General features: G+C 38.4%; 46 protein-coding genes, 9 tRNA genes, 3 rRNA genes and 1 riboswitch (2 of these 59 running past the window's edge). Of the genes, 44 read left to right on the top strand and 14 right to left on the bottom strand.

The genetic code is table 11. The annotated features are described in order from the left end of the window. The 16 genes from LBYS11_RS20610 to rrf form a co-directional block, all read left to right on the top strand. Positions 1-11, top strand: the final stretch of a protein-coding gene (locus LBYS11_RS20610) for an STAS domain-containing protein (RefSeq protein WP_016993414.1). 322 nt of this gene lie to the left of the window's left edge; 11 of the gene's 333 nt are visible here — the last part of the coding sequence; the start codon falls outside the window, past its left edge; it ends in the stop codon at positions 9-11. Then, positions 11-481: an anti-sigma B factor RsbW gene (gene rsbW, locus LBYS11_RS20605; protein ID WP_016993413.1), complete on the top strand. Its 471-nt coding sequence runs from the start codon at positions 11-13 to the stop codon at positions 479-481. The genes LBYS11_RS20610 and rsbW overlap by 1 nt, the downstream gene beginning before the upstream one ends. Then, a complete protein-coding gene (gene sigB, locus LBYS11_RS20600; protein WP_048394290.1) occupies positions 459-1,244 on the top strand; it encodes an RNA polymerase sigma factor SigB in 786 nt (261 codons plus the stop codon). The genes rsbW and sigB overlap by 23 nt, the downstream gene beginning before the upstream one ends. 135 nt (positions 1,245-1,379) lie before the next feature. Then, positions 1,380-3,551: a Tex family protein gene (locus LBYS11_RS20595; protein WP_103118889.1), complete on the top strand. Its 2,172-nt coding sequence runs from the start codon at positions 1,380-1,382 to the stop codon at positions 3,549-3,551. Positions 3,552-3,618: 67 nt separating this feature from the next. Continuing rightward, positions 3,619-4,080, top strand: a complete 462-nt coding sequence (locus LBYS11_RS20590) for a SprT family protein (RefSeq protein ID WP_103118888.1) — start codon at positions 3,619-3,621, stop codon at positions 4,078-4,080. Between the two features lie 91 nt (positions 4,081-4,171). Beyond that, positions 4,172-4,248, top strand: a tRNA-Asn gene (locus LBYS11_RS20585). A 1-nt stretch (position 4,249) separates the two neighbouring features. Beyond that, positions 4,250-4,321, top strand: a tRNA-Glu gene (locus LBYS11_RS20580). A gap of 30 nt (positions 4,322-4,351) precedes the next feature. After that, positions 4,352-4,427 (top strand) — tRNA-Asp (locus tag LBYS11_RS20575). A 5-nt stretch (positions 4,428-4,432) separates the two neighbouring features. After that, positions 4,433-4,507: transfer RNA gene (locus tag LBYS11_RS20570), tRNA-Gln, on the top strand. A 15-nt stretch (positions 4,508-4,522) separates the two neighbouring features. Beyond that, a tRNA-Lys gene (locus tag LBYS11_RS20565) sits at positions 4,523-4,595 on the top strand. A 66-nt stretch (positions 4,596-4,661) separates the two neighbouring features. Further along, positions 4,662-4,747, top strand: a tRNA-Leu gene (locus LBYS11_RS20560). Between the two features lie 22 nt (positions 4,748-4,769). Beyond that, positions 4,770-4,846: transfer RNA gene (locus tag LBYS11_RS20555), tRNA-Arg, on the top strand. A 17-nt stretch (positions 4,847-4,863) separates the two neighbouring features. Then, positions 4,864-4,937, top strand: a tRNA-Gly gene (locus tag LBYS11_RS20550). A gap of 198 nt (positions 4,938-5,135) precedes the next feature. Continuing rightward, positions 5,136-6,687: ribosomal RNA gene (locus LBYS11_RS20545) — 16S ribosomal RNA — on the top strand. A 181-nt stretch (positions 6,688-6,868) separates the two neighbouring features. Next, positions 6,869-9,796 (top strand): 23S ribosomal RNA (locus tag LBYS11_RS20540). A 110-nt stretch (positions 9,797-9,906) separates the two neighbouring features. Then, positions 9,907-10,022 (top strand): 5S ribosomal RNA (gene rrf, locus LBYS11_RS20535). The 16S, 23S and 5S rRNA genes sit together here with 8 tRNA genes alongside, the layout of an rRNA operon. Positions 10,023-10,181: 159 nt before the next feature. On the opposite strand, the gene LBYS11_RS20530 is transcribed toward rrf, so the two are convergent. Further along, positions 10,182-11,246, bottom strand: coding sequence for a M24 family metallopeptidase (locus LBYS11_RS20530; RefSeq protein ID WP_054548894.1), 1,065 nt, complete (start codon positions 11,244-11,246; stop codon positions 10,182-10,184). A 209-nt stretch (positions 11,247-11,455) separates the two neighbouring features. On the opposite strand from LBYS11_RS20530, the gene LBYS11_RS20525 reads away from it, so the two are divergent. The 6 genes from LBYS11_RS20525 to tsaD all read left to right on the top strand — a co-directional run bounded on the left by LBYS11_RS20525 (position 11,456) and on the right by tsaD (position 15,131). Beyond that, positions 11,456-11,531, top strand: a tRNA-Asp gene (locus LBYS11_RS20525). A 467-nt stretch (positions 11,532-11,998) separates the two neighbouring features. After that, a complete protein-coding gene (locus tag LBYS11_RS20520; protein WP_048394912.1) occupies positions 11,999-12,337 on the top strand; it encodes a hypothetical protein in 339 nt (112 codons plus the stop codon). 179 nt (positions 12,338-12,516) lie between these two features. Next, positions 12,517-12,966 carry a tRNA (adenosine(37)-N6)-threonylcarbamoyltransferase complex ATPase subunit type 1 TsaE gene (gene tsaE / locus LBYS11_RS20515; protein ID WP_054548893.1) on the top strand — a complete coding sequence of 150 codons (450 nt, stop codon included), beginning with the start codon at positions 12,517-12,519 and terminating at the stop codon, positions 12,964-12,966. Further along, positions 12,963-13,670: a tRNA (adenosine(37)-N6)-threonylcarbamoyltransferase complex dimerization subunit type 1 TsaB gene (gene tsaB / locus LBYS11_RS20510; protein WP_103118887.1), complete on the top strand. Its 708-nt coding sequence runs from the start codon at positions 12,963-12,965 to the stop codon at positions 13,668-13,670. Before tsaE ends, tsaB begins: the two co-directional genes overlap by 4 nt. Beyond that, the gene (rimI, locus tag LBYS11_RS20505; RefSeq protein ID WP_054548892.1) at positions 13,663-14,115 is read left to right on the top strand and encodes a ribosomal protein S18-alanine N-acetyltransferase; all 453 of its coding nucleotides are present in this window, start codon (positions 13,663-13,665) and stop codon (positions 14,113-14,115) included. Before tsaB ends, rimI begins: the two co-directional genes overlap by 8 nt. Continuing rightward, positions 14,115-15,131: a tRNA (adenosine(37)-N6)-threonylcarbamoyltransferase complex transferase subunit TsaD gene (gene tsaD, locus LBYS11_RS20500; protein ID WP_048394920.1), complete on the top strand. Its 1,017-nt coding sequence runs from the start codon at positions 14,115-14,117 to the stop codon at positions 15,129-15,131. The genes rimI and tsaD overlap by 1 nt, the downstream gene beginning before the upstream one ends. Before the next feature lie 433 nt (positions 15,132-15,564). Here the strand turns inward: tsaD and LBYS11_RS20495 are convergent, their stop codons facing one another. After that, complete coding sequence (locus LBYS11_RS20495) at positions 15,565-17,508, bottom strand: ABC-F family ATP-binding cassette domain-containing protein (protein ID WP_103118886.1); 1,944 nt, start codon at positions 17,506-17,508, stop codon at positions 15,565-15,567. A 253-nt stretch (positions 17,509-17,761) separates the two neighbouring features. On the opposite strand from LBYS11_RS20495, the gene LBYS11_RS20490 reads away from it, so the two are divergent. From LBYS11_RS20490 to tatC, 3 genes are all read left to right on the top strand, one after another. Continuing rightward, positions 17,762-18,397, top strand: a complete 636-nt coding sequence (locus LBYS11_RS20490; RefSeq protein WP_004224350.1) for a redox-sensing transcriptional repressor Rex — start codon at positions 17,762-17,764, stop codon at positions 18,395-18,397. A 166-nt stretch (positions 18,398-18,563) separates the two neighbouring features. Beyond that, positions 18,564-18,749 carry a twin-arginine translocase TatA/TatE family subunit gene (locus LBYS11_RS20485; RefSeq protein ID WP_008176991.1) on the top strand — a complete coding sequence of 62 codons (186 nt, stop codon included), beginning with the start codon at positions 18,564-18,566 and terminating at the stop codon, positions 18,747-18,749. Positions 18,750-18,766: 17 nt separating this feature from the next. Next, complete coding sequence (tatC, locus tag LBYS11_RS20480) at positions 18,767-19,591, top strand: twin-arginine translocase subunit TatC (protein ID WP_048394925.1); 825 nt, start codon at positions 18,767-18,769, stop codon at positions 19,589-19,591. Between the two features lie 77 nt (positions 19,592-19,668). Here the strand turns inward: tatC and LBYS11_RS20475 are convergent, their stop codons facing one another. After that, positions 19,669-20,433 (bottom strand): CPBP family intramembrane glutamic endopeptidase, encoded by a 765-nt coding sequence (locus LBYS11_RS20475; protein ID WP_036075465.1) that lies wholly within the window; start codon positions 20,431-20,433, stop codon positions 19,669-19,671. Positions 20,434-20,604: 171 nt separating this feature from the next. Between LBYS11_RS20475 and groES the strand changes: the two genes are divergently transcribed. The 5 genes from groES to LBYS11_RS20450 all read left to right on the top strand — a co-directional run bounded on the left by groES (position 20,605) and on the right by LBYS11_RS20450 (position 25,870). Then, complete coding sequence (gene groES / locus LBYS11_RS20470; protein ID WP_004224358.1) at positions 20,605-20,889, top strand: co-chaperone GroES; 285 nt, start codon at positions 20,605-20,607, stop codon at positions 20,887-20,889. Between the two features lie 129 nt (positions 20,890-21,018). Continuing rightward, positions 21,019-22,650 (top strand): chaperonin GroEL, encoded by a 1,632-nt coding sequence (gene groL, locus LBYS11_RS20465; protein ID WP_004224361.1) that lies wholly within the window; start codon positions 21,019-21,021, stop codon positions 22,648-22,650. 353 nt (positions 22,651-23,003) lie between these two features. Next, on the top strand, positions 23,004-24,083 hold the full coding sequence (locus LBYS11_RS20460; RefSeq protein ID WP_103118885.1) for a FecCD family ABC transporter permease: 1,080 nt from the start codon (positions 23,004-23,006) through the stop codon (positions 24,081-24,083). Positions 24,084-24,087: 4 nt separating this feature from the next. Next, on the top strand, positions 24,088-24,849 hold the full coding sequence (locus LBYS11_RS20455) for an ABC transporter ATP-binding protein (RefSeq protein WP_054548890.1): 762 nt from the start codon (positions 24,088-24,090) through the stop codon (positions 24,847-24,849). A gap of 10 nt (positions 24,850-24,859) precedes the next feature. Further along, positions 24,860-25,870: an ABC transporter substrate-binding protein gene (locus LBYS11_RS20450; RefSeq protein ID WP_054548889.1), complete on the top strand. Its 1,011-nt coding sequence runs from the start codon at positions 24,860-24,862 to the stop codon at positions 25,868-25,870. A 79-nt stretch (positions 25,871-25,949) separates the two neighbouring features. Here the strand turns inward: LBYS11_RS20450 and LBYS11_RS20445 are convergent, their stop codons facing one another. The 4 genes from LBYS11_RS20445 to LBYS11_RS20430 form a co-directional block, all read right to left on the bottom strand. Then, entirely contained in the window at positions 25,950-26,606 is a 657-nt protein-coding gene (locus LBYS11_RS20445; protein ID WP_103118884.1) for a 4'-phosphopantetheinyl transferase family protein, read from the bottom strand. Then, a complete protein-coding gene (locus tag LBYS11_RS20440) occupies positions 26,603-29,773 on the bottom strand; it encodes a non-ribosomal peptide synthetase family protein (RefSeq protein ID WP_103118883.1) in 3,171 nt (1,056 codons plus the stop codon). The genes LBYS11_RS20445 and LBYS11_RS20440 overlap by 4 nt, the downstream gene beginning before the upstream one ends. Positions 29,774-29,909: 136 nt before the next feature. Continuing rightward, positions 29,910-31,658 carry a methyl-accepting chemotaxis protein gene (locus tag LBYS11_RS20435; RefSeq protein WP_054548886.1) on the bottom strand — a complete coding sequence of 583 codons (1,749 nt, stop codon included), beginning with the start codon at positions 31,656-31,658 and terminating at the stop codon, positions 29,910-29,912. 525 nt (positions 31,659-32,183) lie between these two features. Next, positions 32,184-32,645, bottom strand: a complete 462-nt coding sequence (locus LBYS11_RS20430; protein WP_009374122.1) for a hypothetical protein — start codon at positions 32,643-32,645, stop codon at positions 32,184-32,186. A gap of 149 nt (positions 32,646-32,794) precedes the next feature. Here LBYS11_RS20430 and LBYS11_RS20425 point away from each other — a divergent pair, with 149 nt between their 5' ends. Further along, complete coding sequence (locus LBYS11_RS20425) at positions 32,795-34,132, top strand: AAA family ATPase (RefSeq protein WP_048394941.1); 1,338 nt, start codon at positions 32,795-32,797, stop codon at positions 34,130-34,132. Next, the gene (locus LBYS11_RS20420; protein ID WP_066038139.1) at positions 34,125-34,856 is read left to right on the top strand and encodes a hypothetical protein; all 732 of its coding nucleotides are present in this window, start codon (positions 34,125-34,127) and stop codon (positions 34,854-34,856) included. The genes LBYS11_RS20425 and LBYS11_RS20420 overlap by 8 nt, the downstream gene beginning before the upstream one ends. Positions 34,857-34,899: 43 nt before the next feature. On the opposite strand, the gene LBYS11_RS20415 is transcribed toward LBYS11_RS20420, so the two are convergent. Together LBYS11_RS20415 and LBYS11_RS20410 are read right to left on the bottom strand one after the other, a co-directional pair. Beyond that, complete coding sequence (locus LBYS11_RS20415) at positions 34,900-39,990, bottom strand: DUF4132 domain-containing protein (protein ID WP_103118882.1); 5,091 nt, start codon at positions 39,988-39,990, stop codon at positions 34,900-34,902. Between the two features lie 12 nt (positions 39,991-40,002). Then, entirely contained in the window at positions 40,003-40,422 is a 420-nt protein-coding gene (locus LBYS11_RS20410) for a hypothetical protein (protein ID WP_048394944.1), read from the bottom strand. 487 nt (positions 40,423-40,909) lie between these two features. Between LBYS11_RS20410 and LBYS11_RS20405 the strand changes: the two genes are divergently transcribed. The 3 genes from LBYS11_RS20405 (at position 40,910) to LBYS11_RS20395 (ending at position 45,104) form a co-directional block, all read left to right on the top strand. Then, the gene (locus LBYS11_RS20405; protein ID WP_103118881.1) at positions 40,910-42,199 is read left to right on the top strand and encodes a glycoside hydrolase family 18 protein; all 1,290 of its coding nucleotides are present in this window, start codon (positions 40,910-40,912) and stop codon (positions 42,197-42,199) included. 127 nt (positions 42,200-42,326) lie between these two features. Beyond that, positions 42,327-44,534: a YcdB/YcdC domain-containing protein gene (locus tag LBYS11_RS20400; protein ID WP_103118880.1), complete on the top strand. Its 2,208-nt coding sequence runs from the start codon at positions 42,327-42,329 to the stop codon at positions 44,532-44,534. A gap of 105 nt (positions 44,535-44,639) precedes the next feature. Further along, entirely contained in the window at positions 44,640-45,104 is a 465-nt protein-coding gene (locus LBYS11_RS20395) for a YusW family protein (RefSeq protein WP_048394947.1), read from the top strand. Between the two features lie 47 nt (positions 45,105-45,151). Here LBYS11_RS20395 and LBYS11_RS20390 read toward each other — a convergent pair whose 3' ends face one another. Further along, complete coding sequence (locus LBYS11_RS20390; RefSeq protein WP_048394948.1) at positions 45,152-47,146, bottom strand: catalase; 1,995 nt, start codon at positions 47,144-47,146, stop codon at positions 45,152-45,154. A 152-nt stretch (positions 47,147-47,298) separates the two neighbouring features. Here LBYS11_RS20390 and LBYS11_RS20385 point away from each other — a divergent pair, with 152 nt between their 5' ends. The 6 genes from LBYS11_RS20385 to LBYS11_RS20360 all read left to right on the top strand — a co-directional run bounded on the left by LBYS11_RS20385 (position 47,299) and on the right by LBYS11_RS20360 (position 52,611). After that, a complete protein-coding gene (locus LBYS11_RS20385; RefSeq protein ID WP_004224400.1) occupies positions 47,299-47,733 on the top strand; it encodes a MarR family winged helix-turn-helix transcriptional regulator in 435 nt (144 codons plus the stop codon). A 50-nt stretch (positions 47,734-47,783) separates the two neighbouring features. Continuing rightward, on the top strand, positions 47,784-48,767 hold the full coding sequence (locus tag LBYS11_RS20380; protein WP_103118879.1) for a ring-cleaving dioxygenase: 984 nt from the start codon (positions 47,784-47,786) through the stop codon (positions 48,765-48,767). A 70-nt stretch (positions 48,768-48,837) separates the two neighbouring features. Continuing rightward, positions 48,838-49,455 carry a nitroreductase family protein gene (locus LBYS11_RS20375; protein ID WP_004224402.1) on the top strand — a complete coding sequence of 206 codons (618 nt, stop codon included), beginning with the start codon at positions 48,838-48,840 and terminating at the stop codon, positions 49,453-49,455. Between the two features lie 63 nt (positions 49,456-49,518). Continuing rightward, positions 49,519-50,061 carry an NADPH-dependent FMN reductase gene (locus LBYS11_RS20370; protein ID WP_048394950.1) on the top strand — a complete coding sequence of 181 codons (543 nt, stop codon included), beginning with the start codon at positions 49,519-49,521 and terminating at the stop codon, positions 50,059-50,061. Between the two features lie 476 nt (positions 50,062-50,537). Next, complete coding sequence (locus LBYS11_RS20365) at positions 50,538-51,932, top strand: sensor histidine kinase (protein WP_175400776.1); 1,395 nt, start codon at positions 50,538-50,540, stop codon at positions 51,930-51,932. Beyond that, positions 51,910-52,611, top strand: a complete 702-nt coding sequence (locus LBYS11_RS20360) for a response regulator transcription factor (protein WP_054548876.1) — start codon at positions 51,910-51,912, stop codon at positions 52,609-52,611. The genes LBYS11_RS20365 and LBYS11_RS20360 overlap by 23 nt, the downstream gene beginning before the upstream one ends. Before the next feature lie 41 nt (positions 52,612-52,652). Here the strand turns inward: LBYS11_RS20360 and LBYS11_RS20355 are convergent, their stop codons facing one another. Together LBYS11_RS20355 and LBYS11_RS20350 are read right to left on the bottom strand one after the other, a co-directional pair. After that, positions 52,653-53,222 (bottom strand): YdhK family protein, encoded by a 570-nt coding sequence (locus LBYS11_RS20355; RefSeq protein WP_054548875.1) that lies wholly within the window; start codon positions 53,220-53,222, stop codon positions 52,653-52,655. 103 nt (positions 53,223-53,325) lie between these two features. Next, positions 53,326-53,922, bottom strand: a complete 597-nt coding sequence (locus LBYS11_RS20350; protein ID WP_048394956.1) for a biotin transporter BioY — start codon at positions 53,920-53,922, stop codon at positions 53,326-53,328. Positions 53,923-54,075: 153 nt separating this feature from the next. Further along, positions 54,076-54,263: riboswitch (cobalamin riboswitch) on the top strand. A 145-nt stretch (positions 54,264-54,408) separates the two neighbouring features. Here LBYS11_RS20350 and LBYS11_RS20345 point away from each other — a divergent pair. From LBYS11_RS20345 to dapF, 3 genes are read left to right on the top strand one after another with little or no spacing between them, the layout of a single operon-like run. Further along, a complete protein-coding gene (locus LBYS11_RS20345; protein ID WP_103118878.1) occupies positions 54,409-55,455 on the top strand; it encodes a FecCD family ABC transporter permease in 1,047 nt (348 codons plus the stop codon). 5 nt (positions 55,456-55,460) lie between these two features. Continuing rightward, complete coding sequence (locus LBYS11_RS20340; protein WP_048394959.1) at positions 55,461-56,252, top strand: heme ABC transporter ATP-binding protein; 792 nt, start codon at positions 55,461-55,463, stop codon at positions 56,250-56,252. A 52-nt stretch (positions 56,253-56,304) separates the two neighbouring features. Continuing rightward, positions 56,305-57,162 (top strand): diaminopimelate epimerase, encoded by an 858-nt coding sequence (gene dapF, locus LBYS11_RS20335; RefSeq protein ID WP_103118877.1) that lies wholly within the window; start codon positions 56,305-56,307, stop codon positions 57,160-57,162. 87 nt (positions 57,163-57,249) lie between these two features. Here the strand turns inward: dapF and LBYS11_RS20330 are convergent, their stop codons facing one another. Together LBYS11_RS20330 and LBYS11_RS20325 are read right to left on the bottom strand one after the other, a co-directional pair. Continuing rightward, the gene (locus LBYS11_RS20330; protein ID WP_103118876.1) at positions 57,250-57,564 is read right to left on the bottom strand and encodes a DMT family transporter; all 315 of its coding nucleotides are present in this window, start codon (positions 57,562-57,564) and stop codon (positions 57,250-57,252) included. Then, positions 57,564-57,671, bottom strand: the 3' end of a protein-coding gene (locus LBYS11_RS20325) for a DMT family transporter (protein ID WP_054548870.1). It continues 246 nt past the right edge of the window; the window shows 108 of its 354 coding nt (coding positions 247-354); the start codon falls outside the window, past its right edge; it ends in the stop codon at positions 57,564-57,566. Before LBYS11_RS20325 ends, LBYS11_RS20330 begins: the two co-directional genes overlap by 1 nt.

Raw genomic sequence — 57,671 nt, 5'->3', positions numbered from 1 at the left:
AATTAAGATAATGAAGGAATTTGACTATATTGAAATTAGAGTTCCTGCTAAACCGCAATTTGTCAGTGTCATTCGATTAACTGTCTCGGGCTTAGCGAGTAGGATTGGCTTTAATTATGATGATATTGAAGATTTAAAAATTGCAGCAAGTGAGGCTGTGACAAATGTTGTTCACCATGCTTATAAAGACGAAGAAGAGGGTGAAATTGTCATCGGGTGTGCGCTGTATGACAATAAAATGGAAATGATGATTGCGGATTACGGCAATAGTTTTAATTTTGAAGAGATTAAGTCTAAGATTGGACCGTATCATCCTGAAGAAAGTATTGCAGGGCTAAGAGAAGGTGGTTTGGGACTTTATTTAATGGAAACTTTGATGGATGAGGTGATGATCAATAACGATGGTGGCGTAACTGTCTTCATGACAAAGTATGTCACTAGGGAGCAGGTGGAGAAAAATGTCGAAAGAATCACTACATAAATCTTCATCTAAAGAAGATGTACTTAAGTGGATTGAATTGTACCAGTCAACGGAGGATGATGAAGCACAAACCAATTTAGTGATTCATTATCGATATCTAGTTGAATCTATAGCTCGTAAATATTCGAATGGTAAATCATATTATGATGATATTGTTCAAGTAGGGATGCTGGGATTGTTAGGTGCAATAAGACGTTTTGATCCGAATGTTGGTCGTAGTTTTGAAGCTTTTGCCGTGCCAACAATTGTTGGGGAAATCAAACGTTTTTTACGTGATAAAACATGGGATGTGCATGTACCTAGACGTATAAAGGAACTTGGGCCGAGGATTAAATCAACTGTGGAGGCGCTGACAATTGAATTACAGCGTTCTCCATCCATTAAAGATATTGCTGAACGATTAGAAGTAGCAGAGGAAGAGGTACTAGAAGCTATGGAAATGAGCCGTAGTTATCAAGCTCTTTCTATGGACCATTCGATAGAGTCAGACTCAGACGGTAGTACAGTCACGTTATTCGATATTTTGGGCAGGGAAGACGATGGCTATGAAATGACCAATAAACGAATGATTGTTTCAGAGGCGCTGGTTGTGTTGAATGAGAGGGAAAAACAAATTATTCAGCTTACATATCTAGAGCAACTTAGTCAAAAAGAAGCTGGAGAACGATTAGGGATTTCTCAAATGCATGTATCGAGGATACAAAGGAAAGCAATAAAGAAATTACAAGAGGCTATTCTAGCAAGTGGCAGTGTTTCGCTCTAATCTTTCGTGGGTGTTTAATGAAAAATACCTTTAAAATGAATGGAAATAGTCTACTCATATTCGTCTGAGTAGACTATTTTTTTGCATTTTTAGTAAAGTGTAATGGTAAAATGAAAAGAAAAAGGTAGTGATGATGTGGAGCAAAAGCAAATGTTACAGCTCATTGCAAAGGATGTAGCAGTCAAACCAGGGCAAGTAGAAGCTGTTATTAACTTATTAGAAGAGGGAAATACGGTACCATTTATTGCGCGCTATCGAAAAGAGGTTACAGGATCACTCGATGAGGTGCAAATTAAAGCTGTAGAAGATCGTTATCACTACATACAGCAACTTGAACAACGGAAAGAAGAAGTTATACGATTAATCCAAGAGCAAGAAAAGCTTACACCAGAATTAGAGCAGGCTATTCTTTCTGCAACAATCTTACAACGTGTTGAGGATTTATATAGACCTTATAAGCAAAAACGACGTACAAAGGCGACGATTGCAAAAGAGAAAGGTTTAGAGCCTCTTGCAGATCTCCTGTTAGCATTTAGTGATGATGCATTAGAGCAATTAGCAACTGACTTTGTGGACAACGAACAAGTTACTAATACGGAAGAAGCCCTGATAGGAGCTCGAGATATATTAGCAGAACGTTTTGCGGACGATGCCTCTATTCGTGAAAAAATCCGAGCTTATTCATGGAAAGATGGAATTCTTGTGACGTCTGTGAAAAATACAGAAATCGACGAGAAAAATGTTTTTGAAATGTATTACGAATATGAAGAGCCTGTTAGTCGCATTGTACCACACCGTATTTTAGCGATAAACCGAGGAGAGAAAGAAGAAATCTTAAAGGTTTCTATTCATGTGCCGGTGGATCGAGTATTAATGATTATGTGGAAAGAATGGATACCTGCAACTGGTTCGTCTCCTGCTATTGCAGAAGTTAAACTAGCAATCGAGGATTCGTACAAGCGTTTAATTCAGCCTTCAATTGAAAGGGAATTACGAAACGAGCTTACAGAAAAAGCTGAGGCACAGGCTATTCATATTTTTTCCGAAAATTTACGTAACCTATTGCTACAACCACCTATGAAAGGTAAATATGTTTTAGGGGTTGATCCAGCTTACCGTACAGGTTGCAAGCTAGCGGTTGTAGATGAAACTGGGAAAATGCTTGAGGTTACAGCTATTTACCCACATCCGCCGAAACCAGATGTGGCAAAATCCAAAGCTATTGTAAAAGGAATTTTGGCAAAGTATCCAATAAGTATAATTGCCATTGGTAATGGTACAGCATCTCGGGAGACAGAACAATTTATCGCAGATGTATTAAATGAACTTACTACTGACATAGCCTATGTGATTGTCAATGAAGCGGGGGCATCTGTTTATTCAGCGTCTGAAATTGCACGTACAGAATTTCCTGATTTACAGGTTGAACAACGTAGTGCTGTCTCCATTGCACGTCGCTTACAGGATCCTTTATCAGAGTTAGTGAAAATTGAACCAAAAGCTGTGGGTGTAGGTCAGTATCAGCATGATGTTTCTCAAAAAAAATTAAATGAATCGCTATCTTTTATAGTAGAAACAGCTGTTAACCAAGTTGGTGTAGATGTAAATACGGCTTCATCATCACTCTTACAATATGTTTCTGGTCTATCAAAAACTGTTGCAGAGAATATCGTAAAGACGCGAGAGGAAAATGGTCAATTTACTACACGTGCGCAATTAAAGAAGATTCCAAGGTTAGGCGCCAAAACGTATGAACAAGCTATTGGTTTCCTACGTGTCCCAGAAGCAAAAAATCCGTTTGATGCTACAGGTATTCATCCTGAGAGCTATGCCCTTGCTGAGCAAATATTAGCAGAGGCTCAAATAGATAAAAAAGAGTTAGGGACACAGAAGGCAGAGGATGCTATTGCAGCACTAAATATCCAAAAATTAAGTGATGTGCTTGGAGTAGGAGTTGTGACAATTCAAGATATCGTGGATACCTTAATGAAACCTAGTCGTGACCCACGTGATGCATTCCCACAACCATTGCTTAAGACTGATGTATTAAAAATGGAAGATTTAAAAGTAGGTATGGAATTGCAGGGGACGGTAAGAAATGTAGTAGATTTCGGCGCATTTGTTGACATTGGCGTGAAGCAAGATGGACTTGTGCATATTTCTAAACTCCAAAATAAACGTATTAAGCATCCATTAGAAGTTGTGGCACTTGGGGATATTGTAACTGTCTGGGTTGAACAAATAGATGTAACGAAAGGGCGTATCTCTTTAACGATGCTTCCTCCTAAAAATCAAGCATTAGTTTGAGTACTAAATTTTTGCCACACTGTCTATACTACGCAGTGTGGTATTCTTGTTGTTAGAGGTGATTACTATGGACAATCAAGAATTACAAGAGCTTGTTCGTCGCTTATCTTTAGAAAACTTTCAGAGGCCTTTTCTGCATCAAGCCTACTTTAATCCGAGATTACGGTCAACGGGAGGACGATATCTTTTACAATCCCATAATATTGAGATTAATCCTAAAGCCTATGAGTTATACGGTTTGAAAGAGATTCAAGGTATTGTTTTACACGAATTATGCCATTATCACCTACATATTGAAGGTAAAGGGTATCAGCATCGAGATAAAGATTTTAGAGAATTATTAAGGAAAGTAGATGCCCCTCGATTTTGCGCAGTTTTACATGTCCCGAAAGCTACAGTTAAAAAACAACGACGACGCTATACATATACTTGTGTCAATTGCCACCAATTATATATACGGAAAATAAAAATGAATGTTGAAAAGTATTGTTGCAGTAAGTGTTTGGGGAAATTAAAATTAGTAGAGTAAAAAAAGTTTAAAAAATAGTTGACGTTTTGTTGAGTTGTCCCTATAATAGTAAAAGTCGACAAGATAACGACGACAACATAACATGAATTATTCCGAAGTAGCTCAGTTGGTAGTAGCACCTGACTGTTAATCAGGTTGTCGCAGGTTCGAGTCCTGCCTTCGGAGCCATGGCCCCTTGGTCAAGTGGTTAAGACACCGCCCTTTCACGGCGGTAACACGGGTTCGAATCCCGTAGGGGTCATTTTTCATAATTTAATGTAAATAATATTTTGGTCCCGTGGTGTAGCGGTTAACATGCCTGCCTGTCACGCAGGAGATCGCCGGTTCGATCCCGGTCGGGACCGCCACTTATTGGGGTATAGCCAAGCGGTAAGGCAACGGATTTTGATTCCGTCATGCCTAGGTTCGAATCCTAGTACCCCAGCCATTCATTTCTTAATTCGAGCCATTAGCTCAGTTGGTAGAGCATCTGACTTTTAATCAGAGGGTCGAAGGTTCGAGTCCTTCATGGCTCATCTCTTTAAGAAAAAGAGTTGACTTTTTGAATTATCATAGTATAATAAAAAAGTTACTAATTGAATGCGGTCGTGGCGGAACGGCAGACGCGCTAGGTTGAGGGCCTAGTGGGGGCAACCCCGTGGAGGTTCAAGTCCTCTCGGCCGCACCAAGTCAATTAATTAATTTCATATGCGCCCGTAGCTCAATTGGATAGAGCGTCTGACTACGGATCAGAAGGTTGTGGGTTCGACTCCTGCCGGGCGCGCCATTTTTAAGAAAATATATGCGGGTGTAGTTTAATGGTAAAACCTCAGCCTTCCAAGCTGATGTCGTGAGTTCGATTCTCATCACCCGCTCCAAAAAAAGTGTTGACAACCTCTTGGTTGTATGGTAAATTTAAATAGTTGTCCAAAAGGGCGATGACTTGAACCTTGAAAACTGAACAAGCAAAACGTAATCAATAAAAGTTTTAAGTAGCTAGTTTTGCTAGTGAACAAAACACAATTTTGGACATCAAACATGATGCCAGCAAAACAATTTGAGCTAATCAAATTTCTTTTATGGAGAGTTTGATCCTGGCTCAGGACGAACGCTGGCGGCGTGCCTAATACATGCAAGTCGAGCGAACAGAAAAGGAGCTTGCTCCTTTGACGTTAGCGGCGGACGGGTGAGTAACACGTGGGCAACCTACCCTATAGTTTGGGATAACTCCGGGAAACCGGGGCTAATACCGAATAATCTCTTTTACTTCATGGTGAAAGACTGAAAGACGGTTTCGGCTGTCGCTATAGGATGGGCCCGCGGCGCATTAGCTAGTTGGTGAGGTAACGGCTCACCAAGGCGACGATGCGTAGCCGACCTGAGAGGGTGATCGGCCACACTGGGACTGAGACACGGCCCAGACTCCTACGGGAGGCAGCAGTAGGGAATCTTCCACAATGGGCGAAAGCCTGATGGAGCAACGCCGCGTGAGTGAAGAAGGTTTTCGGATCGTAAAACTCTGTTGTAAGGGAAGAACAAGTACAGTAGTAACTGGCTGTACCTTGACGGTACCTTATTAGAAAGCCACGGCTAACTACGTGCCAGCAGCCGCGGTAATACGTAGGTGGCAAGCGTTGTCCGGAATTATTGGGCGTAAAGCGCGCGCAGGCGGTCCTTTAAGTCTGATGTGAAAGCCCACGGCTCAACCGTGGAGGGTCATTGGAAACTGGGGGACTTGAGTGCAGAAGAGGAAAGTGGAATTCCAAGTGTAGCGGTGAAATGCGTAGAGATTTGGAGGAACACCAGTGGCGAAGGCGACTTTCTGGTCTGTAACTGACGCTGAGGCGCGAAAGCGTGGGGAGCAAACAGGATTAGATACCCTGGTAGTCCACGCCGTAAACGATGAGTGCTAAGTGTTAGGGGGTTTCCGCCCCTTAGTGCTGCAGCTAACGCATTAAGCACTCCGCCTGGGGAGTACGGTCGCAAGACTGAAACTCAAAGGAATTGACGGGGGCCCGCACAAGCGGTGGAGCATGTGGTTTAATTCGAAGCAACGCGAAGAACCTTACCAGGTCTTGACATCCCGTTGACCACTGTAGAGATATAGTTTCCCCTTCGGGGGCAACGGTGACAGGTGGTGCATGGTTGTCGTCAGCTCGTGTCGTGAGATGTTGGGTTAAGTCCCGCAACGAGCGCAACCCTTGATCTTAGTTGCCATCATTTAGTTGGGCACTCTAAGGTGACTGCCGGTGACAAACCGGAGGAAGGTGGGGATGACGTCAAATCATCATGCCCCTTATGACCTGGGCTACACACGTGCTACAATGGACGATACAAACGGTTGCCAACTCGCGAGAGGGAGCTAATCCGATAAAGTCGTTCTCAGTTCGGATTGTAGGCTGCAACTCGCCTACATGAAGCCGGAATCGCTAGTAATCGCGGATCAGCATGCCGCGGTGAATACGTTCCCGGGCCTTGTACACACCGCCCGTCACACCACGAGAGTTTGTAACACCCGAAGTCGGTGAGGTAACCTTTTGGAGCCAGCCGCCGAAGGTGGGATAGATGATTGGGGTGAAGTCGTAACAAGGTAGCCGTATCGGAAGGTGCGGCTGGATCACCTCCTTTCTAAGGATTATTTCGGAATACAAACCTTGGGTTTGTAAGATTACGTTTTGCGTTCAGTTTTGAAGGTTCATTCTATCTGAATGAAACACTTCAAAACTTGTTCTTTGAAAACTGGATAAAACGACATTGAAATTGTAACAAACACATTTATTTTTTAAGTTTTTTATAGGCTTAATAACTTGGTTAAGTTATTAAGGGCGCACGGCGAATGCCTTGGCACTAGGAGCCGAAGAAGGACGGCACTAACACCGATATGCTTCGGGGAGCTGTAAGTGAGCTTTGATCCGGAGATTTCCGAATGGGGGAACCCACTACGTTTAATCGCGTAGTATCTTGACGTGAATACATAGCGTCTTGAAGGCAGACCCAGGGAACTGAAACATCTAAGTACCTGGAGGAAGAGAAAGAAAAATCGATTCCCTGAGTAGCGGCGAGCGAAACGGGAAGAGCCCAAACCAAGAGGCTTGCCTCTTGGGGTTGTAGGACACTCTATACGGAGTTACAAAAGAGCGAGTTAGATGAAGCGACTTGGAAAGGTCCGCCAGAGCAGGTAAAAGCCCTGTAGTCGAAAGTTCGTTCTCTCCTGAGTGGATCCTGAGTACGGCGGAACACGTGAAATTCCGTCGGAATCCGGGAGGACCATCTCCCAAGGCTAAATACTACCTAGTGACCGATAGTGAACCAGTACCGTGAGGGAAAGGTGAAAAGCACCCCGGAAGGGGAGTGAAAGAGATCCTGAAACCGTGTGCCTACAAGTAGTTAGAGCCCGTTAATGGGTGATAGCGTGCCTTTTGTAGAATGAACCGGCGAGTTACGATTACGTGCGAGGTTAAGCTTTAGAAGGCGGAGCCGCAGCGAAAGCGAGTCTGAATAGGGCGAAATAGTACGTGGTCGTAGACCCGAAACCAGGTGATCTACCCATGTCCAGGGTGAAGGTGAGGTAACACTTACTGGAGGCCCGAACCCACGCACGTTGAAAAGTGCGGGGATGAGGTGTGGGTAGCGGAGAAATTCCAATCGAACTTGGAGATAGCTGGTTCTCTCCGAAATAGCTTTAGGGCTAGCCTCGTGATGAGAATACTGGAGGTAGAGCACTGTTTGGACTAGGGGGCCATCCCGGTTTACCGAATTCAGACAAACTCCGAATGCCAGATATTTATACACGGGAGTCAGACTGCGAGTGATAAGATCCGTAGTCAAAAGGGAAACAGCCCAGACCACCAGCTAAGGTCCCAAAGTAATCGTTAAGTGGAAAAGGATGTGGCGTTGCACAGACAACCAGGATGTTGGCTTAGAAGCAGCCATCATTTAAAGAGTGCGTAATAGCTCACTGGTCGAGTGACGCTGCGCCGAAAATGTATCGGGGCTAAACGATTCACCGAAGCTGTGGATTGACATCTACGATGTCAGTGGTAGGAGAGCGTTCTAAGTGCGTTGAAGTCAGATCGGAAGGACTGGTGGAGCGCTTAGAAGTGAGAATGCCGGTATGAGTAGCGAAAGACGGGTGAGAATCCCGTCCACCGTATGACTAAGGTTTCCTGAGGAAGGCTCGTCCGCTCAGGGTTAGTCGGGACCTAAGCCGAGGCCGATAGGCGTAGGCGATGGACAACAGGTTGATATTCCTGTACCACCTCCTCACCGTTTGAGAAATGGGGGGACGCAGTAGGATAGGGTAAGCGCGCCGTTGGTTGTGCGCGTCCAAGCAGTAAGGCGTGTGTGTAGGCAAATCCGCACACTGTAACGTTGAGCTGTGATGGCGAGTCCGTATGGACGAAGTTCCTGATTTCACACTGCCAAGAAAAGCCTCTATCGAGGTGAGAGGTGCCCGTACCGCAAACCGACACAGGTAGTCGAGGAGAGAATCCTAAGGTGTGCGAGAGAACTCTCGTTAAGGAACTCGGCAAAATGACCCCGTAACTTCGGGAGAAGGGGTGCTCTTGAGCGTGCAAGCGCATGAGAGCCGCAGTGAATAGGCCCAGGCGACTGTTTAGCAAAAACACAGGTCTCTGCAAAACCGTAAGGTGACGTATAGGGGCTGACGCCTGCCCGGTGCTGGAAGGTTAAGAGGAGTGGTTAGCGCAAGCGAAGCTGCGAATTGAAGCCCCAGTAAACGGCGGCCGTAACTATAACGGTCCTAAGGTAGCGAAATTCCTTGTCGGGTAAGTTCCGACCCGCACGAAAGGCGTAACGATCTGGGCACTGTCTCAACGAGAGACTCGGTGAAATTATAGTACCTGTGAAGATGCAGGTTACCCGCGACAGGACGGAAAGACCCCGTGGAGCTTTACTGTAGCCTGATATTGAATTTTGGTACAACTTGTACAGGATAGGTAGGAGCCAGAGATCTCGGAGCGCCAGCTTCGAAGGAGGCGTCGGTGGGATACTACCCTGGTTGTATTGAAATTCTAACCCATGCCCCTTAGCGGGGCAGGAGACAGTGTCAGGCGGACAGTTTGACTGGGGCGGTCGCCTCCTAAAAGGTAACGGAGGCGCCCAAAGGTTCCCTCAGAATGGTTGGAAATCATTCGTAGAGTGTAAAGGCACAAGGGAGCTTGACTGCGAGACCTACAAGTCGAGCAGGGTCGAAAGACGGGCTTAGTGATCCGGTGGTTCCGCATGGAAGGGCCATCGCTCAACGGATAAAAGCTACCCCGGGGATAACAGGCTTATCTCCCCCAAGAGTCCACATCGACGGGGAGGTTTGGCACCTCGATGTCGGCTCATCGCATCCTGGGGCTGTAGTCGGTCCCAAGGGTTGGGCTGTTCGCCCATTAAAGCGGTACGCGAGCTGGGTTCAGAACGTCGTGAGACAGTTCGGTCCCTATCCGTCGTGGGCGTAGGAAATTTGAGAGGAGCTGTCCTTAGTACGAGAGGACCGGGATGGACACACCGCTGGTGTACCAGTTGTCTTGCCAAAGGCATCGCTGGGTAGCTATGTGTGGACGGGATAAGTGCTGAAAGCATCTAAGCATGAAGCCCCCCTCAAGATGAGATTTCCCATTACGCAAGTAAGTAAGATCCCTCAAAGACGATGAGGTAGATAGGTTCGAGGTGGAAGTGTGGTGACACATGGAGCTGACGAATACTAATCGATCGAGGACTTAACCAAAACGTTTGAAACATTCAATGCACCGTTTATCCAGTTTTGAAAGAGCAAATCTTTCTAAAAAGAGAGCTTCTAGACACAGCAGTACGCCATGTATGGAAGGTCGACCATAGTCTAGTGATGATGGCAAAGAGGTCACACCCGTTCCCATACCGAACACGGAAGTTAAGCTCTTTAGCGCCGATGGTAGTTGGGGGCTTCCCCCTGTGAGAGTAGGACGTCGCTAGGCAAACAAAACAGTCAGCTGTGTGTTGGCTGTTTTTTCTTTTATAAAAAGAGTAAGTACAAAGAATTTATTGTACTTACTCTTTAAAACATTTGTTATATATCAAAGTAAGCAGCTAAACTTCTTTAATGATATCTCCATATAAAACATCACTTTAATGGGCTATAAAATAATGAGTTCCTTAGGAGAGTGAGTGATGACTTCCACACCTTCTTTTGTAACGATAACATCATCCTCGATTCGAACACCACCTACATTAGGTATATAAATACCCGGTTCGACAGTTAGTACCATATTTTCTTCTAACATGTCTTTACATATGGTAGACATAAATATGTTTTCATGGATATCTAAGCCTATACCATGTCCTGCACCGTGTCCGTAATTTTGTCCATATCCCTTTTTAGTAATGTAGTCTCGTGAATAACTATCGGCCTCTTGTCCAGTTATACCAGCCTTCATATTGGAAAGGGCATGCTGTAAGGCACCATAAACTATTTGATATACTTCTTTTAATTGCTCTAATGGTTCTCCAACAGCAATCGTTCTTGTCATATCAGAACGATAACCTCGGTAGTAAGCACCAAAATCCATTGTCAACATGTCACCTTGCTCCACTATTTTAGAGGATGCTACGCCATGTGGGAGTGCTGAACGATGGCCAGAAGCAATAATCATATCGAAGGCTGCACCTGTTGCACCATTTTTTCGCATATGAGACTCTAATTCATAGGCAATCTCCAGTTCTGAAATACCTGGTTTGATGAATGTCAGAATATGATTAAACGCCTCATCGGAAATCCATGCTGCTTTCTTAATTATTTCAATTTCTTCTGGTGTTTTAATCATCCGTAAATCTTCTACAATAGTAGGCATTGGTTTTAATATAGCTGTCAATTTGCTCTTCATTAATTGATAGCTAAAATAAGTTACATGATGTTGCTCAAAACCAACAGTTTGAATTAATTCCTGTTCAAGAATTTCCTGAATGGTTTCATATAAATGGTTGCGATCAATCTCTAGTACTTCAAAGGTGTCACACTGATTTGTTGCTTGCTGTGTGTAGCGGAAGTCTACTAATAAAAGTGCGCGTGTCTTTGTTACAATAACTGTACCTGCACTACCTGTAAAACCTGTTAGATAGCGACGATTTTGAGCATTTGTGATAATAATTGCATCGGTATTATGGAGCTGTAAGGCTGCTTGTAATTGTTCTAATTTTGACATGTAATGTTTCCCCCTTCAAAGTTAAATATACTGCAAAATTTGCATCATGTTTAGAGCTTATATGAAAGTAGATGTTGATTATGTGGAAAATGCATTTCAGGATAACCTCTATCCTAGATTAAAGAGTGTTGGAAAATATATTAAAAAAATGTGAAAAAAGATATTGTATATCTATATTTTCTATGATATATTTATAAATGTCTTAAAGAGGTCCCGTGGTGTAGCGGTTAACATGCCTGCCTGTCACGCAGGAGATCGCCGGTTCGATCCCGGTCGGGACCGCCATTTAAATTGATATTACAGTCCTTATGATTTTACATCATAGGGACTTTTTTGTATGTGATTGGAGTATGAATCCAATTCATCTTTCAGGAGTTTATCAGTAAATTAAGTAGAAATTACATGACAAATGAATAATGTCGAAAGGATCAACACTGCCTAGTAGAAACACAGAGGCTAAAAGCATAACATTCTGTGAAGTATTTGAGACCAACTTCCCTTTATTATTTCATAAACAACATCTATTTCCCTAAAACATATCAAGTGTATCTAAAAAATGGCTTAAATCGCTGTGAAATGATCGATAATATTGCCATAAACATAGCGAATTTCATATATTTAACATTATCTAAAAATAGTAAAAATTACCGATAAATGATAGCGTTTCTATAAGGTAAAATTAGAGATGTTTCTAATATAAAGATTAGGGGTAAAAAAGTAGAAGTAATCGGATTGGCTACGGAGGTGTTTATATGAGCAAAGATTATTCTTTTAAAAGTATTTATTTCCCTTTGCTTATTGGTTCCATGATAATGATGGTAGGCTGTGGAGATCCTATTATGGAGATTGAAGAATCAAATGCGTATCACTGGCAAAAAAATATGAACGAAGTAGAATTTGAGAAATTAAAAAATGATATGTCATATATTGAGGTAGTAGAAGCAGCAGGCGGCGCAGGTAAAAAAATCAAAAATAATGAATATCGTTGGAATGATGAAATCTTGATGACACAGGCCTATATAGTAAAATTTAAGGATGATAAACTAATTGGCAAAGAAATCATAGCAGTGAAAGGTCATTCAAACAGATAAATAGTTGTCACGTCTTTGTAAAAGAAGGCGTGTTTTTTTATTTAAATGGCTACCATGTCATAAAATTAGGCTTTTTAACGAAGATAATCTATGTAGGATATAATGATATTGGATGCTTTGAACATTTTCGCTAGTTTAGGTAAACTAGAGGTAATGTAGTGATGAGAGGAAAAATGAGAATGTATGAAATAATCATGAATTCAGTTGATGATACAGAGCGTTTTGCCGTGACACTTGCAAAATTACTAGAAGCTCAAGATACGATTACATTAGAAGGAGATTTGGGTGCAGGCAAGACAACGTTTACGAAGGCCTTAGCAAAAGGGCTTGGTGTGAAAAGAACGGTCAACAGTCCAACATTTACAATCATTAAACAGTATGAAGGACGTTTACCCTTCAATCATTTAGATGTTTATCGTTTGGCTGAAAGTGACGAGGACCTTGGTTGGGATGAATTATTTTATGGAGATGCAGTATCAGTGGTAGAGTGGGCGCATTTAATAGAACAGGATTTGCCACAGAATCGATTAGCGATAGAGATTTATCGAATCGGAGACAATGAACGACGATTTGTGTTAATACCTAGTGGGGAACGCTATGAGGCACTATGTGAGGAGCTAATGAAATGATTTGGTTAGGAATAGAAACAGCGAATACACCACTTTCCGTTGCTATTGTGAGGGATGGAAAAGTGGTAGCTGAGCTGGTACAAAATATAAAATTAACACATTCAGCAGGCGCAATGCCCGCTATTGAAGAGGTATTAGCAAGAGCAGGTTTGAGGGCAGGCGACTTGGATGTTATTGCAGTGTCTGAAGGGCCAGGTTCGTATACAGGGGTCCGTATAGGTGTAACATTAGCGAAAACCCTAGCATGGACATTACAGATACCTTTAGTTGGTGTCTCTAGCTTAAAAGCATTAGCTGCAAATGCTACCCTTTATAATGGATTAATTTGTCCAATTTTTGATGCAAGAAGAGATAATGTTTATACAGCTGTTTATCAAGGAGTGACTCTAGAGGCTCTTGTGGAGGATCATCATGCACATATCGCTGATTTATTAGAGCGTTTAAGGGCATTAGATGCACCTATTTTATTTGTAGGAACAGATGTGGGCTTATTTTGGGATAACATTGTAGAGGAGCTTGGCGATAACGCTTTTCGTGCACCTTTTAGTCTTGACTTGCCACGTGCAACGGAAGTTATTCGTGTAGGAACTAAAGTGGAATTACCGAGTGTTGAAGCTACTCATCACTTTGTCCCACAATATAAACGAATTGCAGAGGCTGAAGCAAATTGGCTGAAAGAACAGAAGGAGAAAGAACATGAGTAGTGATGTAACTTATCGTAAAATGGTTTCTGATGATGTACCAGCAGTTTATGAAATTGAAGTAGCTTCATTTCCTGTACCTTGGACGTTGGATTCCTTTTACTATGAAGTACATGAAAATCAGTATGCCCATTATGTGCTGGCTGTTGATGCAAGTGGAAGTATTATTGGTTTTTGCGGGATGTGGATGGTTATAGATGCAGCCCAAATTACGAATGTAGCAGTTATTGAGGCAGCTCGTGGACGAGGTATAGGCGAGGGATTAATGCGTGAGGCAATGCAAATAGCTCGTTTACATGGAATGGAGGTTATGACATTGGAGGTACGAGTAACGAACACAGTTGCACAAAATCTTTATCGTAAGCTCCAATTCCAAGATGGTGGTATACGGAAAGGTTATTATACGGATAACGGGGAGGATGCCCTTGTCATGTGGGTGAATTTATAATGAATAATGGATTGATATTAGCAATAGAATCAAGCTGTGATGAAACAGCTGCAGCGATTATACGAAATGGTCATGAAATCGTGTCGAATGTTGTTGCTTCTCAAATAGAGAGTCATAAGCGATTTGGTGGCGTTGTTCCTGAAATTGCATCACGCCATCACGTTGAACAAATTACGATGGTAATTGAAGAAGCATTAGCTCAAGCAAATTTAAAGCCGGTAGATTTGGATGCGGTTGCTGTTACAGAGGGTCCGGGTCTTGTAGGGGCATTGTTGATTGGTATTAATGCAGCGAAGGCTTTTGCCTTTGCGAATAACCTACCAATTGTAGGTGTGCATCATATTGCAGGGCATATTTATGCCAATGCGCTTGTTCAGCCGATGGAGTTCCCTTTATTAGCACTAGTAGTTTCAGGCGGTCATACAGAGCTTGTCTATATGAAGGAACATGGCTCTTTTGAAGTCATTGGTGAAACACGAGATGATGCAGCTGGTGAAGCTTATGATAAAGTGGCGCGTGTTTTAAATTTACCTTATCCTGGTGGACCACATATTGATCGTCTTGCTCATGAGGAAGGAGAGGCTGTTCCTTTTCCAAGAGTATGGTTGGAAGAGGATTCATATGATTTTAGCTTTAGCGGTTTAAAATCAGCTGTCATCAATTATAAACATAATATGGATCAACGAGGTGAAGCCATTTCACCAGCAGCTGTCGCCAAGGGCTTTCAGGAAAGTGTTGTTGAAGTACTGACTGCTAAAACATTACGTGCTGCTCGCGAATATCAGGTGAAACAGGTTATTGCAGCTGGAGGTGTAGCAGCAAATAAGGGGTTGCGAATTTCTTTGGAGACTGTATTTGAAGAGGAAGGTATCCCGTTTTTTGTACCGCCGCTTAAATTGTGTACTGATAATGCGGCAATGATTGGCGCAGCAGCTATGCCGATGTTTGAGGCTGGTATTCGAGGAAACTTAATGATGAATGGACGTCCAGGAATGGAGTTAAAATCCTGGGTATAGTGTAGGAAAGAGGTATCTATATTTTTAGATATCTCTTTTTTAATTGTCGAATAATTGTTGATAAAAAAGAACCGTGCTAAGGGAATAGTCAGTAGAGGCATCACAATTGACAAATTTTTCAGAAAATTATCCACAGGTAAAGGAGCGAATTAAATGGCGAACACGCGTACTTATGCACAAATTGTTGATAACTTGTGTATAACTTGTGATTATTCAATATATAGTAGCTGGTTTTATACGATAGAATGTGGATAAAATAAATTTTTATTGTGGACAATGTGGAAAACTCTGTTGATATGTTGGTATTACTAGATTTATAGTGTGAATAAAACTGTGGGCATTTTTTGTCGAAAAATAGCACTTGACCAATATATATGAAAAATGAAGACAAGTAAAGAAAAAGCCATGTGACCTTTCACATGGCATACATCATTTACATACTAATATTTTCAAGTTCTTCATTTAACTCAAGCCATTCTAATTCTAATAGCTCATGCTGTTCTTTAGCAGTTGCTAATTCTGCTTGAAGCATTGAAATTTTTTCATGGTCGGTAAAAATGGCAGAGTCACAAAGAGCTTCTTCTAGTCTTGCAACAATAGCAGATGTTTCTTGCATCTTGCTTTCTAAATCTTCAATCGTACGTCTAATTTGACGTTCACGCTTTTTTGCTTCTTTATCAATTTTTGATGTAGACGTTTTATCAGGGAGGTCTTGCTGTACTTGTGGTTGGGAGGCAACTTTCATTTGTGCTAGCTCCAATAGTTCCTGCTTTTTCTCAACGTAATAATCGTAATCACCTAAATATTCAAATGAACCCGTTCCAGATAACTCCACCACTTTTGTTGCGATACGATTAATGAAGTAGCGGTCGTGTGAGACAAATAGAAGCGTACCTGGATAATCAATCAAGGCATTTTCTAATACCTCTTTGCTATCTAAGTCTAAATGATTGGTAGGCTCATCTAGAATTAAGAAATTAGCCTTTTGCATCATTAGCTTTGCGAGTGCAAGGCGTGCTTTTTCACCGCCCGATAAAGAGGATACAGCTTTATCCACATCTTCACCACTAAAAAGAAAACGCCCTAATACAGTTCGAATATCTTTTTCGTTCATGAGTGGCCATTCATCCCATAATTCTTTTAGGACACTCTTATTGCTCGATAGCTTTGCTTGCTCTTGATCATAGTAGCCGATTTGTACATTCGTACCATAACGAATACTACCTCCAAGAGGGGATAAATCTTTTACAATTGTTTTTAATAATGTCGATTTACCAACTCCGTTTGGGCCAACAAGGGCAATACGATCCTCACGAAAAGTGCGGAGGTTTATCCCACTAGAAATGGTGCGATCGTTATAACCTATCGTTAATTCATCAACAGATAAAACATCATTTCCACTTTGACGTTCAATCGTGAAACCGAAACTAGCGGATTTCTCATCACCATCCGGCGATTCCATCCACTCGGTACGTTCAAGCATTTTACGTCGACTTTGTGCCATTTTCGTTGTAGAAGCACGTGCAATATTTTTTTGGATAAAATCCTCTAGCTTGGCCTTTTCATCTTGCTGACGTTCATAGAGTTTGACATCACGCTCATAATTTTTAGCTTTTTCATCTAAATATGCACTATAATTACCCGGATATTTGGTAACGCGATGACGAGATACTTCGTAGACAATAGAAACGACTTGGTCTAAGAAGTAGCGGTCATGGGAAACAATTAAAATAGCGCCTTCATAGCCCTTTAAATAGGATTCCAACCAAGATAGTGTTTCGATATCTAAATGGTTCGTTGGCTCATCTAGAATTAAAAGATCTGGTTTACTAAGTAAGAGCTTAGCAAGTGCTAAACGTGTGCGCTGTCCACCAGATAAGGAACTGATGGGTTTGTCATAGTCTTCGGAATAAAATTGCATACCATGAAGGACTGACCGTATGTCTGATTCATATTGATAGCCACCTGCATCTTTAAACGTATGCTGTAATTGATCGTATTCCGACATAACTTTCGCATACATAGTAGGGTTTTCATAGACAGTAGGATCAGCCATTTGTTGTTCAAGTGAGCGTAGCAGCTGTTCTTGGGCTAAAAGAGATTCAAATATAGTCATCATTTCATTCCAAATTGTTAGCGTAGAGTTTAATCCTGCATGTTGCTCTAAATAGCCTATTTGAATATCCTTTGGGATAATGATATCACCTGAATCATAAGACATTTGACCAGCAATTATTTTTAATAAAGTAGATTTACCTGCACCGTTTCGTCCTACTAAGGCAACACGGTCACGGTGTTGAACTTCTAATTTAACACCACTTAAAATTTCATCTGCAAGAAAGGATTTAGTTAGTTGATTGACCTGTAAAACAATCATTCTTGACACCTCAATTCTACCTTAGTGTAATGGATGAACGATTTGCATGCAATGTCCGTGCTTTACTTATTCCTAGCAGTCATGTAAGATTGAAACGATTTCTTTTTAGTTAGCTGCGTATAAGGCGCCATTAACTAAAGAGAAATACAGCAGGGGATTGCAAAAATGTTGTATATTGTTAAGGATGAATGTATTAAAATTAGTAGTTAAAGACAGTAAAATTGATGGAGGTACATCATAAGGAGGAAAAAGTTTGAAACAAGAATTAAAAATTCCACAAGCCACTACAAAAAGACTTCCTCTTTACTATCGATTTATTCAAAACTTTGCACAAGAAGGTATGGAACGTATTTCGTCGAAGGAATTGAGTGAAGCGATGAAAATAGATTCTGCAACTATTCGCCGTGATTTTTCTTATTTTGGTGCACTTGGGAAAAAAGGTTATGGCTACGATGTGCAGCATCTATTACAATTTTTTAGCCAGACGCTTGATCAACATGAAACGACAAAAGTAGCGTTAATTGGTGTGGGGAATTTAGGCAGTGCATTATTAAAATATAATTTTCAAAAAAACCATAATACACATATTGTGGTAGCATTCGATTCAAAAGCACCGAAGGATGGCAAAATGATCAGTAACATTCCGGTTTTTCATCCAGATTTATTGGAAGAAAAATATGCAGAATACGGTGCAGAGCTTGCTATTTTAACCGTTTCACCACGCTCCGCTCAAAAAATGGCGGATCGCTTAGCAGCCATGAATGCAAAGGGAATTTTAAACTTTACGCCAGAGCGATTAACAGTACCTGATAGAATGCAGCTTTTAACCATCGATTTATCGGTAGAGTTGCAAGCGCTTATTTATTTAATTCGTAATCAGGAAGAGTGAAAACCATACATATTTTTTAGTGTAATTCACCGTTTCTGTCAAGATAGATAATTTAAATAAAATGGGGTCAAATCAGTGAGAGTGACGAAAAACTTTCACATATAATTAGTTAGCAAAATGGCGAAATATGCGTTAAAATGATGGATATAAAGAGGAGGTGGCTGTAATGGGTGGTATTGGTCCTATGAGCCTCATTATTATCGGAGTTGTCGCGTTACTAATTTTTGGTCCTAAAAAGTTACCAGAGCTTGGTAAGGCATTTGGTTCAACACTACGTGAATTCAAAAATGCTACTAAAGGTTTAGCCGACGAAGATGATGATGATAAGAAAAAGAAAGAACTAGATAAGTAAGTTAGGATGTTTGAGGAATGAATCCAAAAGATCTAACTGTCATTGAGCATATAGAAGAATTAAGAAAACGGCTGTTCATTGTTGCCGTTTTCTTTGTTCTAGCTATGGCCGGCGCCTTTTTTGTCGCAAAGCCACTTGTAAAATACCTTCAAATGACTGGAGCCAAATATAATATAGAGCTTCATGCATTTGACGTAGTCACACCACTTGCAATTTATATACAAGTTGTTTTTATAATTGCATTTATTCTTTCATCACCCGTGTTGATGTATCAATTATGGTCGTTTATTAGCCCTGGATTAAGGGAAGTAGAGCGTAAAGCAACTCTAAGCTATATTCCGTATTCATTTTTATTGTTTCTTGCAGGGTTATCTTTTTCGTACTTTTTACTATTCCCATATGTCATCAAATTCATGATGAATTTATCGAATGATTTGGAGATACAGCAAACCATTGGTATACATGAGTATTTTACATTCTTGTTTAAGCTTACAATACCGTTCGGTTTCCTTTTCCAGTTGCCAATTGTTGTTTTATTCTTTTCACGAATTGGCATATTAAGTCCGGAATTACTAATTCGTATTCGTAAATACTCGTACTTCGGTTTATTTGTATGTGCTGCGATTATTGCACCACCTGAGTTGGCTTCGCATTTAATGGTTTCAGTTCCGCTGTTTATTTTGTATGAAATTAGTATTATGATTTCACGAATTGGCTATAAGAAATATCTTAAATCCGAAGAGATTCGATTAAAAGAAGAACAGGAAGCGGAGCAAAAGCGCCAGATTGAAGAAGCACTTGAGCAGCAACGACGACAAATAGAAGAATTGAATCAACAGTAATAAATAAAGCTCGGTGCCCTAAATGGGACACCGAGCTTTTGTGTTATTTTTGCATCTTACAATCGCTTTACAAAAATTTATTGCATTTTTTCGAGTTCTTGAAGAAACTTTTGCAATGGTTCCGCATAGAATTGTACAAGTGTCACAAATCCATTAAGCATGACGTGTGCAATAATAGACGTCCAAATGCGCTTTGTTTTGTGATATAAAAAGGCAAAAATTAAACCACAAATGGTATAAAGCAAGATATGTGAGAAGTCGAAGTGTATAATCGCAAAGAAAATGGCACTCACAATTGCTGCCACCCAGAAATTTGTTGTTTGGACAAGCGAGCCAAAGATCACTCTACGGAAGACGAATTCTTCTAAGATTGGCCCGAATACAACAATTGCTAATATGGCGATGGGAGCACCTTTAGCTATCGCGACAATATCTGCAGTATTTTGTGAGCCTCCTTCAATACCGAAAACAGCCATCTCAATAGCTGCACCAATCATTTGTCCAAAGAACACTAGGAAGAAGCCGATGATTCCCCACACAATTGTAAGAGGTATCGTTTCTTTTTTTCCTTGATAAATGTTCCAAAATGCTTTATCTCGAGATGTAAGGATTAAGCTTAAAATGAGCGCTACCGCAAAACTTAGTGCGATATACCAACCTTGAGTAATAGGAGCCGCTTGTTCAGAAGCTAAACCAGTTACCTTCATGATGAGCTTATGGAACGGTAAGAGCAACCATCTGCTAGAGATTTGCATCAAGATATAAATCAGCAAAACATACAGGGCTGTTTTTTTATGTTTCGTTACTTTTTGAGAATTAGTCACAGTCAAAATCCTTTCCATTCATATGCTTCCTTTCTATTGTAGAGGAATATGGAAAGAAAACAAAATTTTTTGAAGTTCTGACTTGCAAAAAAAAGAGTGATTGATTATCATAATAATTGTGTTAGCACTCATTGATATAGAGTGCTAATAAATATCAACAATTATTTAACTATTAGGAGGTTGTTTCACTTGTTAAGACCACTAGGAGATCGTATTGTAATTGAACTAATCGAGGTAGAAGAAAAATCTGCATTCGGTATTGTACTACCTGACTCTGCAAAAGAAAAACCACAAGAAGGTAAAGTAGTAGCAGTTGGGACAGGTCGTGTATTAGAGAACGGGCAACGTGTAGAGCTTGACGTTAAAGTTGACGACCGCATTATTTTCTCTAAATACGCTGGCACAGAAGTTAAATTTGAAGGTAATGAATACCTAATTTTACGCGAAAGCGATATTCTTGCAATTATTGAATAAGAACTTTAAAGGCACCTTACGTAAGGTGAATACTTATTGTTTGCATAACAAATGTGACAATAAGGTGAAATTGATATAAATATATTGAAGAAGCTTAACGAATATTCCATTTCAGGAGGGTAAATTCTCATGGCAAAAGATATTAAATTCTCAGAAGACGCTCGTTCATTAATGTTACAAGGTGTAGATAAATTAGCAAATGCAGTAAAAGTAACATTAGGACCAAAAGGACGTAATGTTGTTTTAGAAAAAAAATTCGGTTCACCACTTATTACAAATGATGGTGTGACAATCGCTAAAGAAATCGAACTAGAAAACCCATACGAAAACATGGGAGCAAAATTAGTAGCAGAAGTTGCTTCTAAGACAAACGAAATCGCTGGTGATGGTACAACTACAGCAACAGTATTAGCTCAAGCAATTATTCGTGAAGGCTTGAAAAACGTTACAGCTGGCGCAAATCCAGTAGGTATCCGTAAAGGTATCGATAAAGCAGTTGCTGCAGCACTTACTGAATTACACGCTATTTCTCGCCCAGTAAGCAATAAGGAAGAAATTGCACAAGTTGCTGCTATTTCTGCTGCAGATGATGAAGTTGGACAACTAATCGCTGAAGCAATGGAACGCGTTGGTAACGATGGAGTTATTACAATTGAAGAATCAAAAGGCTTCACAACAGAGTTAGATGTAGTTGAGGGTATGCAGTTTGATCGTGGTTATGCTTCTCACTACATGGTAACTGACACAGATAAAATGGAAGCGGTTCTTGATAACCCATACATTTTAATTACTGATAAAAAAATTACAAACATTCAAGAAGTATTACCATTATTAGAACAAGTGGTGCAACAAGGTCGTCCACTTTTAATGATTGCTGAAGATGTAGAAGGTGAAGCACTTGCAACACTTGTTGTGAACAAACTTCGTGGTACATTTAATGCTGTAGCAGTAAAAGCACCAGGTTTCGGTGATCGACGTAAAGCAATGCTTGAAGATATTGCTATCCTGACAGGTGGCCAAGTGATTACAGAAGAATTAGGCTTAGACCTGAAATCAGCTGATATTTCTGCACTTGGTCGTGCAGCAAAAGTTGTTGTAACAAAAGACAACACAACAATCGTTGAAGGTGTAGGCGGAGCAGACGCAATTGAATCACGCATTGGTCAAATTCGTGCACAACTTGCTGAAACTACTTCAGAGTTCGATAAAGAAAAATTACAAGAACGTCTTGCAAAATTAGCAGGCGGTGTAGCAGTTATCAAAGTTGGTGCTGCAACAGAAACAGAGCTGAAAGAGCGTAAACTTCGTATTGAGGATGCTTTAAACTCAACTCGTGCGGCTGTTGAAGAAGGTATCGTATCAGGTGGTGGTACTGCTCTTCTAAACGTCTATGCAGCAGTAGAAAAAGCGGCTGAAGCAGTAGAAGGCGACGTATCTACAGGTGTGAAAATCGTTCTACGTGCTTTAGAAGAACCAGTTCGTCAAATTGCTAATAATGCTGGTCTTGAAGGCTCAATTATCGTAGATCGTCTAAAACGTGAAGAAGTTGGCATTGGTTTCAATGCAGCAACTGGCGAATGGGTAAACATGATGGAAGCAGGCGTAGTAGACCCAGCAAAAGTAACTCGCTCAGCTTTACAAAACGCAGCATCAGTTGCAGCCCTATTCTTAACAACAGAAGCGGTTGTAGCAGATATCCCTGAAGCAGCACCGGCAATGCCAGATATGAGCGGCATGGGCGGTATGCCAGGAATGATGTAAGATTTAGTTAGCCTATAAGCACAATCTTTTAAGTAATATGACCACTTTCCATAGTTTTATGGAAAGTGGTTTTTTATTTTGATTTTTTATTAGAACAGAGTTTAAATAAAAATCCTTAAATTTTCTTCGCTATATAATATCCGGAATTTACAATGAGCTGTTTTAATTTCTATCGGAACAATAATTTTAGCGAATTAAAACCCGCCAGTAGTGGAATATTTATCTACTGAATGTATGCATAATCTATAATTAAAAATTTTCCTGTTGTTTTTCAATGGATTATCACTTACAATACAAAATGAAAATGATAATCGTTATCATTAACTAAAAGTTTAATAGATAGAGGTGAAATTTTGGATAGACAGGAAGCTAACAGAATAGGAATGGGCAATATTTATTATGTTATTATCTTGCTTTTAATAGTCTCTATTTTAATATCTGCCATTTTTTCTGTATCAATAGGACAAGTCAGCATTCCTTTCAAGCAATCGATGGATATTTTGCTACATACTATATCCAATGGAAAACTTGGAACACTTGATAGTGTGGAAAGTGAATCCTATTTGAATATTATTCTACAGGTCAGAATGCCGCGTGTGGTTTTTGCCTTATTGATTGGTGTCGGTCTTGCATTGTGTGGGGCTGTCATGCAGGCAGTTGTCCAAAACCCGCTTGCTGATCCATACATACTTGGTATTTCTTCAGGAGCGTCATTAGGTGCAACCTTTGCTATTCTAGTTGGTTTTGGGAGTAGTGCATTGTTAGCACAATTTGGAGTAGCCTTTGGTGCATTTGCAGGGGCGATGATTACCTCTATGGCAGTGCTTATCTTATCCAGCATTGGAGGTAAAGCAACCTCAGTAAAATTGGTTTTATCAGGGGTTGTTATCGGTGCATTATGTAGTTCGTTTTCAAGCCTTATCATCTTTTTTGCCAATAATGCAGAGGGCATTAAAACTGTTACGTTCTGGTCTATGGGGAGTTTAGCATCTGCCAGCTGGGACAAAACACCAATTTTAACAATCGTGATTGTACTAGGAGCTGCATTATTCCTTTTCCAACATCGTGTGCTAAACACAATGCTACTTGGGGATGAATCAGCTATCACCTTAGGGATCAATTTAAGTGCTTATCGTAAATTATATATGATTCTTACCTCGCTTATTACAGGAACGATGGTCGCTTATGCAGGTATGATCGGTTTTGTTGGTTTAATTATTCCTCATATCACAAGAGGTATTTTCGGGGCAGATCACAAACGATTAATGTTAGGAACATTGCTCTTAGGAGGCCTTTTCATGATTTGGGCTGATATTCTGTCTAGAACATTAATCCAAAATGTGGAATTACCGATTGGTATTATTACTTCTGTCATTGGGTCACCATTATTTATCTATATGATTGTAAAAAAAGGTTACAACTTCGGAGGGTAGAACAATGGAATTAGTAGCAAAGGAAATAGAAGTAAAAATCGGCAAAAAGGAAATCGTAAAAAACGTATCCATTCATGTGAATAAGCAACAATTTGTGGGCTTAATCGGACCAAACGGATGCGGAAAATCAACTTTACTGAAAAGCATTTATAAAAGCCTAGTACCTCAAAAAGGGATGGTCTTCTTAGATGATTTAGATGTTTTAAAAAGCGCCGAAAAAAAGATTTCTCAACACTTAGGTGTAGTTGGACAATTTAATGAAATGCACTTTGATTTAACGGTACAACAAATGGTGATGTTAGGTAGAACACCTCATAAAAAAATGCTAGAGTCAGATAACCAAAAGGATTTTGACATCGTAGAAGAGGCATTGACAAGAACGAACTTACAATCTTATAGAGAGCGCAGTTTTCTTTCACTATCTGGTGGTGAAAAGCAAAGGGTTATTTTAGCTAGAACGATTGCCCAGCAGCCTAAATTTATGATTTTGGATGAACCAACAAATCATTTAGATATTCGTTATCAAATTGAAATACTATCCTGTGTAAAAAGTTTAAACATCGGTGTTTTAGCAGCTCTTCATGATCTAGAAATGGCAGCACATTACTGTGATTATCTTTATGCAGTAAAAGATGGTGAAATCTATGCACATGGTACACCCCAAGAAGTTTTAACACCAGAAACAATAGAAGCTTTATATCATATCAAATGTCAAACGTTTACTAATCCAGTGACGAATGGATTAGGCTTTGCATATGGACTGTAGGAGGAAAAACATGAAGAAAAAATTATTATTAGGAATTGGTTTAGCAGCTTTATTAACATTAACAGCCTGCGGTAACACATCAAAAGATACATCTAAGGAAACTCAAACAAAAGAGCATTATCCACTGACAATTGAGAACTTTACAAAGGCTGAAGGTGGATCAACATGGGAAAAGAAAGATCAAGTATTTGATCAAGCACCAGAAAGAATTATGGCAAATACACGTCCAGCTGCAGAATTATTATTACATTTAGGATTAGGCGATAAAATCGTTGGTGTTGGTGCAAACTTTGGTGCAGTTGATAAAGCTGTTGAAGAAGAGTATGCTAAGCTAAATATTTTAAGTGATGAATATGTTGGGAAAGAGGTTACATTAGGTACTGATCCTGATTTAGTATTTGGTCGTGGTGGCTTATTTGATAATGCTGAATGGGGAGTAGGGACAGTAGATTCGCTTAATGAAATGGGTGTAAAAACATATGTTTTAGAGTCATCCGTAACAGGCGGCACATATGATTCTATTTATAAAGATATAAAGAATATTGGTGAAATTTTTAATGTTCAAGACAAAGCAGATAGCTTTATTAAAGAATTAAAAGGTCGACAACAAGATATTTCCTCAAAATTAGAAAGTATAAAAGAAGAAAAAACATTTGCCTATTTGCATACAAATGATCCAAAAGAGCTTTTTGTTTATCCAGCACACGATGAAACATTCTTTAATGATGCATTTAAAATGGTTAAATTAGATAATATTTTTAAAGATGAAACAGGCGATGTAAGTGTTGAAACATTAATCGCAGCAGATCCAGATGTATTAATTCTTCCTAACTGGGACGGTTCTGATTTGACAAAAGTACGTGAAGAAATTTATGCGAATCCTAAACTATCAAGCATGAAGGCTATTAAAAATAAACAAATGTATATTGTAGATTACAATTACATGTTTGGCTATGGCTATAACACAATTGATGGAATGGAAGCATTAGCAAAAGAAATGTACCCAGACTTATTTAAATAAAACAAAAAGTGCTGTCCTAGCGGGTCGAATAAATGACACGTTAGGGCAGCGTTTTCTTAATACGGAGGAATAATTATTGTTATGGCTGTAGAAGCTGCTCTTTATTTAATATTGTGGTTATTAACTTAGAATTTTCATTGTTCCAGCAGACGGATACAGGATGCTGCTGATCGAGATAGAGTAATTGGGTAAAAAGGTCTTTCCTTGTTTTTTTTATGTTGGTGGTATCAAGCAAATATGGCGATAGGATTGGCAATAAGCCTGTTTTAAAAAGAGCCTCTTTTAAAGTCCAAAACTCATAAAAAACATGTAAAGGCTGATGAGAGACCAATTGACGCTCTGTCTCAGAAAGCGCATATATCATCATATCTTCACTCACTGGCTTTATTTCTTCAACATCAATGCCGACTCGTCCGATAGTGGTGACTGCTAACACTACCCAATCCCCAGAATGAGAGAGATTAAAATCTCCCTGCCAATGAGGGTGTCCTGCAATATAAGGGCGCCCAAATTCATTATGAGCTAGTTGTAACAGAACGTCATCTATATAGGGAAGGAGTGCCCATCTAATAAGAGTGCTACCTAGCAACGCTCTTTGCTGATCCTGCCAGTGCTTGTATTGCTGAACTTTTCTTTGCACCTCAAAAGGGAGTACTTTAAGGAAAGCATCCCGTTCTGGTGGTGCTAACTGTACTCCTAGAGGAAGTGCAAATAACTGTATAGTTTGTTTTATCATCTTATATTGACTTGTTTTGGTTCAGGAAAGTAGCCTGTATCAATGCCATATTGAATCATTCTGTAAATAAAGGCTTTATTTGGTGCCGCACATTCAATCTTGGTATGAGCTAAAAATTCTATCGTTTTTTTGCAATTGAAGATAAATGGGGAGTCACTTGCTCCATCACCTTCAAGCTGCGCAATGGCTAACGATAAATATTCCTGTACATCTTTTGAATGATCACCATTTAATAGCCAATCTGTATACTCTTGTGTTGACACAATTGTTAGGTCATAACCAATTTCCTTAAGCATATCGATTAATTCTAAATAAGTAAGCGATACAGGGTTACATAAATGGAAGACATGGCCGTTGGTTGCTGGCTGGCTTGCCAAAGAAACAATTGCCTGACTAGCATAATTGATTGGTGTGAAGTCAACATGCCATTGTGCGGTAGGTGTTTTACCTAAATAAAGCATTGATTTAATCATACGGTAAAAGGCATTGTCATCGATATTACGTTGGAATTTACCTGTTTCAGAATGACAGCTTAAATTTCCTACACGATAAATGGAGACAGGGATTGCATCCTGTACAGCGTTTCTAACAAGGTTTTCTGCTTCTAGCTTACTTTGAGTATAAACATTATCAAGCTTAACATTGTAATTGAAGTTACCTTTTGCTTCATTTGGTCCCCATTGTATGGCGGCTAGCTCCTCTGGAATGCCAATTGTCGATACATAATGGAAATGCACACCTGGTTTCTGTTTGGCTATTTCAAGCAAGTAGCGAGTTCCATTCACATTGACATTATTAAAATGATCAGCTGCACCGAAGTGACGTACATCTGCACCACAATGAATGATAGCATTAATTTCTTTCATAATGATTTTTTCATCTTTATCAGATAAGTGTAGTCGTTGCTTCCCTAAGTCACCTTGGATAACAGTAATACGATCTTTCATCTGCTGAGCAATGGTATTGCCAAAATAAAATTGCATACTCTCTCTTAGTTTATCTTCAATCGTAGTTTGGGTGCTTGGTCGAATAAGGCAATATATGTGCGCAGTTGTTGTTGCTAATAGCTCATATAATACATGACTACCTAAATAACCTGTAGCACCTGTTAGTAATACCGATGTCATTGGCAAGGGCTTCACATTTTGGGAGACTTTTAGAGGACTAGGCTCCATTAAGTCCTTGAATACAATGTTTTTAGCTGGCTCGTCTTGATCTTCAATCGCTTCTGGTTGATAATGACGAATATAATGATCCAGTTCAGCAATCGTTTGATATTGGAAGAAATCCTGAATCTTTAAGAATGGTATATGTTTTTTCACTTGTACAAGAATCTCGAGCACTTTTAGCGAATGCCCTCCGATATGAAAGAAGTTATCGTGAATGCCAATTGGCTCAATACCGAGTACAAATTCCCATGCAGTAGCAAGCATACGCTGTGTATCATTTTCTGGGGCAATATATGTAGTACTGCGTGATAAAGTTAATTCCAATGAAGCTAAGTGTTTTCGATCAATTTTTCCTGTAGGGGATAATGGCATTTCTTGCAATTCAATAAATTGCTCTGGCACCATATAATCTGGTAAAAGATTTGCTAAGTAGTCCCTTAAAAGATTCTCCTCAAGCTGCATCCCACTTGCCACCGTATAGTAGGCAAATAAATGATTATTCCCATCAGCCATTTTCTTTGCAATGATCACAGCTTCCTGAATACTCGTATGATTGCTCAATACTGTTTCGATTTCACCAAGTTCAATACGGAAGCCTCTTACTTTAATTTGAGAGTCTTTACGTCCAACAAATTCAATGACACCAGTTGGCAATAGTCGAACTAAATCACCTGTTCGATACATTTTTTGATCTGGCTTTAAGAGATGAGGTACAAATACTTCAGCTGTTTTTTCAGGCTGATGTAAATAACCTGCTGCTAAACCAGCACCAGCAATACATAATTCTCCGATTACATTAACGGGACATAGCTGATCGTCCGTGTTAATAACGTACATTTCATAATTGGCGATTGGTCTACCAATAGGAATACTAGATTGCATGTCTGTTATCTGACTTTTCACCTTAAAATAGGAGGACAATACTGTACATTCAGTTGGTCCATACACATTAATAATTTCTGTAGAGAGTCCAAATTTGTCTTGCCATTTTTGAACTATGGCAGGCAATAGGGCTTCACCACCTACAGATAAATAATTTAATGTCGAAAGCTTTTTTCTATAGCTTACTGGTAAATGTGTAGCTAGCTGTGTAAAGAAAGCATTTGGAACAGTAGCGGTCGTTACTTGCTCACGGTCGATCATATCAGCAAATGCCTCAATGGACAAACGCTCTATACTTGTAAGCATATGAAGTCTTGCACCTGAAAATAAAGCGGTAAAAGTTTCTGTTATAGAAGGGTCAAAACTAAAAGAAATAAACTGGGAATAAACATCTTCTTTAGTTGAATGGTAGATTCGTTGATTATCTGTTATTAAATTAATGACAGCCTCATGCTTAAGCATGACGCCTTTTGGCTTACCTGTTGAACCAGATGTATAAATAATATAGGCTAAATCGGATGGAAGAATTTCACATTGGATATTTTCCTGTGAATATCCTTGCTCCATTTGGTTGATTGTGAACACTGTGCGTGTTTGGGAATCATTATGTATAAAATCATTCAGTAGAGCTGTATGTTCGTTTTTCGTTATGATAAATGGAGCACCTGTATCGTTTAATAGGTACTGACAACGTTCTTTTGGATAGCTCGGATCAATGGGAACATAAACTCCACCAGCTTTCAGGATACCTAACAAACTAATGACGGTTTCTTTACTGCGTTCCATAACTATCGCTACATAGTTTCCTTTTTGTAGACCGTTGGCAACTAACATATGAGCAACTTGGTTGGATTGTTCATTTAGCTGACGGTAGGTAAGTTTTCCACCTTCATAGGATAATGCGATTCGTTCCGCAAATTTTTGGGCTGCCTGATAAAATACGTCAGGTATTGTGGTGTTTTGATCGTAGTCAGCTATTGTACGGTTTAACGTTTGATATGCGAGTAAGTCTTCTCTGTTTAATAATTGTGTACTATTGGATTGAAGTGTTTGTTGGTCAAAAGAAAGCGTATTATTCTGTGATGGGTGTACATCAAATTCTTTTTTATTATTCAATTATGACAACTCCTATTTTAGAAAAGGGCCGACACCTATGAAGGAGCGATTATCGTCATTAGGTCCACAGTAGTGAATCGATCTGTGAGAAACTAACGGACATAACTCTCCTTTATAAGGGCAGCCCTTTCATTTTTTATTTCACTACAAAGGTATTAACAACATTCATTAATTCATCAGATAGCTCGGATAATACTTGAGCTTCTTCAGAAACTCGTTGTACTGTATTCAATTGAGAGGCAGAAGTTGCTGCTACTGCTCTTGTATTGTCCTTTGAATTGACTGAAAAATCTTCCATATCTTTTACGGCAGATGTTACTTCTTCCATACCAGCTGCCATTTCTTCAATTGTTGCAGAAAGCTCTTGAATTTGCCCTGTCACATGGTGAATGGAAGTTAAAATCTGGCTAAATGATTTTTCCGAATCATTGATCATGACAATACCATGATCTACTTCTTCTACAGCGTGAACCATGATATTTACAGATTCGTTTGTATCATGCTGGATATGAGAAATAAGTGTAGAAATTTCTCTTGCAGATGCCTCAGATTGCTCTGCAAGTTTACGTACCTCATCAGCAACCACTGCAAAGCCACTACCAGCCTCCCCAGCACGTGCAGCTTCGATTGCCGCATTCAATGCAAGTAAATTGGTTTGCGAAGCAATCCCTGTAATGATTCCTACGATTTCTTCTATTTTATTGGAATGATCGCCAAGTAATTTAACAGAAGCTGCAGATTGATTAACAGCTTTGCTAATAGCATTCATTTGTGCAACAGATTTATTTGTCGATTCATTCCCTCTTTCAGCTTCCTCTGATGCTAAAATCGAGGATTCTGAAATTTGATTGGACGTCATGGCAATACGTTGAATACCAATATTCATTTCTTCAATGGTAATTGTACTTTCTTTTGCCTTTTGTACTTGAAGATCAGCGCCACTTGCAATCTCCTGCATGGAAGATGCTACATTATTATATGAATCGGAAGCTTCTTGCATATTTACAGATAAAACATTGGCTGTGTTTGAAACACGCTCAGAAACAATCGTTGTACTCTTAATAACATTTTTTAAGTTATCGATCATAGAATTAAAATTTTGTGTGAGCATTCCTACTTCGTCTGTTGAAGTAACTGGTAATGGTTCCAGCTCTAAATTACCTTCTGCGACTTTTTTAGATTGTAAGGAAAGTTGTTGAATTGGTGTTAATTTTTTTCTTAAAAGAGTGTAAACAGCAATGGATGAACCAATTAAGAAAATAACCGTTACTAATAAAGTCCATAGGGCTTCAGACATCGCTTTTCCTGTTACCATTGATACGTCATAGTCAATGGCATAAGCAGCCAGCATATTCCCATTCTCATCCAAGATTGGTGTAAGGCCTGTTTTATAGCTACCATATTCATCGCTATAAATATCTGTTGCTGTTGCTTTTTTTGTATCAAAGACTTCTTTAATTCTTGCTAGGAAATCTGGAGATAAACCCATTGCAATCATATCTTGGTTATACTCTGCCCCTAGTTCAAGTATACTAGATGATAGAACAGGTGCATTAATATTTTCACCGTTAACTGTAATTAAAAATAGATTGGTAATGCTATCTGAATTATCATTGATTGCATCCATTTCACTAGTTAATCGTAGAGCATCAGGGTTACTATTTGTAGGATTCTCTAATATCGATTTTAGTGTAGTAATATCAATGGTTTTGGCTAGGATCATGCCTTTGTCAGAAAGAGATTGATTCATGTCTGTTAAATTACTATTTCTTACTATATAATAAGAAAGACCTAAAGTAACTAATCCAAATAATAATAAAATACTCACTACTATTGCAGTTAATTTCTTACTAATAGACATTTGCTGCTTCTTGCGTGTTTTCATGCTTTTCCTCCTAATATGATATAGCAAATATTTCAAGCTAAGGACTATAAATGGATAATTTAGTCAATGTACTACACATTGAAGATGTTGATGTTATTCGTAGAAGTCCAGATGCGTGTTAACTATTTATAAATGCAAAATAATCTATTTATCCCCTATCATTTAACTACTATACTGCCAAAAAAATTGATTCACAACCCAGAAAACTTACTATTTCAAGTCATGATTTCTATAAATAAACGATGATATATAGTTTTTTAGTCTATATATTTTTTAGGTTAGGTTAAATTTTTACAAAAAGCTATATATTTCCTAGTATAAAAAAGAAGTATGCTCAGATCTAACTTATTTTTAGTTGATTAAAAATTTGGCTGAAATACCAATTTCCAATTCCTTGTTAGGGCTTTTTACTTATTTTGTCATGACTTATATGTAAAGGAATTTGATGATTATTGTTATGGGAATAAAATGAAAAAAGGTTATTTCTTTATTCTTAAATAAAGAAATAACCTTTTCTAATTGTTGCTAAGGCCGCGGATTACCAAATATGCCCGGTAAAATATTAGGGAGTCCTGGTATTAATGGTGGTGGGAAACCAGGATATTGCCCCCCTGGACGTGGCGGATAAGGTTGCGGTGGATAAGGCTGTGGTGGATAAGGACGTGGCGGATAAGGTTGCGGTGGATAAGGCTGTGGTGGGTATGGCCGCGGTGGATAAGGTTGAGGTGGATATGGTGGATATGGTGGTGGGTATGGCGGCGGATAAGAACTACCAGGAGGTGTTCCTGTACCTGCAGCAGTGATTTGACTAACATCCACAGTCACTATTTGACCATTATCTAACTGAATTTCAGCAGTTCTTCCTCCAGTTCCGAATGTCCGAATTAATGTACCTGAATAAGTACCAGTAGGGAGTGTTACCCATATTTTCATACCTGGGCGAAATTGACTGTTAAAATCATCAGGGGCTAATCTAGGATAAACCAATGAAACACACCTTTCTTCATTTTTTCTAACATATGCCTATTACGATTTTTGTCATAGGCTATAGGCTATGGATGCTTAAGTTCGAATTTGTTATAAAATAAAACGATTTTCATTATAATAAGGGAAAAAGCTAAAAGGATGTTTAGCACATGGCAATTATTAAGATAAAAAAAATAAACATACAAAATTTACGAAATGTACGACAGGGTGAAATTGTTCTCACAGTAAATTTTGAGACATTTCTACAAGCGAATGTTGTTGGCCTATATGGACAAAATGGCTCTGGAAAGACAACCATTGTAGATGCATTTAGTTTATTGAAGACACTTCTATCAGGATGGCTTGCTGAAGTGAAGTTGCCCTCTCAAAAGAAGCGACTTATATTGGCAGGAGAGCAAACAGCTAGCATGGATGTAGAATTTCTAGTTCAGAATCAATTCGGTACATTTTTTGTGAATTACTATGTGGAGCTACAGGAGGATCAACATCGACTATATACTACGTTGGAGCGCCTTACCTATCGAGAAAACACGAAAGGGAAGCGATCAAAGATTTTAGTGGCTGTGACGGAGAGGGATGTACAAATTCGTCAATCGAAACTGGATGATTTGAGTGAACAAGCACGAATTCAATTACTGGTTATTCAACAGTTAGCAAGAAAACAATATATATCATTTCTATTCCATAAAGATATAAAGACATTATTACAGGAACGGCTTTCTGAGCTAGAAATGCAGTTGCTACAAAATATTGCTGTTGATTTTAGTCGAGACTTACATGTTGTTAATACTCAAAATATTGCCCCACTATTTGAAGAACGGATGATGCCATTCAGTATTCATTTAGAGAAAACAAGAGGTCTTATTCCTTATGATTTAAATGGACCAGCTTTATTACCAGAGGATGCATTCTATGCATTATGTGAAGTTATTGAACAAAGTAATCAAGTGCTCTCAGCAATTATTCCTGGTCTGACGATTAAAATTAATATCATTACAAAGCAAATGATGGACAGTGGCGAGCAAGGAATTCGTTTTGAATTTTTGTCTCAGCGCGGGGAGCAGGAATTACCGCTACGAACAGAGTCAGAGGGAATTTTAAAGATTATTTCTATTCTTAGTGTATTAATTGCTGTATACAATAATCCGAATGCATGCGTGGTTATTGATGAATTAGATTCAGGTGTATTTGAATATTTGTTAGGTGAGTTGTTAACAGTGATAGATGAGGATGGAAAAGGGCAACTTATTTTTACTTCCCATAATCTACGTGTGTTAGAGGTGCTAGCTATTAAAAATTTATGGTTTACGACAACAAATGAACATCACCGTTATATGCAGCTAAAAGGTATCAAAGAAGTGAATAACGCTAGAGATGTCTATTTACGTGCTATCCAGCTTGGCGGGCAAGAGGAAGAGATATATAAGGAAACTAAAACATTTAAAATAAAGCGGGCTTTTCGTAAAGCAGGTGTTCAACATGACTAAAAAAGTACTTTTGATTATTGTGGAAGGGCAGACGGAGCAAATTATTTTAGAGGATTATTTAGATGCTCATTTTGCGAACTCCACAATACGTTTTGATGTACAACGAGAAGATATCTTAACAAAGTGGGATGCGCACAAACGAATACCGAATATTAAAAACAGTGTTGTACGAGTGATTCAAAGCTATCTTGAAAAATATAAATTTTTAGCCAATGATTTAACAGCGGTTGTTCATATTACAGATGCAGATGGATGCTTTATCGCACCAGAGTGCGTCAAGGTAGATGAGCGTATCGAGCAAAACTTATTTTATACAGAGGATGCTATTTTAGTGAAGTCGGATAAACGCAAAGAACAAATAGAACAACGCAATGATATGAAGGCTAAGAATGCTAGAATTTTGATTGCCAATGACCACTTTAGCATTAACCGTATGAAAGTACCTTATCAATTATTTTATTTTTCTACGAATTTAGAACATGTCTTATGGAATGAGCGCAATGAAATCCCAACAGAAAAAATACAAAAAGCAGATGAATTTATGGACAATCTGACATGCACGATTGAGGAATATTTAAGCACCTATCTCCCAGTTAGTTCAGAGTTGTCTTATAGGGAAAAAATAAAGAAAAGTTGGTCATTTTTAATGGAAGGCTGTCATTCATTGCATCGTGGCACGAATGTACCGCTATTGTTTGAAATGATTAAAACAGATGTAAAGTAAAAACAGGTGACGAATGGAGTCACCTGTTTTTATCTAGAGTACGTTAGTGCATTTGCTCATAGCTTCGAATATGAGTTAATATAGCTGGATCTTTAATTTTTGTATCTTCACATAGTAATAAGAGCTTGGTCATGATCTCAGCCGTCCGTGGATCATCATCCACCATCGGTAAGAAAATTCGTCCACGATGCTGAGATGGGACAGCAATAATTGGGATCATGGAACCGCCTATTTGATGCACCACACCACTTCCTAAATGTAAGGAGTAACTTGCTAGCTTACCTTCTATGAGGGCATGTTGCTTTTTCACTTCCACATTGTTTAGCTTCAATAATTTAGCCAATTCTTCTACGATAATACTGCGCATTTCAACAGTAGAATGACTTGCCTCAGGGTCTACACCACCAACATGAGCTACGCTGACAACAAGATCAATATCTCGCATAACCTCAGAGAATATCGCAGCTGGAATATCATCTAAAACGATATCTTTGCCTGTTAGTCGATCATAGAAGTAAACACCTTCGATTGCAGGTGCTTCAATTTCTGCTGGCGTAAACCAATCTGCCTGTGCATACAAGGATGCCACAATATTTTCCTTATAATATACTTTACGTGGTCCTGTTTCATAGCTGATTTGCCAGCCACGTGTTTTCAACAGGGCTACTGTTTGTGAAGGATTTACTTGATGCCCTGCATAGCGCAATGAATGTTTCTGTGCTTTTTCATCAGCATTGATGAGATATAACTCACGGAACACTTGCTTAAATGGCTGTTTAATGTTGTGCTCGAACATATAGGATTGCCACTGTCTCCATTGACCGCTCTCTAGAAGATGGTAAGGATGAGCAATCTTTATAGAGGACGTAGGAGCAAGGTTCACAATGTCAGCCGATAAAAGCTGTAAACCTTCTGATGTCAGCATTCCAACGTAATTATCGCTAATAAATAGTAGTTTTTGTAACAGCGGAGCTAGAATCGGATGATCTAATAAATGAATGAGCTCCTCGACCGAAAATACTGTTTCTAATTCCATTGCTTGCTCAAGCGCTGGGCGTGCTCGTTTATATTGCTCTTGTAAGTCTTTTCGGGCTTCCTGCAAGGTTACAATATCAGCATGCTTTTTTAATGCAGCAGGAACGTTCTTTAGACGTTTACCATCCTTTTCAACAATAATAGCTACAGAGGCATCATCCTCTATTTGTAGATGGGCTGTAATTTGCTCGATTTGTTGTGCTTTAAATAATTGCTTCATATCGTTAAAGGCAGATAACTCCATACGCCATGTGAAGCGAGTGGCTTCTCCATCCCCTGCATTGCGCGCTAAATTTTCTAGAGCGATACTTGCTGCTCGAGCCTCACTTGCGCGGCGTTGAGCACCAAATTGCTTACTTTCCTTCAAAAACTGTTGAATAAATTGATAGCGTGTCAGGGCGTCTTTGTCATCGGATTTTATTAAAGGGATAAGACCAAGTGCGCGCAGTTTATCTTTATTGCGTTTATCTTGAATTTCTTGCATTAACGGTTTTGGACTGAGCTTACCGATAGCTGTATCTGCATAAAGCTGTGCCCGACGATGGTTGGCTCCTTCAGAAGCATATTTTGCAGCATCATAAACAAGTTTGAATTTCTTAGCCCCAAGTGTTTGATAGGCGCTTTGGAACCAAGCTAAATCGAATGCACCATCACGGAAATCCTCAGCAGTTATGCTAGAGAAAAGGGCAATCTGATCTTTGGCAAAGTCGGATAAAGAATCTGTGGTGTGAGCGATAAAATACCAGGCTGATTCTTTTAGTCCATCCCACCCAATCACTTCACTGACAAGGTCTATCCAATGCTGGTTATACATCATGGCTTCAATTAAACGTTCTTTAGAAATGTCTGTTTTCAGCCATGCTTCTTTTAATTGCTGGGCTGTTTCTTCTTTTTTAGGGTAACAGTTAGTTAGCAATCTGGAGAATACATCCTTTTTCGTTTCTGCCTGCCAAATATATCCTCGCGCAAGTTTTTCTCCGTCAAGTGCTTGTAGAATTTGTAAGAAATAATTAATACCCTCAAAATAAGAAATGCTACTAGCTAACTTTGTAACAGCAGTAGGCGTATCACCACGTTTTAGCTCTATGGCTAAAATTCGATCAATTGCTTGTTCACGAATAGTAAAGAAATCGGTTAAATCTTCAAATGACTGTTGATAGCGTTCTCGTAATTTAGTTGGCTCGTTAAATATTTCTGAAGCGAGCGTATTGGTAAAGATGGCCTCAAATAAGTGATCTTGCGTAAATAAACCAACCTTCATTGCGTCTAAATATTGGAATAAAGATAAATTGTAGACGTTTGGCTTATAGCTTTCATTTTTCATACGCTTTGTTAGCTCTTCATTGAGAGCTAGCATTTTGACATATTCACCATAGGTTGAGTAATCAGACCAGCATCGATCAGCAAATGTCTCAATGACATCTAAATCGATAATGGTAGAAGTGGAACGATAGTAATAATAACCCTTCTCTCGAACATCAAGTTGCCACTGATCAGCAGGGATTTGTTTGAATAGCTGTAACATTATGCCTACTGCCTGTTCGAAGCGATTAAATTCGGGTGCATGCTTTTCGAGTAATGAAAGTGCTTCCTGATGTAGCACTGTATCACCTGAGATTTTGTCGATGTCTTGGGATAGCACTGAGAAAATCTGTTGAATTGTATCGTCATATTTCAAGGAATTAAATTGCGCAACACGTACTTTTAAATCTTTGTATTGGAAGAACGGTTTAATTAGTGTATGAGCTGCTTCGGAAAGATCATGAGCAGCAGGGTATTCTGATAGATTATGGTAAAAATTAAAATAGGCTAAGTCCTCATTACTAAATAATGCTGTCTTCATCCATTGAACAATTTCTTTGGGGATAGGATAAGCATCAAGACTAGCATGTCGTTGATTATCCGATTTAGTTGCCATTACACTATATCTTTGTCCTAATGTAGTGCTAATGGGTGTGTCATTCCATTGGTATGTTTCATATTCTAGTTCAGCATGTTTATCTAAAAGTTGAATAAGCTGCTCTAGCTTAGATAATAATTTATCAACATCATATTGAAAGAATTTTTCAAAAGGTGTAGGTGCCTGTACATAAAGTGGAGCAAGCTGTTGCCAAGGCTCTACACCATTCATTTGAATGGCTCCATCCGAAATACAGCCGTATTGAATAGGGGGATGTGGCGTATACAAGCCAAAGCCATTACTCTCGTTATACTCAGGGACATCCCTTGTAATTAATTGCTCTAACAAAACTTGCTCGTTTTTAGTTACTTTTGGTAATAAGGAGCATAAAGCTGTAATTTGCTCGCTTGCTAAGTTGTGTCGCTTAGAGGCTTCTAATAGTAATTCAAGCCCTCCAAGTCTCTTTAACTGCTTACTATCTTTTAACAGCCTTTCAGCACTTTGTAACAGATTATTCTGTGCCTGAACTTTTAAGAGTGAAATAGCCTCTTTACGAAGTGCACCTGATTTATTTGCTAAAAGATCTTCAATCTTTGCTATTTCTTCTTCTGTTGGTGTTAAAGCACGTATTTTTTTTAACGCGAGAGAACGATTAATGGAACTACGATCTCGTAAAGAATTAAATAAAAATTCGCGTTGACCTTGTGTGACAGGTTCTAGACAATAAATATTCAGTAGGCCGATTCTGCTAGATGGTGAGTAAGAATCTGCATGCTCAATAATTCGTTGGAATAATGCCTCGTCTTGTACATGATGGGCTAAAATAATTTGTGTTGAAATTAAATCTTCTAATGACAAATGGACATGGACAAAGGATAGAGGTTTGCCTGTAATGTTAAGTCCGTCTTTCGTAATTTCACTTTTTGCCCACTCAAGCTGTTCAAATAAAAGGTATTCAATCCCTTGTAACTGTGTGTTTTCTTGCATGAAGGTTTGAAGGATTTGCGCCCATTCATTGTCTCTTGCATACTCACTATTAATATGGTGATTAGCATAAAGAAAATTGCCCCATGCAAAGGCAAACAACTCGATATCTTTTGTTGATAAGATTAAATCCTTTACAAATGGCGCTGTGAAGGAAATTTTCGATAAGTTTTTCAAAAAGGCAAGCGTTGTAAGTTGGATATGTTTATCACGTTTTAAGAGTATTGTTACAAGGTCATTTAATTTCGTATAGTCCTTTGTAGCAGTTGCCCATAATGCAACATAGATATCAATTGTACGTTCACTCGTTAACAGTTGCTCAACAAAGCTGTCTTCTTCGATTGCTTGGATGGCTAATGCAAGAACTTCCTCTGTTATTTTTTGATTTTCGAAACTATTATAGCCAAGTCCCATCCAAGTATCGACTGCTCGAATTACAGAGGAGAAGCGTGTTAGGCGATGTTCCTGAATAAGCTTCATCATGTTGAGTTGTGCATCAAGATTGCCATGGTCAATATTTTCTACTATTGCCTGTCGTAAACCTTCTTGTCGTGCAGCTGCTAATAAGAGTTTGCCAAGGGCATCATGCATCCGATGATTACTTGATTTAAAAATACCTCGAATGAATGGATGGCCGAAAAAGCTACTTTGATGTTCATCAAATAAAATACCTTCTACTGCTTCTTCAATTGACGGGTTTTCTAATGATAGTTCTTCAGCAAGCAACTGCTCAAAGACATTAAAACCCATTACTTTTGTATTTTCATTCTTTAAGACATAGGAGCTATAGCTTGGATAGGTTCCATGCTCATATTGACGATGATTCGTTAACAACTCCTGCAAAGTAATTTCCTCAAATGTCAGCATTTCTTCTATTAATTGTAAACATTGAAACAGATGGTCTTGCACTGGTTGAGAAGAACGAAAAGATCGACGTAAAACACCTCTTTGGAACATTGTAGCATCAAAGCGTAATGCTAGTTTCTTGATCTTAAGTGCACGTTCTTGTGAAGAAAACATGGTAAGCACTTCAAATAATGGTCCACTAAATAGTTCTTCAAGTGATAAATATTGTTGAGCAGCTATAAGCGTTTCAATGTCATAATCTCTATTGTCCATGTATTTTAACAATGCAGCTGCTAAAGGCTGTATTGCTATAGGTGCAGAATCAACTATACTTTGAAAATGTATTTTTTGTTCATGTGAAAGTGTCATATAAATCCCTCCTTACCAAATTCGTCCTGCAAGCATAGTAAGTTTAATAAATGTAAAGACATCGTCTTCCTGTATGTTTAATGGTGTAGAAAGAGAATCTAAAGATTCTTCATTATGAAGGACTAAAAACAGCTCGTCCTGAAAGGCTTGAAGCATTGTGGAAATAGCTTGATCCACTGACTGTACAGTATCCTTTTTCTTTTCTCCAAAATGTACTTTGCCATATTGAGCAGCTTCTTCTAGTTGCTGATCCGATAAATAAACATGAAGTGGTGTATCTACCATTTTCTCATTAAATTGTTGAACCTGCTGTGTAACAAGCTGAACAAGTAAATCTTGTAACGTTATGACAGGCTCTTCAATTGAAAATGAAATTTTTTCAAGTTTACGAGACTTCTTACCGATTACTTTTTGCTGGTAAAATAAACGCAATCTAACACCTCCTTACAATAATTTCATTATACAAGAGTGAGAACAGGGAAAAGAATAAGGCATATGACGCTAGTTGCGTAAAAAAATTTGGGAAAAGTGTTATCAAAAGTAGCCTGCTACAACTGATTTGTAGGGTAGAAAGTGGGTAAAAATTTACTGAAGATTATGCGGAAAGTAGAACATTTGTACGATTATTGTTATCAAGATAAGTATCATTTTGCGTTTTTTTATTCTAATAACGGTGAAGAAGCAGAATATATTACTCAGGTAACTTTTTAGACATACGTATTTAAAAGAACATTCTTTCATGAAATCTCGTAAACGAAGATTATTCTCATTAGTATTAAATAGGTGACATAATACAGCCTACTATTTATTTGCTATAAATAGTGGTGTACTTTTGTGGAGTTGTTAAAAGACATCTTTTCATCTCTGACTTCATAAGCTTTATAGGTATGATTTTATAAAGCTAGAAGGAGGCAAAATCATTCAAATACACGTTGTACGGGCTGGCGAGTCTTTATGGGGAATTGCACAGGCGTATGGGGCTACGGTTCAGAGCATTATAGATGCCAATCAAATTCCAGAGCCAAATCGTTTAGTTGTGGGGCAAGCTCTTGTAATCCCGATTGTCGGAAGCTTTTATTATGTACAGCCAGGTGATAGCCTATGGTCAATTGGCCAACGTTTCGGTATTAATTATGTAACACTTGCACAAGTAAATGGCATTAATCCAAATCAACCATTAGCAGTTGGAACGAGATTATATATCCCACAGCCACCAAAAACAAGGGCAGAAACTTTAGCCTATTTAGAGCCGAGAGGAACATCAGTTAGTGAAGCACTCTTGAATCAAGCGAGGGAAGCGGGTCCTAATTTAACATATTTAGCTTTATTTAGCTATGAGGCTAGGCGTGATGGTACTTTACAGAGGCCACCAAGCCAAGGTGTGACACAAATTGCAAATGATACGGGAGCATCAATGGCAATGGTTATTTCTAATTTGGAGAATTTTAGTTTTAGTGGTGAATTAGCGAGAGATATTTTTCAAAGTACAGCTGTTCAAGATTTATTATTTGATAATATTCTTGCAGAAGCAAAGCGACTTGGGGATGTTAAAGATATCCACTTTGACTTCGAAAATTTGCCAGCAGATCAACGACAAGCCTATAACAATTTTTTAAGAAGAGCTGTAGAAAAATTTCACACTCAAGGATATACAGTGTCTACAGCATTAGCTCCTAAAACAAGTGATAGTGAACGAGGACCATGGACAGCGGCACATGATTATAGAGCACATGGGGAAATCGTGGACTTTGTTTTACTCATGACTTATGAATGGGGATATTCAGCTGGCCCACCAATGGCCGTTTCACCTCTCCCAGAGGTAGAAGCAGTTGTAAAATATGCGGTGAGTGAAATACCTGCAAGCAAAATTATGTTAGGGCAAAATTTATATGGCTACGATTGGACGTTACCTTTTGTTCAGGGGGGAGCGTATGCAGAAGCGCTTAGTCCACAGCGAGCCATTGAAATTGCTAAACGTTATAATGCAGCAATTCAGTATGATTGGAGAGCCCAAGCACCATTTTTTGAATACTATGATGAGCAAGGTAGGGCGCATATGGTGTGGTTTGAAGATGCTAGATCTATTCAAGCTAAATTCAATCTCATTAAACAATATAACCTTCGTGGTATTGGTTATTGGAAATTAGGACTACCATTCCCTCAGAACTGGGTGTTAATTGGTGCCAATTTTGATGTGGTAAAGAAATGAGAAAATGAAGAAAAAGGACGGATTGCCCAATGTATTTTCTTCGAAGAGGAAATTATCTGTAAAATTCATTTCTAATTATGGGTAAATATATTATAATTATGGTAAATAGTATTTTAGGAGGTATATTTTGGGTAAATTTAAAAAGTTAGGTATTATTTTAACCACTACTGCATTTTCTGTTGGTATTCTAGCACCCGTTTCACAAGCTTCTGCAAATGTGAAAGAGCCTTCAGAGCGTATTGCAATACAGTTGGCTGCCTCAGAGACGAAAGTGACAAAAGGTATGCTAATTAACAAATTACGTGCACTATTCCCTGAAGAGTTCAAATTTGTAGCTGATAATGAGTTTAATTCTGGAGGCGGTCATTTCTTTAGAGATGATACAACGGTCCGTTATGATTTAAACTTCCATAAAATGGTAAATGGTAAAGATGTATATGGTGGTTTTACATTTAAAGGTGAAGATTTAGAGTTAGAACATTTCTATTATCAGCCAGCTAATATCGCTGAAGCAGTATATCCCGCAAAATATTCAGAGACTGAAGCAAAAAAAATTGCAGATGACTTCCTAAGAAAATTTGCGAAAATAGAGAACTATAAACTCCGTGAAGATGGCTTCGGTTATTACAATGTCATTAATCGTCCATTATCACAACCAATTACCTACTCATTTGTTTATTCACCAACCTATAATGGAGTGCTTATTGGCGATCAAAGTATCACTATAGATGTTCTTGCTAATGGTCAAATAACAGGAATGTATAAAAATACAGAATCAATTGGTAAAGCAACCTTTGATAACTCAAACCAGAAAAAAAATGAGGAAGAAATTGTTGCACAAGTACGTGATAACTTAGCAGTTGAACTTCGTTATTACGTTGACTATTTTAGCGATCAACGTAATGTGAAGCTTGTCTATATGCCAGCAACAGGATTTAATGGTGTACATGCTTTAACAGGTCAATGGCAAACAACGAATGGCTTCTCTACACAAGTTCCTAAGACGAAAAGCGCTGAGAAAATATCCTCACAGCAATTACCACCAAGAAAAAGCGGTATGACAGTAGCAGAAGTTGAGGAATTCGCTAAAAATTTATTAAAAGTTGATGAAGACAAGGCAAAGCTCACTATTGATATGGTTGACGAAAGAGAAAATGACAATGGTGAAACGGTTTATACAGTAAATTACATGTATATGTACAATAATGGCGGGTCTGGTACCTCTTTAGAAATTAATAAGGCAACAGGCGATATCGTGCAGTATCACGATATTATGAGAGATTTTATCAACACTGACAAAACAACTACCCTCTCTAAGGATGCGGCATTAGCAAAGGCTGTTGAATACTTAAAGCAATGGGCTCCATCCTATTTACATGAGTATTCGATGCCAATTGATGATCCTGTACATGATGATTATAGTAAAGATTATTACTTCTCCTTCCCACGCATCGTAAACGGAATTGCGGTTGTTGGAGATGAAATAAACGTAGGTATTGGCTCTGATGGATCATTACGTTCATTGAATGTTAATAAACAAAAGATTAATAACTGGCCTTCTCTTAGTCAAGTAATCTCTGCTGATAAAGCAAAAGAAGCCTATAGTAAGGCCCTTACATTACAACTACAATATGTAAAGCAGGATACTGAAGGTAAACAACATTATGATCTAGTCTATGCTCCAACTTACAACGGTAGCTTAGTTAATCAAATTGATGCAATTACTGGTGAATGGTTGTATGAGGTAGATGGCTCAAAAGAAAAGCAATCTATTTCACACCCAACAGCAGCCAATGAATTAAATTATCTTCTACATCAAAATGTATTAGAGATAAAAGATATAGCAAACTTTAATGCTGATGCTGCTGTGACAAAGGGAGAAGCATTAAAGATTCTACTAAAATCTTTAACATATGGCCATTTTGGTAGTGGCGATGGTGAAAAGCAAACCTTCAGCAATATCGATAAAAACCATCCATTATATGGAGTGGTTGAACAAGCTGTAAGAATGGGAATTTTACAGCCAGCAAACCAATTCGCTTTGGATGAAACATTGACTCGTCAAGAGCTAGCAGTATGGGCTGTTAAAGCAATGCAATTGGAGAATGTTGCAAAGTATAAGGATATTTACAAATTAAACTTTGCGGATGCAGCTTCTATTGATCCAGCGTATACAGGCTATATAGCAATAGCAAATGGGATGGGGCTGATTGATACACAGCAAAATAACTTTAATGCTACCAAGAGTGTGTCATATGCCGATTTGGCTGTGTCAACAGTTCGTTTAGCAAAAGCTATTCAAGAAAATAAAGTGGATCGTAACTTCTATTATTAAGTCGCATTCCATGAAAAGGGTATCTCCTTATTTGTAGGAGATGCCCTTTTTAGGTTAGTTTGTAGAAGAATGGGGAAATAATATGTAAAGAAAGGAGTGAATAAATTGAAATTGAAATTTATTTTAGTGATTTCTTTAATGACTGTTATTCTTTACGGCTGTAATAAGGATGAGGTAAAAGATGTGCCTGCAAATGCTCCAGCAGATCAGAATGCTACTCAACAGACGGGTGAGACGCCAACTGACCAAGTGACATTTAATTTTTTAGAGTTTTCTTTAGATGTTGATTACTCTGCAACGGAGTCTTATGAGGTAGAATATGAGGATAAAAAAACAGGAATAGAAGCAAAATTAGAAGATGATCGAAAAAATGAAAAACTGCAGGGCGATGAAGCTTATACTAAATTAGAGCCGTTATTTAAGCAGTTGAATTTTGATTCTACAACATCTAATGATGAAGTGATTGATCAAGTAATCAAAGTATTCAATATTGAAGATAACTATCAATCCATTGAAGTGGATGTCGAATTTGTAGACGGCAATGAAAAGGAATTTAAACGAATTAAATAATAAAAACAAGCCAGCTAGCTGATTTAATCAGTTAGCTGGCTTTACATTCATTTACATTCTCGTACCCAATGTCGATGTTTAGCAAGGGCATGAACAAAAGATTTTGGATCGGTTGCAACCCCATGTTTATTGGCTATATGCTGTAAAAATAAAACATTTTCCGTATAACCTATTGTTTTACAGTGCTGATAGGCTTGTTCAATAAACTGTTCTGCTTTTGCTTGTTCATAGGAATTCTGAAAGGCTCCTGTAACATAAACCCCATCATAAAGAACTGAGGAGGTAGTAGCAAATGTTTCGTGAATTTCATAGCCGCTTACTATGCCTTGTTTATTACTTACTAGTTCAACTACGATATCTTCACTTAAAAATGTAGCAATAAGTTCATTTAATTTTTCACTACTATTTTCTGTAACAATTACAGCTACTTTATTAGATTTGACACTTTCCTTTGCATTGATTACTTGGCTAACAGCAGGAGAAGTTTGTTGAATATGTGGTACTTCCACTTCTACAGGTGGAACTATACCAATACGTTCAGCGATAGCTGAAGCAAGTGAGTAACTGACATGAGCATACATGTCTACAACTTGTTTTCGAATCGCTTTATTTTTTACTTTGCCAAGTTCAAAGCTAAAGGCATCGATAATATGCTTTTTCTCAATATCTGTCATACTAAGCCAGAATAATCTTGCTTGAGAAAAATGGTCTTTGAAGCTCTCACTACGTGCACGTACTTTATGCCCTTCAACTTTTTCTTCATAATGCTTATATCCACCATCTGCTTCAGAAACAGGATGTGGTGTATTATTGGCTAAGGAATTTTTATGGTAGCTAACTTGTCCCACATTAATGGTTTGTCGGCCATAGCCATCTCGTTGGTTATTATGAAATGGACAAATTGGTTTATTAATAGGAAGCTCATGGAAATTAGGTCCTCCCAGTCGTATTAACTGTGTATCGGTGTAGGAGAATAAACGACCTTGTAATAAAGGATCGTTTGAAAAATCAATGCCAGGCACAACATGCCCGACATGGAATGCGGCTTGTTCCGTTTCTGCAAAAAAATTATCCACATTTTTATTCAAGGTCATTTTCCCAAGAATGCGTACTGGAATTTCTTCTTCAGGCCATATTTTCGTGGCATCAAGAATATCGAAGCTAAATTTGAATTCATCTTCAACGGGAATAAGTTGCACACCAAGCTCCCACTCTGGGAAATACCCACGTTCAATGGATTCCCATAAATCTCTGCGGTGAAAATCGGGATCTTTTCCAGCAATGATTTGTGCTTCATCCCATACTAATGATTTTACCCCAAGTACGGGTTTCCAATGAAATTTAACAAAGTGGGCTTTTCCTTCGGCATTAATAAAGCGATAAGTATTAACTCCGAAGCCCTCCATCATTCGATAGCTTCGTGGAATCGATCTATCTGACATATGCCACATAACCATATGAGCAGACTCCTGATTATTTGCAATGAAATCCCAAAAAGTATCATGGGCACTTTGTGCTTGTGGTATTTCGTTATTTGGTTCGGGCTTTACAGCGTGTACAAAATCGGGGAATTTAATAGCATCTTGAATAAAAAATACTGGTATGTTATTTCCAACTAAATCATAATTGCCCTCTTGTGTATAAAACTTAGTAGCAAAGCCGCGTGCATCACGAACAGTATCTGCAGAGCCTTTAGACCCGGCAACGGTAGAGAAGCGGACAAAAACAGGGGTTTTAGTGCCTTTTCCATTTAAAAATTGAGCCTTTGTAATATCACTTGCGCATTCATATGTTTCAAAAATTCCATGAGCGGCTGAGCCACGTGCGTGTACTACTCGTTCAGGAATTCGTTCATGGTCAAAGTGAGTCATTTTTTCACGGAAATGAAAATCCTCTAGTAAAGTGGGTCCTCGCTCACCTGCTTTTAGTGAATGTTCATCTTCCGATATTTTTAATCCTTGATTGGTTGTGAGAGGTTGATCTTTATCACTTACTCGGAATGCTTCTAGCTGTTGTTGTTTTTGATTGACATCTTTTTTCATTTAGAATCCTCCTTTATAAGTTACAACTACCTTCTACCCGAACGAAAAGATGGCAAACATAAAGAAACAAATTGTTTGCTGTTTAAAAATGTATATGTTATTATTATCTCGAATTAGAGATAATTAAATTCGAAGTAAAAAGAGGGAGTCGTATGAAGCAAAACAATCGTAACTTAAAAGCATTTACGGTCTTGTTCCGAGCATATCAAACGATTCAAGATGCAACTAGAAGAGATTTACTTCAATTCGATTTAAATCAAACTGAATTTTCGGTTCTTGAATTTTTGTATCACCATGGTGAACAACCAGTTCAAATGATTGGTAAAAAAATATTAATTGCAAGCAGTAGTATTACTTATGTGATCGATAAGCTCGAGCAAAAGGGCTATGTGTACCGTAAGGCATGTCCAAGAGATCGTCGTGTTACGTACGTATTACTAACGCTTGAGGGACAGGTTTTGATGGAGGAAATATTCCCTAAGCATGAACAGAAAATAAATGAGATATTTGAAGTATTGGAAGCCCAGGAGCTGGACAACATGATTTTATCACTTAAAAAAGTTGGCAAGAACGCCACTAACCAATAAAAAAATTTAAATATATATCTCGATATCGAGATATATAGGAGGAGCATACTATGAATCATTTAAAAGGTGTACACCATGTAACGGCTATCACAAGTAGTGCTGAAGAAAATTATAAATTCTTTACCTATGTTTTAGGAATGCGCTTAATAAAGAAAACAGTGAATCAGGATGACATTCAAACATACCATTTATTCTTTGCAGATGACAAGGGTAGTGCGGGTACAGATATGACGTTCTTTGATTTCCCTAATATCCCAAAAGGTGTACATGGTACAAATGAAATTTCAAAGACTTCTTTCCGTGTACCAACGGATGCTGCTTTAGATTATTGGATAAAGCGCTTTGACCGTTTAAATGTGAAGCATACAGGTATGAAAGAACAGTTTGGTAAAAAAACACTATCTTTCGTAGATTTTGATGATCAGCACTATCAGTTAATTTCTGATGAGCACAATACAGGTGTGGCGGCAGGTACGCCTTGGCAGGATGGCCCCATCCCACTTGAGTATGCCATTACAGGTTTAGGACCAGTATTTGTCCGTGTCGCTAATTTTAAATACTTTAAGGATGTTTTAGAAAAGGTAATGCTCTTTACAGAGATTGCAGAAGAAGAGGACTTCCATTTATTTGAAGTAGGCGAGGGAGGAAATGGCGCCCAGATTATTGTCGAGCACAACACAGTGTTACCCGTTGCTCGTCAAGGTTTTGGGACTGTTCACCATGCTGCCTTTCGTGTAGAGGATCGTTCGGTATTAGATGAATGGACTGCACGTTTCGAAAGTTTTGGTTTCCACACTTCTGGCTATGTAAATCGTCATTTCTTTGAATCATTGTATGCACGAGTAGCTCCGCAGATTTTATTTGAATTGGCTACAGATGGTCCAGGATTTATGGGCGATGAGCCATATGAAACATTAGGAGAAAAACTGTCATTACCACCATTTTTAGAACCAAAACGTGAACAGATTGAAAGTATTGTTCGTCCGATTGACACTGTAAGAAGTTCCATTATGTTCGATAAAGAATATGAGTAACACAATTTCATCCAGTTGGGAAAGCAAAGCCCCACTGGATGTATACATAACTGTATTGGGGGATAAAAAAATGGAATTTTCCAAGCTGATTGATAAGCGTCGCTCTGCTAATAATTTTATCAAGGACGTTAAAATGACTGAAGAAGATATACGCCCTATTTTGGAGGATGTTAAGCTTGCCCCTTCAGCATTTAACTTACAGCATGCTAATTATATTGTTGTGCTGGATGAGGATATGAAAGAAAAGGTGAGAGAGGCAGCATATGGTCAATATAAAGTACATTCAGCTTCAGGTGTAATTCTTGTACTAGGTGACAAGGAAGCATATAAAAATACTGCTGAGTTAAGTCAGGGCATGGTGGATTTAGGCATAATTACAGCGGGTGAACTAGAGGATATTGTAGCAGAGAATACAAGATTTTATGAGGATCGCGGTGAAGGATTCATGAAAGATGAAGCCATTCGTAATGCTTCTCTGTCTGCAATGTTATTCATGCTAGCTGCGAAAAATCGTGGTTGGGACACTTGCCCAATGATTGGCTTTGATAATCAGAAAATGCGTGAGCTTTTCAATGTGCCAGAAACACATGAAATAGCCTTAATGATTACTATTGGGAAAGAAAAAGAAAGCAGTCGTCGATTACGTGGGTATCGCAAGCCAGTTGAAGAATTTGCCATTTATTATTGAAATGGTATAAAATACAATAGCTATACAAATACTATGAATAATGTACATTTAGGAGGAAACATCATGAAAGTAGTAGCAATCGTAGGTAGTATCCGTAAAGAATCTTATAATATGCAATTAGCTCAATTTATTCAAAAACGTTATACAGAAAAGTTAGATCTTGAAGTATTAAGCTTAAAGGACCTACCAATGTATAATCAAGATATTGAAAATGAGGCTCCACAAGCAGTTCTTGATTTTAAAGCAAAAGTAAAAGCTGCAGACGCTGTACTTTGGGTTACACCTGAATATAATGGTACAGTTCCTGGGGTTATGGTAAATGCTATTGATTGGCTATCTCGTGTAGATAAAGTAATGATTGGCAAACCATCTATCATTATGGGTGCATCAATGGGGAACTTAGGTACTGTAAAAGCACAATTACATTTACGTGATATTTTATTCTCTCCAGGCATTAACTCACCATTACTTAGCGGTAATGACGTTTATATTGGTGCTGTTCACACTAAATTTGATGAAGAAGGCAATTTAACTGATGAAGGTACAGTGAAATTCCTTGACGTAGTTATTGATAATTTCTTAAGTTGGGCAAAAAAATACGTTTAATTAAAATATAACCCATAAGTATACAATATACTTATGGGTTATATTGTTGAAAAAAAGAGGATGTCACTAGCAAAAAAAGCTCTTTTGTTAAGGCGAATGGTTGATTTCGGTTCCGCTAGCGTCCGATGCCGCTTCCCTCAATTCCGTTCGCTCTAGGGTCTACTCTGTGAAGCTAGCTCCTCTCCAATCAACCATACATCAAGAGATTATTTTTCATATTAGCAGTAACGGATAAAATAGCCCATTAGAGAAAGGATAGGCACTTGGAGAAGTGATTAGTTACCCATAAAATCTTTGCTAAGATGGTAATTCTTGTGAAACAGCAAGCCTTTTTCATACAAATTCTAATGAATGTTCAATAGTATGACCCATAGGTATACAATATACTTATGGGCATTTTTTGTTTGGCTACTTCTGCATGAAATCTTCACACTTTCAAGATATACTTTTAAGAAATTCTAAAATGGTGGTTACGGATGAGAAAATTATCATTAAAGCTGGGCATTATCTTCTTCATCACATTGTTTTGTATTGAAACCTTTATGATGTTTTTTTTGCATGTTTCCCTGACGAATTCTAGAGTGGAAGAGGAACTAGAGCGTTTACAAGCGAGAGGAAATTCACATCGTACTATATTAGAACAGAACTTCAATAATGAAACACTAGCACATGTCGTTCTTATGGAATCAGAAGCAAGTACAGATGTCGTGGTGACTGACCATTTCGGGACAATCCTTGCATCCTCACAGCCACATCAAGAAATCAGTGATCTGATTCGTGAAATAGAGGGGGAAATACCTTATGAAGGAAGGGTTTTACAAGACAATTGGCAAGAAGTTAAAGCAATTGCGACTATAAGCCCTATTCAAAATCAGCAAGGAACGATTGGCTATGTATTTATGTTTCAAAATACCGATTCCATCCATGCATTAATGAAACGGCTGAATAAGCATTTTCTCATCGTGGGTATTGTATCTGGTCTAGTCAGTATTGCAGTCATTGTTGTTCTATCTCGTAAGCTGGCTAAGCCACTTATTCAAATGAAAGAGGCTACATTGAAAATGAGTAAGGGTGATTTTACAGTTGCTCTTTCTACGAATGGAAAAGATGAGCTTGGGGATTTATCAAATGCTATCCAGCTTTTATCCAATGATTTAAATCATCTAAGGCAAGAGCGTAAGGAGTTTTTATCGAGTATTGCACATGAGCTTCGTACACCGCTAACTTTTATTAAAGGCTATACAGACATTCTTGCTAAACGGGATTTAACAGGGCAAGATCGTCAAAAGTATTTAGCTATTATAATAGAAGAAACAAATAGACTTTCTAGATTAATCAAAGATTTATTTGATTTAGCGAAAATGGATGAAAACTCATTTGTAATTGAAAAACATTGCTTACATTTAGAGCCGTTTTTTACAAGCATTGAAGAAAAATTAAGTCCCGCTTTTCAAGATAAAGGTATCTATTTAGTTGTACGTTGTGATAATGGCTTAACACTATGTGCAGATGAAGCAAGACTTGAGCAAATTCTGATTAATCTATTAAATAATGCATTAATCTATTGTGCACCAGGAGATATGACTACAGTCACTGTAAAACAAGACAGTGGAATTTTAAGCATCATCGTTGAAGACACAGGGAAAGGAATTCCAAAGAAGGATTTACCGTATATTTTTGATCGGTTTTATCGAGTGGAAAAATCACGTAGTCGTGCTTTAGGTGGATCTGGACTTGGGCTTGCTATTGTCAAGGAGCTAGTACAAGCACATGGGGGAGAAATAAAGGTTAGAAGTGAAATAAATAAAGGGACTACTTTTGAATTATCATTTAAAGGAGTAGAAATGAATGAAAACGATTTTATGCATTGATGATGAACCAAGAATGTTAGATTTATTAACCCTTTATTTGGAACCACTATTTAATTGTAGAGCAATGTCTTCTATACAAGAGGCATTGGATTTTTTAGAAGAAGAGCATGTGGATTTAGTTCTTTTGGATATAATGATGCCAGAGATGGATGGGTGGCAGGTTTGCCAGGAAATTAGGAAGTTTTGGGATGTTCCTATCATTATGCTTACTGCAAAAGGAGAACACGCTGATATTGTAAAAGGTTTAAATCTTGGTGCTGATGACTACGTTTTAAAGCCTTTTGATGAGGAAGAATTGTTAGCACGCATACATGCTGTATTAAGAAGAACGATATCTGAAGAAAAAGTGATTAACTTTGAAGGGCTTTGTTTAGATAGAGAGTCCTTTGAAGTATATTTTCAGCATAAGGCAATTCCATTAACACCAAAGGAATTTGCCATGCTCGCCCTATTTTTAGATTATCAAAATAGAGCATTTTCTAGAGAACACCTTATACATGCCGTTTGGGGATATGATGTAACGATTGAAGATCGTACCATTGATTCACATGTACGTAATTTACGAGAAAAATTAAGAAAAAGTGGTTTTCCGGCGGATGATTACTTGCAAACCGTTTGGGGCATCGGCTATAAATGGCATAAGTCTGCAAAGAGAAAGCAAATGGAACATAAAAGCTAGAAATTAACCTCTACCAGAATTGAAGGTAGAGGTTATTTCTATTATTTTGGACTAAGCTCTTCTTCTGTTACCCATTTATGATTTGTTACAGCTTCACCACTTGTAGTGGAAGTATAATCAACCATATATACAGTTGTTTGCACAGCCTCGTCAATAAGGACAGTCGCATTTTCCATACCTTCCATATGTGTTGCGTCCGTTTTTACTTCTGTTCCAGGAGCCAGTGGTGCTTCTTGTGGGTCAATTAATTCTTCATGAATTACCCACTTATGCTTTTCTATTCGCTTTCCACCAGTTGTAGGCTCATAGGAAATAACATAGGCAGTTGTAGTATAGGCACCTACTATTGTTGCTTCGGCCCCTTTCATACCTTCCATATGTCCATCTGTAATAATGGCTGTGCTTCCTATAGGAAATTTCGGATTTTCAGCTTTTTTTAACGTTACTGGTACTTCGCCAGAACTTGAATGGTTCATTGTAGAATGATCCATTTCTTCAGCAGCTTCATTAGAAGTGGACGCAGGATTTGTTTGATCCTCTGTACAAGCCGATAAACTAATTAGAGCGACTACTGATAATAGTCCGACTGACCATCTTTTATTGAATTTCATATGATATCCTCCTCACTATGTGCTCCTAATGTAGCAAATAAATGTGCAGAAACGATGGATATAACCTATGAAAAACATTTCTTTAGTCTGGCGGGGAGATATGCTATTGAATAGGCATGATCTTCAATGTTTTTTGTAATCTATGGGCGAAGATACCAGCAAAAATAGCTAAAATAATATCTTTTGGTAGTGGAGGAATCATCCAAAGCCAAGCGAGCTTATATGAAAAATTCTCTGGCGCACTTGCCCATAGCTTATAGGCAAAAAACATCCAATTTGTTCCTATCAAATAATTTATAGCCGTTGCTACCAAAGCAGCTACGATAAAACTTTTCTTTGTTCCGCTTCGTTCTACGATTAACCCCGCAACAAATGCCGCAAATATAAAAGTAATAATAAACCCAAAGGTAGGGCTTAAAATTTGGCCAATTCCACCCCCGAAACGAGCAAAGACAGGAGCTCCTGCCAATCCTACGCACATATAAATTGTGCAGGCAAGCGCACCTTTTCTACTACCAAGAATAAGCCCTGCTAAAATTGCAAAGAAGGTTTGAAGCGTAATGGGTACACCACCAACTACCATAAAAGGTGCAAAGGAAGTGATATTAGCACCCACCATCATTAACGTTGTAAATAATCCAATGTAGGTAATGTCAACAGTTCTTAACTTATGGTGACTATGTTGTGTAACAGTTGCCATGATTTCACCTCGTTTTATAAGTTATTACTGCTAGTGTAAAAAACGAATGTATTTGTGTCAACCTTATTATTTAAATAAGTTAACTCAATTGTTGGATTAAATTGAAGTAGACTATCTATCTATAAAAATGTATGATAGAACCGTCACAATTTTATAACTTCAAATACTATTGGTGTGACATTTTGAATGTCACTTAAAAGGGAAGTCGGTGGAAGTCCGACGCTGTCCCGCAACTGTAACGAGGAATCCTATAATATGATTTGCCACTGTTTAAGAATGGGAAGGCAATTATAGGATAGTGAATCGAAGCCAGGAGACCTGCCATTTAGTAATACCTGTAATGCCCACGAGGATGCAAGCAATTACGGACAATAGCTGGATATTTTTCTGACTTTGTTTAATCTTGGGTATTTCTATGCGCATTTTCGCATGGGATACCTTTTTTTATTGCTTCATTCATCAATATTCAGTAGGAGTTTAAAACAGATGAATAAAAAATTTATGTTATTTTCCTTCGTACTTTTCATGGTATTAATTGTTTCAATGACCTTTGCTGTAATGGTTGGCTCAGTTTCAGTTACACCGTTATATGTATGGAAAGTTATTCTTTCTAAAATTCCTTTTATACAAAATTCGATCGAGCAAGATTGGAGTCGCTCTCAGGAAATCATCATCTGGCAAATAAGAGCACCTCGTGTTTTGCTAGCTGTGATAGTAGGAGCGGGGTTAGCTATTGCAGGGGCAGCCATTCAGGCACTAGTACGTAATTCTATTGCAGACCCGTATATTCTAGGGATTTCTTCAGGGGCAGCTGTCGGAGCTACTTCTGTGATTATTTTAGGAGCCTTTTCATTTTTAGGTATTTACGCTCTTTCAATATCCGCATTCCTCGGTTCATTACTTGCCATTGCACTTGTCTTTTTCTTATCACGTGTTGGGGGGCGTGTCTCTATTTTCCGCTTGCTATTGGCAGGCATGGCTGTGTCCTTTATCTTAACGGCTATCTCTAACTTTATTTTAATGATGTCAAAGCAAGAAGGGGCCTTAAAGGCTGTTATGTTTTGGATGCTAGGTAGTTTAGCTGGAGCCAAATGGAATAATATTGTGATTCCAGCTTTCGTATTCTTGGTTGTATTTGGGCTACTGTGGCTACACTATCGCAATTTAAATTTATTATTACTAGGAGAAGAGGCGGCAGTGACATTAGGCGTTAATCTTCAGCAATTCCGTATTCAGTTAATACTACTAGTATCTCTATTAACAGGTGTGCTTGTCGCAGTTAGTGGTTCTATAGGATTTGTGGGATTGATTATTCCCCATATTGTGCGTTTAATTGTGGGCTCAAACTATAAATACGTAATACCTATCAGTGCTTTAATAGGTGGAATATTCTTAGTGTGGGCAGATGCCTTTGCTCGAATTATTATTGCTCCTCAGGAAATGCCAATTGGTATTATTACAGCTTTTTGTGGAGGACCATTTTTCATTTGGCTTCTCCGTCGTAACAACTATTCTTTCGGTGAAGGAGATTAACTTCCATGACATTAGAAGCGAAAAAAGTATCATTCTCCATTTACGATCAGCGTATACTGCATGATGTAAGCATTCAAATAAAAGAAAAGCAATTTGTTGGATTAATTGGTCCTAATGGGAGCGGAAAATCAACATTGTTAAAAAATATGTATCGTCTCCTAAAACCTGAAAGTGGATCGGTAGTATTAAATGAGCAAGATATATTAAAGCAATCAAGCAAAGCAATTGCGAAAAATTTGGCTGTTGTAAGCCAAGAGACACCCGTATTATTTGATTTCACTGTGCATGATCTAGTCAGTATGGGAAGAACCCCACATAAAAAGCTGTTAGAGCTTGATCAAGAGAAAGATTTTCAAATTGTTAAAGAGGCTCTTAGGCAAACGGGCATATCGCATTTAGAGAAACGAAGCTTTAGTTCACTTTCTGGTGGCGAGAAAAAACGTGTCATGGTTGCAAGGGCACTCGCTCAACAAGCACAGATATTAATATTAGATGAGCCGACGAATCATTTAGATATTCAACATCAACTTCAACTTATGGATTTAATTCAGACTTTGCATTTAACCGTAGTAGCAGCTTTACATGATTTGAATATTGCTGCTATGTATTGCGATCAAATTTACGTTTTACAGCAAGGGCGAATAGTTTGTCATGGTACACCAGAGGAAGTACTTACGCCAACAGTGCTGCAAGATGTATTTGGTGTTTTTGCGGATATTCAAATACATCCAATGACAGGGAAGCCGTATCTTACATATGTTCCTGAACAGTTCACGAAGGGGTTTAGCCAAATATAGAAAAGTGTCATCTTCTATTAGATACATAAAACATCCTTTAAGGAGTGACTGTATGCAAATAGCCTTTACGAAAATGCATGGTATTGGCAACAGCTATATCTACCTTGATCTTTTCCAACATGATTACAAGGAAGATATCTTTTGTGAATTGGCTCAAAAAATGGCCAATGTCCATACTGGTATTGGCTCAGATGGATTGATTATTATCCAACCCTCTAAAATTGCTGACTGTGGTATGCGTGTATTTAATAAAGATGGATCTGAGGGGACAAATTGTGGTAACGGTCTTCGCTGTGTTGCTAAGTATATTTTTGAACGTCACATTGTACGACAAGAGCTAATTACGATTGAAACGAAATCCGGGATTATGCTGGCACAGGTAGTGGTGCAAGAAAATCGTGTAATAGAAGTGATTGTCGATATGGGCAAACCTCTCTTATTGCGCAAAGACATTCCGATGTTAGGAAACCCAAATGAGCTTGTCATCAATGAGATATTTCCTTTACCCCAACAATCTCTTTTGGTAACTGCTTTGTTTTTGGGCAATCCGAATACTGTAGTTTTTGTGAATGCGATCGAGCAAGCACCATTAAGAACATTAGGCGGTATTATAGCAAACGATATGAGATTTCCTTATCGTTGCAATGTTGAGTTTGTAGAGGTTGTTCATGAGAAGGCATTAAAATGCTGCGTTTGGGAACGAGGTTCGGGTATAACAGAGGCATGTGGGACAGGTGCTTGTGCAGCGGTAGTGGCTGCTATATTAAATGGTTTTTGTCAGAAGGGAGAAGAGATAGTAGTCCAACTTAGTGGCGGTGACTTAGTCATACGATGGGCTGACAATGATCATATCTGGATGCGTGGACCTGCAGAATTTATCGCGGATGGTATTTATGAATTTTTATCTTAATTACTCCCATTCTTCGTCATGCCATTTTAAATAAGATGAATACAGGACGCCTCCGATTTAAGAGTGGCGTCCTATATTGTAAAGCCATTAAGATACTGCTTTTAAGCCTGCTACACCTACGATAATTGCTATGATACTGATAATACGTGATAGATTTTTGGATTCGCCAAAGAAAATGATATTTACGAGTACAGCTCCAACAGTACCAATTCCTACCCAAACAACATAGGCAATACTTAACTGCAAATAGTTGAAGGATGCATATAAAAGGGCAAAGGACACACCAAAACCACCAATATATAACATTAAGTTTCGTAATGTTTTATGCTGACTATAGAAGCGTAAGCCAATCACACCTATAATTTCAGACAATGCAGCTAAGATAATAAGTACCCAACCCATTATACATTCTCTCCTTTCGTTTGCACCTGCTCTTTAGAGGAATTATCCGCTAATTTTAGACCAATCACACCTAATAATAAAATAATCATGAACAGTCCTTTAATGGC

This window comes from Lysinibacillus sp. YS11 (assembly GCF_002896375.1).
In the GTDB taxonomy this organism is placed as follows: domain Bacteria; phylum Bacillota; class Bacilli; order Bacillales_A; family Planococcaceae; genus Lysinibacillus; species Lysinibacillus capsici.
The sequence above is the reverse complement of the archived record's forward strand: the minus strand, read 5'-3'. Positions and strand labels throughout refer to the sequence as shown.

Bases quoted from the DNA above. Each gene is read 5' to 3' on its own strand.
- rsbW (WP_016993413.1), top strand. From the start codon at position 11: ATGAAGGAATTTGACTATATTGAAATTAGAGTTCCTGCTAAACCGCAA.
- sigB (WP_048394290.1), top strand. From the start codon at position 459: ATGTCGAAAGAATCACTACATAAATCTTCATCTAAAGAAGATGTACTT.
- LBYS11_RS20590 (WP_103118888.1), top strand. From the start codon at position 3,619: ATGGACAATCAAGAATTACAAGAGCTTGTTCGTCGCTTATCTTTAGAA.
- LBYS11_RS20530 (WP_054548894.1), bottom strand. From the start codon at position 11,246: ATGTCAAAATTAGAACAATTACAAGCAGCCTTACAGCTCCATAATACC.
- LBYS11_RS20520 (WP_048394912.1), top strand. From the start codon at position 11,999: ATGAGCAAAGATTATTCTTTTAAAAGTATTTATTTCCCTTTGCTTATT.
- tsaE (WP_054548893.1), top strand. From the start codon at position 12,517: ATGTATGAAATAATCATGAATTCAGTTGATGATACAGAGCGTTTTGCC.
- tsaB (WP_103118887.1), top strand. From the start codon at position 12,963: ATGATTTGGTTAGGAATAGAAACAGCGAATACACCACTTTCCGTTGCT.
- rimI (WP_054548892.1), top strand. From the start codon at position 13,663: ATGAGTAGTGATGTAACTTATCGTAAAATGGTTTCTGATGATGTACCA.
- tsaD (WP_048394920.1), top strand. From the start codon at position 14,115: ATGAATAATGGATTGATATTAGCAATAGAATCAAGCTGTGATGAAACA.
- LBYS11_RS20495 (WP_103118886.1), bottom strand. From the start codon at position 17,508: ATGATTGTTTTACAGGTCAATCAACTAACTAAATCCTTTCTTGCAGAT.
- LBYS11_RS20485 (WP_008176991.1), top strand. From the start codon at position 18,564: ATGGGTGGTATTGGTCCTATGAGCCTCATTATTATCGGAGTTGTCGCG.
- tatC (WP_048394925.1), top strand. From the start codon at position 18,767: ATGAATCCAAAAGATCTAACTGTCATTGAGCATATAGAAGAATTAAGA.
- LBYS11_RS20475 (WP_036075465.1), bottom strand. From the start codon at position 20,433: ATGGAAAGGATTTTGACTGTGACTAATTCTCAAAAAGTAACGAAACAT.
- groL (WP_004224361.1), top strand. From the start codon at position 21,019: ATGGCAAAAGATATTAAATTCTCAGAAGACGCTCGTTCATTAATGTTA.
- LBYS11_RS20455 (WP_054548890.1), top strand. From the start codon at position 24,088: ATGGAATTAGTAGCAAAGGAAATAGAAGTAAAAATCGGCAAAAAGGAA.
- LBYS11_RS20450 (WP_054548889.1), top strand. From the start codon at position 24,860: ATGAAGAAAAAATTATTATTAGGAATTGGTTTAGCAGCTTTATTAACA.
- LBYS11_RS20445 (WP_103118884.1), bottom strand. From the start codon at position 26,606: ATGATAAAACAAACTATACAGTTATTTGCACTTCCTCTAGGAGTACAG.
- LBYS11_RS20435 (WP_054548886.1), bottom strand. From the start codon at position 31,658: ATGAAAACACGCAAGAAGCAGCAAATGTCTATTAGTAAGAAATTAACT.
- LBYS11_RS20425 (WP_048394941.1), top strand. From the start codon at position 32,795: ATGGCAATTATTAAGATAAAAAAAATAAACATACAAAATTTACGAAAT.
- LBYS11_RS20420 (WP_066038139.1), top strand. From the start codon at position 34,125: ATGACTAAAAAAGTACTTTTGATTATTGTGGAAGGGCAGACGGAGCAA.
- LBYS11_RS20415 (WP_103118882.1), bottom strand. From the start codon at position 39,990: ATGACACTTTCACATGAACAAAAAATACATTTTCAAAGTATAGTTGAT.
- LBYS11_RS20390 (WP_048394948.1), bottom strand. From the start codon at position 47,146: ATGAAAAAAGATGTCAATCAAAAACAACAACAGCTAGAAGCATTCCGA.
- LBYS11_RS20385 (WP_004224400.1), top strand. From the start codon at position 47,299: ATGAAGCAAAACAATCGTAACTTAAAAGCATTTACGGTCTTGTTCCGA.
- LBYS11_RS20380 (WP_103118879.1), top strand. From the start codon at position 47,784: ATGAATCATTTAAAAGGTGTACACCATGTAACGGCTATCACAAGTAGT.
- LBYS11_RS20375 (WP_004224402.1), top strand. From the start codon at position 48,838: ATGGAATTTTCCAAGCTGATTGATAAGCGTCGCTCTGCTAATAATTTT.
- LBYS11_RS20370 (WP_048394950.1), top strand. From the start codon at position 49,519: ATGAAAGTAGTAGCAATCGTAGGTAGTATCCGTAAAGAATCTTATAAT.
- LBYS11_RS20365 (WP_175400776.1), top strand. From the start codon at position 50,538: ATGAGAAAATTATCATTAAAGCTGGGCATTATCTTCTTCATCACATTG.
- LBYS11_RS20360 (WP_054548876.1), top strand. From the start codon at position 51,910: ATGAAAACGATTTTATGCATTGATGATGAACCAAGAATGTTAGATTTA.
- LBYS11_RS20355 (WP_054548875.1), bottom strand. From the start codon at position 53,222: ATGAAATTCAATAAAAGATGGTCAGTCGGACTATTATCAGTAGTCGCT.
- LBYS11_RS20350 (WP_048394956.1), bottom strand. From the start codon at position 53,922: ATGGCAACTGTTACACAACATAGTCACCATAAGTTAAGAACTGTTGAC.
- LBYS11_RS20345 (WP_103118878.1), top strand. From the start codon at position 54,409: ATGAATAAAAAATTTATGTTATTTTCCTTCGTACTTTTCATGGTATTA.
- LBYS11_RS20340 (WP_048394959.1), top strand. From the start codon at position 55,461: ATGACATTAGAAGCGAAAAAAGTATCATTCTCCATTTACGATCAGCGT.
- dapF (WP_103118877.1), top strand. From the start codon at position 56,305: ATGCAAATAGCCTTTACGAAAATGCATGGTATTGGCAACAGCTATATC.
- LBYS11_RS20330 (WP_103118876.1), bottom strand. From the start codon at position 57,564: ATGGGTTGGGTACTTATTATCTTAGCTGCATTGTCTGAAATTATAGGT.